Consider the following 56,076-nt stretch of genomic DNA (forward strand, 5'->3'; position numbering starts at 1 on the left):
CAGATACCCCAACACCACACTCTGACCAACACACAACCAAACCCACACACAGAACCTAAAACAACGCGTTTAGTTCCTATAGGCCTATTTCATGCATCTATCGTTCAGGACAACTGTCTGGCCACCCAGTCGACGATGTAGGGCGCGGTGTGCTCAATCTGATCGATGGCCACCTCGAACTCATGTGGGCCGCCATACCAGGGGTCCACCAGATCGATTTGGCTTTCCCGGCCCGGCACTGGCTTGGGCAGATCCGGGTCGAAGCTGCGGTACAGGTGCACATCGGATCGCTTGCCTGAGGGCAACAGACGCAACAGGGCGCGCATATGGTCGGCCGTCATGGGCAGGAGCAGGTCGGCGTCTTCGGCCTCCTCCCGGGTAATCCGGTGGGCGAAGTGGTCAGCCGGCACCTCGTAGCCCCGCTCGCGCAGAACCTTCTGAGCACGCCGATCTATCGGGTTGCCAAACTCCTCGTCGCTGACCCCGCTGGATTCCACCCTGACCTGGTCCTCATCCAGTCCGCGATCTTGGAAGAATTTACGCAGGATGATCTCAGCCATGGGTGACCGGCAGATGTTGCCGGTGCAGACGGTCATGACGTTGTAAGGGCCCCGTGAAGCCTTTCCTTTAGAATTCTGGGCCATCAACGCACCTTCCCATAGGTGATGTACCGGAAGCGCCGGATGGCATCCGCCTGGTCTGGTTTAGCAGGGGTCATCCAACGGCTCTCGTCGCGCACCTGCCAGAACCGCTTGCTGACAAGCTCCTCCATATCAGGCACAAAGACATCAGCTGGAGTCCGCAGGTCCAGGTCGGTCACATAGGCCGCATCAGCCAGCGGAAAGAAGGTGCTGAAGACCCCTGCGCCGCCGATGATCCAGATTTCGCTACGATCCATCCCATCATCAGGAATGGCTTCCTGCCTAGCCAGTTCCAGAGCATCGTCGGCCGCAGATACCACAGTGGCGCCTGGTGCATGGAACCCCGGGTCACTGGATAGAATGATGTTGTCCCTCTTGGGCAGGGGTCGCTCCCCCATGGAGACCCAGGTCCGCCGCCCCATGATGACAGGATGGGATACGGTCAGCTCCTTGAAGTGCTGCATATCCTCGCTCAGATGCCAAGGCAGCGCATTGTGGTAACCGATGGCGCCACGCCGACCGTCAGTGGCCTGCGCCTGCGCCCAGATCATATTGACCGATGAGCGGCGGCCTATCTCTTCTTCCTGATGCCGCCAATCCTCATCGCCTAGAAGCCCGGCCTGACCGGGCTCGGGTTCGTGATAGCCACTTCGACTATTGTCATGCTCCATCTGTTGCGTTCACTCCTCATAGTGAGTAGATATACGAGAACATTCTAATCTTCGGATTCGACGGTGCCCGTATTCGGCTCAGCGCACCTTCAGACCGCCACCGGGGCCTTGATGGCGGGGTGGCATTGATAATCCACTACCTCGAAGTCTTCATACTGATAGGAGAAGATGGAGTCGGCCTTGCGGATGCGCATGGTCGGGTAGGGATAAGGATTGCGCGACAGCTGCTCCAGAACCTGCTCCACGTGGTTGTCGTAGATGTGGCAGTCGCCACCGGTCCAGACGAATTCCCCAGGTTCAAGATCGGCCTGCTGGGCCATCATCAGGGTCAGCAGGGCATAAGAGGCGATGTTGAAAGGCACCCCCAGGAACATGTCGCAGGAACGCTGGTAGAGCTGGCAGCTCAACTTGCCGTCGGCCACATAGAACTGGAAGAGCGCATGGCAGGGCGGCAGAGCCATGCTGTCAACCTGGGCTGGATTCCAAGCAGTGACGATCATTCGACGGGAGTCCGGATGGGTACGTATCAGATCCAGCACTTTGGCTATCTGGTCAATGGTGTGATGGGGATCCTCCGGCGTCGGTGCGGGCCAGCTGCGCCACTGGACCCCATAGACCGGACCCAGATCCCCGGTTTCCGGGTCGGCCCACTCGTCCCAAATATGCACGCGGTTCTCCTGCAGCCAGCGCACATTCTGCGATCCCTTCAGGAACCAAAGCAACTCGTAGGCGATTCCCCGGAAGTAGACCTTCTTGGTGGTGATCAAGGGAAAGGAATGCGACAGATCGAAGCGCATCTGCCGCCCGAACAGGGATATGGTGCCGGTCCCCGTCCTGTCGGACTTCAGGGTGCCCTCGCGCAGGATGGTGCGCACCAAGTCCTCATAGGGGGTGGGAATGTCCGAGTCGGGACGCTCAGGGATACGTGTACGAATACGCTGCAGTTCTTCGGGAGTCAAGGCCATGCGGCCATACTATCAAGTCCTCGGTCAGCTGAGCGCGCCCCGGTGACGAATTGCACAGTCCGGGTTAGATTGGAGGAACAGGTCCGGCCACAGGGTCGGATCCGGATGACGCACCCATTGGGTGCCGGACAAGGAGGAACAGATGGGCAAGAGACTTTGGGTCGAACGCGACAAGGACGGTACCTGGAACGCCTATGGCGACAATGGGGCCCACATCACCTTCGGCAAGGGCGAGGATCAGTTCAACCCGGGTGATCTGATGAAGATCGCCCTGGCCGCCTGCGGAGCCCTCTCCAGCCAGTTCGCCGTGGAGAGCGCCCTGGGCAAGGGCAAGGGGGCGAAAATCGTGGTGGACGGAACCTATGACTCCGACGACGACGCCTACCTGAGCTTCGACGAGCAGGTGGACGTCGATGCCACCTCGGCCAGGCTGGCCCAGGAGGATGCGGACAAGCTGGAGGAGCGGATCCGCCGCCATATTGCCAAGTCCTGCACTGTGGCGCATACCTATCAGCGGGAGACCCCGGTCAGGATCTCCGTCAAGGTTCGCCACTGATCTGACAGCCATAAAAGAGCGGGGATCCCCAGGTTCATTGAACTTCGGGGGTCCCCGCTCTTCGTCGATGTTGCCGTTGAATCGACCGCCTTACTCCTTATGCTCGGGATCGATGGTCGACTCCAGATCAGCCAGCTGCTCGGGCTTGGCCAAATCCACAGAGATCTTCTCCACTCCGGTGATATCGGCCACATCCGTGCTTTCTGCCGCGTCGGCTGCGGCTTTGAGACCGGATTCCTCGGCCTCCACATATTTGCGCGGCACCACGTAAACGGGGCTGACCGCATGCTGCAGGAGGCCCTGGCTGGTAGATCCCAGCAGGAGTCCGGTGAAGCCGCCGCGGCCCCGCGAGCCGACTACGACCACGTCATGGGTCTTGCTGGCCTGGGTCAAGGCTTCTACGGCAGACCCTGGCACCACGGTCTTGTTGATGCGCAGATCGGGATAGGTCTTCATGAGCGGAGTGATTCGGGTATTGAGATCATCCAGGTAGGAGTCCATGACGCTGCGCTCCTCGGCCGAGCCCGTGCCGGTCAGTCCGGAGATATTGGGCACTGCCGACATCACATCCAGCTCGGCATTCCAGCTGTCAGCGAAAGCGGCGGCAATTTGCAATGCCTTAAGACCCCACTTAGACTCGTCGGAACCCACGGCAACCCGCTTGATGTCGTTGCTCAAATGCATCAGGTTGCCATCGTCGTCGGTGTAGGGGACGACCACGATAGGGCAGTAGGCATAGGCGGGCAAGCTGGAGCTTGTGGTGCCCAGCAGCCGCTCAGCCAGGCCGCCCTTGCCCCGGTTTCCGATGACAATCAGCCGGTAGTTGCGGCTCAGCTCCACGAAGACCGAGGAGGGATCCCCCGTCACAATCAGCGTGGCTGCACCGACACCTTGTTCATCGGCGATGGCCTTGGCCTTTGAGAGAATCTCCTGGGCGTCGTTGTGAGCCGCTACGTCATCTCCCATGGTGGTGTAGGTCGCGTCGAAAGAGACAGCCGCATAAGAGGGAAGGGAATATGCGCAGACGATTTGCAGGGTCAACCCTGCATGCTTAGCGTAGTTGGCGGCCCACCACGCCGCCTTGTAGCTGGCGTCCGAGCCATCGACGCCTACCAGAACAGCCTTGTCGTTGCTCATCCGACGACCTCCTTTAAACTTGGCGATGACAAACCGACACCGCTCTTTCTGCCAGAATATCGCATGCAGACCTGATCGATAAGTTGGCAAGGGCCAACACGCGGGGAACTTCGACTCTGAATATGCAAAACGCCCCACAAGGGGGCGTTGAGGTTACATGCACAAATGTGTCTCAGACCAGACGACGATACTCGAAAGCCCGATAAAGCTTCTCAACTGTTACGGTCCGACCGACATCCGGGGCATGAATCATGCGGCCACCGCCAACATAAATGCCCACATGGCTGCCCTCAGGGGTCACAATCAGGTCGCCAGGAGCAGGATCCGTGACCGGCACACCCACTGAACGTTGCGCATCGGCTGTGCGGGGCAGGCCGATGCCGAAGTGAGCAAACACATACTGGGTGAATCCAGAGCAGTCAAAACCCGTGGCCGGATCGGTCCCACCAAACACATAAGGAACCCCCTGGAACTGAAGAGCATAGTTGACCACATCTGCGCCCCTGCCAGTGGCCGGCACTTCAGTGATTGTGCTGACTGTACTGCTACGAGCAGCCGAACGACTGACCTGCTGCGAGGACTGGTGCCGACTGGCTGCAGCCTGGGCCTGTTCCTGAGCCTGCTGGGCCTTGGCTTCCGCATCCTTCTCGGCCGGAGACTTGGTGGCAGGAACGTTCAAAGACTCGATGCCACCCCAGCTGCTGTCCTTTTCGACGGTAGTAGCCGTCGACTCGGTCAACAGGTCGGCACGCACCTTGCTGCCGGGGGTGAATGAACGCGACGAAGTGACTGCGGCTTCACTGCCGTCACTGGCCTGGGCCACGGCGGGTATACCGATGGAAAGCATGCCACAGATTGTGGCAGCTGCCATCATGCTCACATACTTGCGTGTCTTTTTCATTGGTCACAATTCTATCACGTATCGGGCACAGGGATCAAGCACAAGAGGACACGATCCGTGCAGTCAAGGATCAATAGTGGATGTAGTTCAGAGCGTGCACATTGGACAAGGTGCGAGAATATGTCTTTCCGTTCATGTTGGCACTGCACTCGGAGGTGACGATGGAACCATCGGGATTGATCTTCTCCACGATGGCCACATGGCCATAGGTGGAATCCGAACCCTCCTGGCCGGCCTGGAAGACCACGATGTCGCCGACATTGCGCGGCGTATTGTCCACCCAATAGCCCAGGGTGCGTGCAGAGCCGGTCCACTCCTTGGCATTGCCCATGTGCGAGCCCACCGGTAGTCCCAACTGGTGACGACGGACGTAGACCCACCAGGTGCACTGGCTGAACTCATAGGCGTTGCCCACATCTCCAGTGACATGGTTGGGATTGAACCCTGCCGGCAGTACTGATCGGTTGGCATCCATCAGCACAGCCACGACTGGATTGTTGGCCAGGGATTTGGACATCTGTCCGGCATCGAGTTCGGATTCGCCCAGCTCCCAGCTGCCCTCGTTGCGTTGCGAGGCCGTGGGCAGGGGCTGGCGGTAATCAGAACGGGAGACCCTTGCACCACCAGTTGCGCTGGAGGAGCCGGTAGAGGATGAGGGGGTGACCAAATTGATTGCGACACTGTCGGCCAAAGGCAAGGACCAGTCGCCCCGAGCCTGGCTGACCGCCATAGAGGAAGCGGCAGCACCGACCAGGACGGTCAGGGCCGAACCGGTCATGATATGAGAGCGACGGGCTGAGGCCTTGGCCGCCAGACGGATAGAACGACGGGTCCGAGGGGCTACCTCGTTGAGCTTGGCTGCCAGGGCATCATCAAGACCCTCAATGCCAGCTGCCTGGGTTATACCCGACGATCGACCGATCGACCGACTGCCGACACCTGTGCCCCGCCTGGCCGAAGCCCCGTGCGCAGCATGCTTCATCTAGAATCACTCCCGTTTATGTTCCGACGCGACTTTCGTGCCGTACCACGAACCATCACAAGGGAACACCATAACGCAAGCGAGAATCCAGGCCAAATGACCTGAATTGTCCATACTGGTGTACTCAAGCATGGCTTCGGTGGTCGCTCATCTTCGACAACCACGGAATACTCTAGGATTATACGGACATAATGCGGACATGAGCAAACCCGCATGCGTGCCGTCCGCCACGGCGTGTCCCACAGTTTTGAACCCTGCATGGTCCACCCTGAGCGAATCTGACTCATACCAGGTCAGACCGGAGTCGAGGCCAGGAGGAAGGATCCGCCGGCATCGTTGGAATCTTGAGGCATAGTGATGTCGACACGGCCGTCCTCGGAGGGAATGAAGAGGGCCCGCCCCTGGTCCAGTACACAAGACTGGTCAGCGGCCGTGCAACGAATCCGGCCATCAGTACAGACGATGATGCGAGGTCCACGGCGGGGAATCATCAGGTGGCGGGGCCCCAGACGCTCTATCAGATCCCCGTAGCGCTGCTGAAGCCTATTGAGCAGGGGCCAAGTGGCTCCACCCTCCTCCACATGCCCGTAGACCAGCATGTATTCGTTGATCTTGGGCCGGTAGGTCACCATATTGTGCATGATCAGGGTGGCGATCATGGAGCTCGATGGATCAATGGGGGCCGAAGGCTGGCAGTCCAGGCTACGCAGGAGGTTGGGAATGTCCCGATGTTTGGGGGTCATGCCGGCCCTGAGCACATTGTCGGAGTTGGTCATAATCTCTGCCGCAGTGCCGTGGATGTATGCGTGAGGGGTCCCGGCGGGGATATAGACCGAATCGCCCTCCTCCAGATCCACGGGGTTGAGCATAAGCAAGCAGAGCACAGCGGGGTCATTCGGAAAGGCTCGTGCGGCACACAGGGCATGGTCCAGCACGGCTCCCGCCCGCCTGGACCGCAGCCTCCCGGCAGCAGCCTCCAAGGCTTCCTCCAGGCCTCGGGCTGCTTCTGGCTCGGCAGTCACGGCAGCGTGGAAGGCCCGGAAGATACGTCGGCGGGAGTCCGGCCAAATCAGGGAGGAGACCGGCATCATGGCATCGGCAGAAGCGAAGCGGGCTGGAGGAACCCCCAGGTGGAAGGTGCGGGCGGTCAGCGCCTCGGTCATCAGCTCGGCCAGAGGGTGATCCACGGCGCGCAGGAGAGTCAGCTGGGTGGAGATGGTCGCGAAGCCTACACAGGCCTGAAAAGGCTCCAGAGCCACTACCATTTCGTTCTTGGCCAGACTGTCGTGAAAGGAGCGGCTGGGATCGTCGTCAGGCACCCCCAGGGCATTTTCACGGTTGAAACCGGCACGGGCTTCGAAATCCAGGGGATGCACCTGCAGAGACAGAGGAATGCGGGCCGAGATGATCTTGAACAAGTAGGGCAGGGTGGGGCCGAAGAGGCGGGAGTCGCGCTCCCCCAGCATGGCCATGGGATTGCGGCGGATGGCCACGGTCAGAGGCAGCAGCGAACCGTCGGGCAAGGTCAGGGGCGAGGGGGATTCGGTGTGTCCGCTGAACCACATCTCCGCCAATGTATCCCCCGGGCATCCGTCTGACTCATCCAGATGGAACATGCGCTGCAGTCGGTCATGTGAGCCCCAGGCGTAGTGCTTCTCCACAGCTTGGATCGGATACACGCACTCCCCTTTCCACGGGAAATCCCTCCATGGGCCGGTGCATACGAACCCACCAATCCCCGTCATGATAAGACAAGGGCCGAGGCCTGGGCAAGGCGAGGGGGTCGCCGCATGTCATTGCGAACGGTACAGTAGGGGTATGAAGCTGGCTCCCATTTTCGACCCGGATGCCCGCAGGCCTTCGCCTCGGCCCGTGCAGGTGGACCTGCGACGCATCTTCCTGCTCGGCACTGGCGCCTGGATTCTGGCCTTGGCCGTGGTGGGCATTCTGGCCCTGACCGGAATGACGGTCACCAAGCCTCTGATTGTCTGCCTATCCGGGGTTGGCGTTGGCATTCTGCTGTTGATCTGGGAGCATTTCAATCGCTGGGATTATCGCCGCCTTGCCCAGCAACCGGACCCTGAGCCAGAGGAAGCATCAGCGTAAATGTGCTCCCCTCTCCCGGCGCGCTCCAGACCGTGACCGAGCCATGGTGGGTCAGAGCCACATGCTTGACGATGGCCAGCCCTAGGCCGATGCCTACGGCAGTCTCTTCATTCTGATTGTCGGCACGGTAGAAACGCTCGAAGATCCTGTCTTGGTCCGCCTTGGATATGCCTCGGCCGTGGTCTACCACCCTGATGATTCCGTAGTGCCCATCCTTGGAGGCCTGTGCCACCAGGGAGACGGTAGAGCCTGAAGGCGAATATGAGATAGCGTTCTCCACCAGCTTGGCCAGAGCCACTCTGATCTGCTGCCCATCGCCATGAATCGTCAGCGGCTGGTCGCATCGCCATCGCAGGGTCACATGGGCCTGATCCGCTCCATTCTGCTCATCCTGCACCACTGCACGTATTTGCTCAGCTACGTCAAGCACATTCTCCCTGCTGGGCTTGATTCGCTCCTGAGCCCGGATCAGCAAAAGAAGATCCTTGAGCACATGTGCCAGATAGGCGCTGTATCGCTGGACCGAGGAGGCATCCTTGGAAACGCTGCGCAGGTGGCTGCGAAGAAGTTCTGGGTCGTCCCCCTCCAGATGGGAGGTGGTTTTGAGCTGTGCCGCCAGCTCCTCCAGGGCCTGGACCGGCTTGAGCATCTGCTCGGATACATTGGTCATGAAAGCGTCCCTGGTCCGGACAAACCTGACCGAATCGCTCACGTCATCGATAAGCACCACCACCAAGGACCGGTCAATCCGCCCCAGGGTGACCTTGAGCCAGTTCCTTCTGGAAACCGCCTGGGCCTGAACATGGGTCGCGTCCCCGGGATCCTCGGCCTCGTCAATATCCCAATTATCGGATTCCGCGCTCTCAGCTGCGACATCCAGAGCGAATTCGGTAGGCGTTCGCGTGACCAGATTAAAGCTGCGTCGACCGCCCGAACGTCGTACCTGCGCGATGGCTTCGGTGATCTTCGGATTGGATATCTCGTCGTTGCTGACGATTCCCAGCCTGTAGGCATCCGGGCTGGAGCGCACAACCTCGTCATCGCCATCGACCACAACGGTGGCGGCGGGGATAAGTGCCAGCAAGGCCTGGCTCGAGCCCTCCAAAGCCTCACCGTCGGCCTCTTCGCCATCCTTGCTCCGGTTGCCCATAAGGCTGCGCAGGCGGTCCATGAACCGTCTCATAAGGACTTCCCTCCAGTCCGGCGCCGACCCCGGACACTGCGACATCAACCAAGTCTCGTCGGCCGTTCCGGCTTTATTCTCGCATACCCGACAGCGATTGCCGCTCCAATGGCCCGACATTCTTCGGGGCTGGCTTTTTCTTGCCACCCTGGTCACATAGACTGTAGTCATATCGTTGACCGAGGCCGAAAGGGAAGAACAATGCGCGTGATTTTCAACGAGGAGCTGGGGCTGGTGGCCGACGACCTCGATCGGATGGCTGCCAAGGTTCGCGATGCCATCAAAAAAGCAGGACGGTCCCTGATGGACTGTGACGTGGAAACGGCCCAGGAAGTCATCGACGGGGATGCCGATATAGACAACCTCCAGGCCAGCATCATCGATCAATGCATCAGGCTCCTGGCCAAGCAGAGCCCTGTGGCCACTGATCTACGGGTGGTGGTCTCCACCCTGAGCCTGTCGGCAACCTTTGAGCGTATGGGAGACCTGGCCAGGCACATTGCTGAAACTGCAAGGCGCTCCTACCCTGAACCGACCCTGCCCGCCGAGGTCATCCCCCTGTTCAAACAGATGCAGGACTTTCTGGATGTCATGGCCGACCGTCTGGTCGAGATGCTCTCCGACAGGGACACGACCATAGCCGAGCAGATCATCGTCAGCGATGACCAGATGGATAAGCTCCACCAACAGACTTTCAGCTATGCCCTCTCAGACGACTGGAAGGGGTCCAGGCAGCAGCTGATCGACTTGATCCTGGTGGCACGGTTCATGGAGCGGCTGGGAGACCACGGCGTATCGGCGGCCCGCCGCGTGGTCTACATCGTCTCAGGCTTCGACCCCTCAAAAGACCCCAAAGATCTCGACCTCGATCTGGACTGATATAGCAAAGGGGCTACTCATCACCTGACAGCTGGTCGGGTGGAGGCCCTTTTTTTATTTCCATAACTTCCAGGGAATACCAAAGGTGGTGCCCTCTACAAAAGCAAGGACACCACCTCAACAACTTTGGATGCTCTGTATCCAAAGTCCGGTTCACATCATCGGATGGATTTGGATATCACTTTTGGCCCTGGGCCGCCACAGCAGCAGCACCGGCGGCGGCTGCCTCAGGATCCAGGTACTCGCCGCGAGGCTTGATGGGCTTGAAGTTCTCATCCAGCTCATAGACCAGGGGGATGGCCGTGGGGATGTTGACCTTGGCGATCTCGTCCTCGGTCAGGTTGTCGAGCATCTTGACGATGGCCCTCAGCGAGTTGCCGTGGGCGGCGATCAGGACGGTCTTGCCGGTCTTGAGCTCAGGAACAATATCGCTCTCCCAGTAGGGGGTGACGCGCTTGACCACGTTGGCCAGTGCCTCGGCGCGGGGCACAGGAGCTCCGGCATACCGAGGATCATGGGACTGTGAATATTCGTCGTCAGGGTCGATCTCGGGCGGCGGAGTGGCGTAGGAGCGACGCCAGAGCATGAACTTCTCGTCGCCGTACTTTTCGCGGATCTCGGTCTTGTTCTTGCCCTGCAAAGCCCCGTAGTGACGCTCGTTCAGCCTCCAATCGCGCTTGACGGGGATCCAAAGGCGGTCGGCCTCGTCCAGGGCGATGTTGGCGGTGTTGATGGCGCGGCGCAGCAGGGAGGTGAAGACGATGTCCGGCAGAACACCCTTATCCTTGAGTAGCTTGCCGCCCTTGCGGGCCTCCTGCTCGCCCTGCTCGGTCAGCGGGACGTCCACCCAGCCGGTGAACTGATTGGTGTTGTTCCATGCGCTCTGGCCGTGCCTGAGCAATACTAGTTTGTAGGTCATACTGCAAATTCTAAGACTTAAGAGGGACTGTTTGGCGGACCTCCCCCGCCTTAGAACAGTCTCTTAAAGCAGGCAGACGCCCAACCAGCAGAACCCTGTCAGCAGATCGGTATAGCCCGACAGCGCAAAGGCCCTGCTGAAGCGGTTCCGACAGCTGGCTATCGTGGTGGCAACAGCCATCACCAAGACAGGCAACAGACAGGGCAGACGGGGCCAGGCGGTTGCTAGGGAGCCGCCAGACAGGGACCATGATTCGACGATTCCCAGAATCACAGCCAAGGCATAACAGGACCCCATCAGAATCAGCGTGCCTTTGGCTCCGATGAAGGAAGACAGCGTGTACTTGCCAACCAGAGGATCCGCATCGATGTCACGATAGTTGTTGATCTCCAGAACAGGAATGCAGATAAGACCACCAACCAGCGCGCCGATGAACCCGTGGCGGTCGATGCTGCCAGTCTCCAAGTACTGGGTGGCCAGCACGCCCACCAGGCCGAAGAAAATCATGATACTCAGCTCTCCCATGGCCCTATAGCCGTAAGGGTGTTTGCCACCCGTGTAGAACCAGGCACCCAGCAGACAGAAGATGCCGACCAGAATCATCCACCAGTGGCCAGTCACCCAGCAGAGAATCAGACCAGCCAGGCAGGCCATAAGGATGTTGAGATAGGCAGACAGCAGGACCTTGCGAGGCTCCACGCCACCGGCCACGCCTCTTCTGGGCAGATCAGGCACCGAACCGTCAGCCCCGGCGCCTGAAAGACTGCTACGACCTTCGTCAGTACCCCTGATTCCGTCAAAGTAGTCATTGGCGAGATTGCAGGTGCTGTGGATGAACACAGCCGTCAGACAGCATAAGAGAGCAGTTAGCCAGAAGCGCACATCCGGCCCAAGCCCTTGGTTGAACAGTTGCCGGAGGGCCACCGCTGTGCCAATCAGAACCGGTGTGGGCGAGCAGAGCAAGGCCGAGGGTCGCAGCGCGTCCTTGTATTCCCGAAGTGTGATGAACATGATTGCCTGATTATCCACCAAATCGCTCGAAAGTCGGACCGCTCCCTTATGAGGGTATCAAGATTTTCATAGCTGCAGGAGCAGGCCCGCCGACCAACACAGGGCGGAGACCAGGGTGCCTTTACCCGCCATGCCAAAAGCCTTGGGCACCTGGCCACGAGCAAAGGCTCGACAGATCAGCAGAAAGACAACGGCCACTGGCAGGAGGATCAGCACAAGAGGGAAACCGGGCAGGCCACGTCGCATGACAGCCGGAACGAACTGAATCAAGCTCAGAACCAGGCTCAGGATGTAGACCAGATAAATGGAGATCGCCGCTGCGCGCGCCCCCACAAGAACTGCATATGTGTGCTTGCCGGCAAGGTGGTCGTCGTCCAGGTCACGGTAATTGTTGAGCATGAGCAGGCCCACGGCATTGAGCCCGCATACGCAGGCACCCAGGATGCCGGCGGCATCGACCCTATTAATGAGGAAGTACTCGGTACCCAGGGTGGCCACCAGACCGAAGAAGATGAAGACGCTGACCTCGCCCAGCCCATGATAACCGTATGGGTACGGGCCGCCCACATAACACCAGCCGGCGATCAGGCAGCAGACCCCGACCAGGATCATCCACCAGTGACCGGTCAGTGCCATGACGGCCAGACCCATCAAGCAGGTGAAGGCCGCCGAGATCATGGTGGCGTAAAGCACCTTCCTGGGCGGCACTCCGGCAGCCACAAGACGTCTGGGTCTGCCGGAGGTGGCCTCCTCGCCGCCACGGCCGGAATCAGTGCCGCGAACACCATCGGCATAGTCATTGGCGAAGTTGGCTGCGATCTGCATAGACAGGGCAAGCAGGACCAGCAAGACCACGATCAAGGCCAGTCGTCCCGGTGTGGCCGCCTTCAGGGCAGGGTCGACAGGCGTGGGCGAGCAGGAACTGGTGCACTGTTCCAAGAGCCGTGACCGCTCCAAGAGTGCAGCCGAAGCGCCCACGCAGACAGGCGCCACCGAGGCAGGCAGCGTCCGGGGACGCATGCCATCCATCCACAGCCTGATATTCATGACCGTCCCTCCCCTCTTATCATCTCAGACCAGCGGCTTGACCAGGGGGAAGGTGATGGTCTCGCGGATGGATGCACCGGTAAGGGCAATCAGTAGACGATCGATGCCCATGCCCATGCCGCCAGCGGGAGGCATGCCTACGCCCAGGGCCTCCAGGAAGTCCTCGTCAATATCCATGGCCTCGACATCGCCGCGGCTGGCCATCTTGGCCTGCTCGACGAACCGCTGCCGCTGGACCACCGGATCGTTGAGTTCGGAGTAGCCCGTGGCCAATTCGAACCCGCGAACATAGAGATCCCACTTCTCGACCACGCCCGGCTTGGTGCGGTGGGCCTTGACCAAGGGCGAGGTCTCGACCGGGAAATCGCGCACGAAGGTCGGCTCATACAGCTTGTCCTGCCAGAAGTGCTCCCAGAGGTGTTCGACCAGCTTACCGTGGTTTTCGGCAGGCTCCTCCTCCAGGCCCAGTTTGTCAGCGATGGTCCGCAGATGGTCCACGCTGGTCTGCGGGGTGATCTCCTCGCCCAAGGACTCGGAAAGGGACTCATACATGCTGATCTGGCGCCAATCACCGCCGAAGTCATACTGGCTGCCATCCTGCAGGGTCACCTTCAACGATCCAGCCGTGGCCATGGCCGCCTTCTGGATCAGTTCCTTGGTCAGCTCCCCGATGGTGTCATAGGTGCCGTAGGCCTGATAGGCCTCCAGCATGGTGAACTCCGGGGCATGGGTGGCATCCACGCCCTCATTGCGGAAGTCACGATTGATCTCGAAGACCCGCTCAATGCCGCCCACCAGGCAACGCTTGAGGAAGAGCTCAGGGGCGATGCGCAGGTAAAGGTCGATGTCGAAGGCGTTCATATGCGTGGTGAATGGCCGGGCCGCAGCGCCGCCATGCACGGTCTGAAGCATGGGGGTCTCGACCTCCATGAAGTCGTGGTCCTCGAAGGTACGCCTCAGCGAGGAGACGGCCTTGGAACGGCGGCGGACCATGGCCCGCACATCCTCATCGGCGATCATGGCCAGGTAGGGCTTGCGGGTGCGCTGCTCCTCACTCAGTTCCTTATGCAGGGCTGGCAGTGGCTGCAGGGCCTTGGCCGCGATGTTCCACTCAGTGGCGAAGACGGAGAGCTCTCCGGTCTTGGAAGCGACCACGCGGCCGCGCAGGTAGAGGTGGTCGCCCAAGTCGACCAGCTGCTTGAATCGCTTCAGAGAATCAGCACCTATCTCACGCTTGGAGATCATGCCCTGGATGCGGGTGCCGTCGCCCGCCGCCAGCTGGACGAAGCAGAGGCCGCCGCCGTTGCGCAGGAAAAGGACTCGGCCGGCGATGCCAACTACATCCTCGGTCTCCTGGCCCGGCTCAAGGCGGTCCTGATACTTGCGGCGCACATCCTCGATGCGGTCGGTCACATCCAGATGGACCGGGTAGGGTTCGATGCCCTCCTTAAGCATGAGCGCCCTCTTGGCCACACGCATGCGCACCTGTTCGGGATGGCCTTCAGCGCCGTCCGTCAGGTTGCCGGGATCGATGGCGTCATCCAACTGGGCGCCCTGATCAATCTTCTCTGTGATGGCCATATCCTGCTCGAGCAGTGCCTGAGCGCGCTCGACCGTCGTCAGACGAGGGGTTTCTTCCGATGAGTCATTCATAAATCGCTATTTTACGCATGAGCCGGTACTTGGCCCTTGCACCGCCGAGCGGCAAGCAGTTGGGACTCCGCGCCGCGCAGACGATGGCGTTTGGCCGACGGTACGTGTACTATATAGAACGTTGTCACGGGGTATAGCGCAGCTTGGTAGCGCGCTTCGTTCGGGACGAAGAGGCCGGGGGTTCAAATCCCCCTACCCCGACAAATTATCCTGGTCCGAATGGGCCGGGATTTCAACGTTTAGAGCACATCACGCAGCCGGCGAAACCGATTTTGAGCGCACTTTGCAGCAGCAACTCGTTCATCGACTCCCCCCCCCCCCACCGAATCCAGGTCATCGTCAAACAGATCCGCATACGCATCCAAGGTCATCGCGGCCAACGTGTGCTCCAGCCGCCGCTGGATGGCCTTCACGTTCGCCCCGCTCTTGACCATCAGGCTGGCCGCCGTGTGTCGTAGGTCATGGATGGTCATCCGTTTCAACCCGACCGCATCGCACGCACGGACAAACTACTCGCCGCCATCCTTCGGCGACACCGACTTCACGTATCCATGGAAGCTCCCTCTGAATCTCAATCTCGTGGAGTCTCCCTTTCCATCGCCGCACTGGGGTCATGCAGAGCGGCTATATCGAAATCTTCCGGATGAGCCGCAACCTGATCCAGCTTCTCAGCTTTACCCTTTTGTTCTTCGGTTTGCCGGCTTAGCTGCAATGCTTGCTCTAGCCTTGAGGCTGGATTGAGATTGAAGACTCGGCACAGCGCTATAAACTCACGCAAAGAAGGCGACCCATGCCTGCAATTGAAAAGGTCGCTGACTCTTGGCGCACTTACGTCAATGGCACGAGCGAGCGCGCAGTCGGATATTTGAAACGGTGACTCATCTCGCTTTTCGGAAATAAGTCTCATACCCGTAATATCAGTCAGTGTCCAAACGCGCGCGTACTTTGTCATGGCAATCAGATCAGACATGTAACAGCTTTTTATAAATCGCAACGCGAGTTTAACATAGTAAAAGAATGCTCTTATAGACTTGCTGCTCGGGCCATAGACGTGCTTCGCAAAACGGCACTGACAAACAAGCAATCCAAAACCGAACTGACATCAGCGCTGCACATAGCCAGGCCCACATTGAACGCCCGGTTTAAGCCGGCGACATGATGCTCAGCAAGTTCATACAGCAGTCAAAAGAAGTCGGTGTCGATCCATGCGAAGCACTCAATGACTGCGACGGGGAGTCTCCGGCATCATCATTGCTCGCAGGGAAGGAGAAGCGATGAAAAGGCTGGTCTTGCCCAAATCTTTTTGACGTGCTCGCGGATCTTGACGACGTGATAAGGGCAGATCGTCATTGCTGGGCGACCAGAGCCTCTGAAACAGGAGCAACCCGTGCCCTTTCTGCGTCATGCTGGTCGGCAGGGGCTTCCACCCTCGGCGGCTCCTTCCACAACGGGCGCTGCACGCTGTCCATGCCGTGGCCCGACGAGGTCATCCAGCCGTACCGGCAGGTCTGGGAGCACATCCTGGGCAACCACAGGCCAGGGACCTCCGTCCCCAGCAAGACCGCGTTCCCCTCCTCGTGGAGCGAGAAGCGCGTCAGGCATGAGGTCCTGGAGACCGTGGCGGCACCCGACCTTGTCAGGAGCATGAAGGACGGGAACCGGGAGGAAAGGTATAGGCTGGTCGGTGAGGAGATCATCCGCGTGTGGCTGCGGAAGAAACGGAACACCCGCGGACGATACATGATCAACACTGCGTTCCCGACGGTGGGCGAGGAAAAGGAGATGGCATGACGACTGATCAGGAAGCAGCACAGGCTTTCCGCCGGCTGAGGCCCTACCTAGCGCCGGTCATGGACGAGTGGGAGCTCATCGCGCTTGACGGCGGTTTCGAGGCCGGGGAGCCGTATTTCGCCTTGTCCTACGCCGTGGCGTCCATCCCCTCGTACCAGGTGGACGTCCCCCGCGACGTGCTCGTGCAGGCGTTCTCCTGCCTCAACGAGGACGACCGTCAGGAGTACGCGGACATCCTGAAGGGCGCGACGGCCTAGCCCGGGCACACTTGTAATTGCTTTCCAGGCCATCCCTTACCGGGGTGGCCTTTTCCATGCCCTGACGGGCCATCGAGTTTTCCGCGGACCCCGCACGCCGCGTCGCTAATCGTGCGTCCGATTACCAAGGAGCAACCATGCCCATGCATTTCATCCACCGTTTCGACAGGCTCCACATGCGTCTGGCCGACTCCCCGCAGGGGAAGCCGGTTCCGGCGGAGGCCAGCCCGGTCCGGGAAGCCGGCATCGACCCGGATAACACGCGGATCCTCGCACAATTTGAGACTCAAGGCACAGCGACAGCCACCTCTAGCATCTACGCAGTACGATACGGCTCCTCGGAAGGCGACCAGGCGGTCACCGGCTTGACCAACGGGGGCGTCAAAGTGCAGGATCGGGGCCAGCTGCAGGACAAGCCCGCCTACCGCATCCGCATCGAGTTCTTCGTCGGGCTGGCCGTTTTCGGTGGCAAGGCCGCCGCACGCCTGAAGGGGGTCATCAATGGTAGCAGGAAGACCGCCGGCGCAGCTGCCAAGAAGCGGGCTGAAGCGGAGCCGACCCTGGCCGTCACACCGAACGAGCCCGTGCAGGAGGTCACCGCTCAGGAGCCCGACAAAGAGAAGGAGCCGCCCGCGGCCCCCGATTGTTCCGCGGCGGTTGCGCCCGCCGGCCGTTACAAGACTTTTGAAGACGGATGTATGTAAGAACACTAACCTCGCTATTCTCTTTCTCTTCTTAAAAAGCAAAAGCGATTCTCGTTTTTCTCGCGTTTTATAAGTTCAAGGATCACAGCCCCGACGATTCTGAAATTGCCTACTGCATTAATATTGCGGTTCCTCGGCACATAACAACCAATCACCAACATTCAGGTGTAGCATATAAACAGATATTCTGTTCAAAGGAGCATGATGCGGATCTTAGCCTTTGACCTCAAAGGACTTCGTTTATACGACAAGGGCGCACTACGCATGATCCTGTTCGCCGAGGATAGGATTACCGATGGCAGCTTCACCCATCGCCTTCAGGGCACCACCTCACCGCTTGGCATCGTCACAGCCATTGGCATCTCCGGCATCAATGCCTCCGGCAAAACCACTGATCTACGCCTGCTTTCTCTAATCATCAACATTGCCAGGGGCGCCTCATTGGGTACTCAACGCTCCACCATCGATTCGCTGATGGACATTCTTGAGCCTACGATTACAGCACGCATTATCTTCGAAGAAGACGGCGATGCTTGGCTACTCAATGCCACACTTCGACGCGCAGATCAGAACGAGGCCACCGCCGACTCTCCCTTGGTTTTTGAAAAGGAACGGCTGTGCCAGTATGCGGGCAGAAGCCTGAGCAAGATTCGTTTGAGAAGAACCATTGATGGCGATGAAGAATCCTGGGTGACTGTAGCGACTCGGGGAATGAACAAGTCCGGCGACGGAAAGGAGCTGGCTGAGGACGTCAAGAGATTCTTACCCCCCGATCGCTCTCTGATGAGCGGGATTTTGCGGGCCAAGGAGACCATGGTCACCATCTGTCTGCAAAATCCGCTGCAAATGTCCATTCCCGTCACTCCTCCATCCCAAGTGGTGCGTCTATTCGATCCGACCATCGAACACTTAGAGGTAAGCGATCACCAATTCCATATCAAGTTCCGCAACGAAAAGCTTGAACGTAATTGTGATCCCTCACAAGCTGTGGCCATGATATCGGCGGGAACATTTCGCGGAACATCCCTGGCGCAGCATGCTATCGAAACACTTGCACAAGGAGGTTACCTACTATTAGACGAAATCGAAAACAGCATAAACAAGCAGTTGGTATTCGCCATCATCGATTTGTTCTCCTCTCCCGCCACTAACCCGCATGGGGCAGTACTCGTTTTTTCTACGCACTACCCTGAATTGCTGGATCATTTCACCAGAAAGGACAACATCTGGTTCGCTGTCAGACATGAGAACGCGGGATTCCAACTGGTCAGATACAACAAACTTGTCACGCGCGGTGAACTGAAGAAGAGCGTCCAGTTCATGTCAGGTACCTTGCAAGGAACGGTACCCTCAGCCGCTTCCATCAGCGCCCTGCGGAGCTACGTCAAGGATACGGTTCATGGATAGTCAAGCGATATATAACCAACCTACCTTGGTTATCTGCGAGGGATCTGCCGAAAGCGTCATCTTTGAACTCCTGCTGGCAGAAGGAAAACTGATCATTCCTAAAGATTCGCTTATTGAGGATCCGCAGACTGGTCGGCTTTATACCCGCTGCCGGAAGGATAGGGATATCGAGGAACGGTTCCTTTCCGTTACTTATGGTTCTTCGTGCGTGAATATCGTCCGTATTATTGACTCGCCAAATGAGCGCTTTCACTTGTCGCCTCTGTACCAGTCTAAAGCCCGTGTATTTACTCTGACTACCCGTCCGGAGATCGAGATCCTGGCCATCATCAAAGAGGGGCTTATAGGGACTGGACGCATGTCAATAACATGAAACCCAGCGAATTCTGCAAGGAGAAACTGGGGTTGCACAAGATCAAGCAGTATGCTTTCCTACGCCAATATTGGAACGATGCGGATGAGCAGTACCGAAGAAACCATCACTTCCAAAATCATGAGCGATGTTTGGCCGAGATACTCGTTGATTATTCAGGCAACTGCACCGAGCAAGTGTGACCTAGGCGACATAGCCGACTAAAGTCCGTCAAAGACCATCAGCCTAGACTGATAGATAGAAGCGACCAGGCGCTAGAGCTCCACGAGGAACCGGCACCTACAGATACCCTGACAGCAAGGGAGCCAAATGAGCCAGGACCAGACACCGATTTTAGGCAGCAGGCAGAAAGAACCCCAACAGTCCTACATGCAACCGGACGGCACCTTCGACACCCAAGCCTTCCTCGACGGTCTGGATGCCATCTTCAGCGCCGGCAAGGCTCGCGACGAAGCTGAACCCTACCTGCAACAGGCGCTGGTGGATGCGGAGAATGCAGGCGATGATGCCGGACTGCTGACTGTACTGAACGAGACCATAGGATTTTACCGGTCCCAGGGCCGCCACCAAGAGAACATGTGGATGATCCAGCGGGCCATCGAGCTTGCCTCCCGAATGCGCATCGAGGGGTCCGATGCCTGGACGACCACCCTGATCAATGCAGCCACAGGTCTGCGGGCAGCCACGAAGTACGACCAGGCTGAAGACCTCTACCGGCAGGCGCTTGCCTCCGCAGCCAAGACCCTTGGGCCCAAGGACCGGCGGCTGGCGGCCCTGCATAATAACCTGTCCATGCTCTACAGCGAAACCGACCGACCCGACCAGGCCGAGCAGGAGCTGCGGCAAGCCATGGACATACTGGAGAATTCCAGCACCGATCCTTCCCGGGATCTGGACCTGGCCTCCACCCACACCAATCTGGCCCTCCTGCTCATGCAGCGTAACGACAATCCACAGGCTCTGCAGGAGGCCTGGGACCAGGCTCACACAGCCTTGGACATCTATCGAACCGGCCATCTGGAGAACAGCGCACACTATGCCTCGGCCCTTGCAGGCTTTGCCCAGGTCTGCTATTTGACCGGCCGCTTCAGGCAGTCGGTAGACACCTACCGCAAGGCCCTGACCATTATTGAGGACCGGTACGGCAAGAGCAGCGACTACTACCAGATCACCAAGGCCAATCTGGACCAGGCCCAGACCGCTGCTGAGAAAAACAGAGACAGGAATCAATCCGACCAGGTTGACGAAGTTGCGTCCATCCAAACGCAGACCAACTCAGATCGCCCCCCAGCCAGGAATCAGAACAAAGACAGCGATCAGCATAACCCCCGCCTGGGTATTCAAGGGCTGGACCTGGCCAAGGCCTATTGGGAGCAGGTGGGCCGTCCCATGCTGGAGGAACACTACCCCCAGTATCGCGGTCGGATCGCCGTGGGATTGATGGGCCATGGATCGGACTGCTACGGCTTTGACGATGCCATCTCCCGGGATCACGATTTCGGCCCCGGCTTCTGCCTGTGGCTGACCAGGGAGGATTACCAAGCCATCGGCGACCAGTTGCAGAAGGACTATGAGGCCCTGCCCACCGAGTTCATGGGGTTCGGTTCGCGGACCGACAGCGTCAGAGCCAAGGGGGCCAACAGACGCGTGGGCGTCTTCGAGATCGGCGCCTTCTTCGAATCACTGACCGGCTACCGGCAGGCGCCCCCGGAAGATCATCCCCACGAGTGGCTGCTCCTGGACGAGGCCACACTGGCGGCAGCCACCAATGGCAAGATTTTCGCGGATCCTCTGGGACAGATGCTGGCCACCCGGCAAGGGTTCAAGGCCATGCCCGACGATGTGCGCTTCTGCCTGATCTCCCGCCGGCTGGGCATGATTGCTCAGGCGGGCCAGTACAACCTGCCGCGGAGTCTGCAGCGGGGTGATGGGGCTGCAGCTATGCTGTCGATTAACGAATTCGTCAAAGCCTGCGCCTCCCTGATCTTTCTGATCAACAATCCGCTGACAGTCGGTTATCTGCCCTACTACAAGTGGACCTTCGCGGCCCTTCGCCGACTGAGCGGACGAATGGCCACCAGGCTGTCCGACCTGACCGAGCACCTGGAGGACATCCTGCGCCTGGCTTCGGCTGCCTGCTACGGGGGGCAAGGCTTTGGCGAAGGCGGCAAGGGAGCTCTGCCGTCCGCCGAACGCATTACCAAGCTTGTAGAGTCCATCTGCGCAAGAATCGTAGAAGAGTTGCAAGCGGAGGGCTTGACCAACAGCCCGGAAACCTTCCTGGAATGGCAGCGCCCCTATGTCGAGGCCCACATTTCCAGCGACGATCCGGTTCTGCACAGCATCTGAAAGGAGCCAAGGATGGCAAACGACAAGCAATGTCAGGATGATGAGTCCTTGCGTGAGGGGATCGTCCGCCACGAATGGGAACAGTTCCAGCAGGTCAACAACGAGGGTGGCCCGGCCAACTGTCAGGGCAACTGGCCCATGTTCCATCAGATGCGCCTGAGCCAGTTTCTGACCTGGCCTCATCCCCTGCTGGCCAGTTATGCAGACGATCTGGATCAGGCTGACGCACAGGGACGCAACCTGCTGACCGAAAAGTATGGGCGGATGATGGAATCCACCGCCCCGGACCAGTACCACAGCAGCATTGCCCCCTACCTGCCCAGGCTGGGCCTGGATCGCCAGGAGCAGCAGGAGCACATCATCGACCGGCAGGTGGCCTGGGCCAAGGACTTCCGCGAGCGCTACCCCCGTCTAGGTCAGGAGATGCGAGTCCTGCGCACCAGTGAAGACACTCCGGAGGCCACCTCCTTCGAAACCTATCTGCGTGGCGAACTGGGCACCTATTCGGCCAGGACGCTGGATCTCTACCAATCCATGGTGGGCCAGATCGAGGCCCGGGGCGGCAACCTGACCGAGGAAACCATCCTGGCCACAGTGCAGATGAACGGCTTTGAAACCCTGGACGAAGCCGAACAGGCCCAGAACTGACCACCTGAACCACAATCATGAGGTCTATCTCTGCAACCAGTCGTGCTGTCGGGTAGAGTTGACGGGTGCAAAAGCTGAAACGGGCGGGTTTCACCGCCGCCTCCTTTGTGGTCATCCTGTTGGTCATGCTCCTTTTGGGCCAAGCCATGACGCCGGACTGGCGGGTAGAACCCTACCGCGACCATCTGCAGGTCTCGACCCGCTCCACTGCCGTCGCTTCGAGTTTGGGCCCCACGACCCCTGAGGGCACCCACCCAGTCAGGGAGCAGAAAATCAGCATCACTTTGGCTGGCGGAGTTCGCATCCAGGCCATCGTCAGAGAGCCAAGCGACCACAAAGGCACCGGACCAGCCTGCCTGTTCATCCATGGCGCCGGAACAGGCAAATCCTCCGAAGTATTTGGCGACCTGGCTTCAGCCATGGCCTCAGCCGGCATCACCACACTGGTGCCCGACAAGCGTTTGGACACCTACACCACCTTCCATCGCGACTACCAGGCCATGGCCGCCGACTACGGGCGCTCCCTCGACCGTCTGCGCTCCTGGCCGGGCGTGGATCCAACCAAGGTGGGCCTGTACGCCGAGTCCGAGGGCACTTGGATATCGTCCATCATGACCGCCAAGGACCCCAGCATCGCCTTCTCCATCCTGACTTCGCCTCCCGTCTACCCGGGACGACGGCAGATGGCCATGGCGGCCACCAGCTATTTGGACTTGATTGGCGCGCCTAAGGGGATTCGCAACGTTATACCGCGTCTCATGGGCATGGACTTGTCCCTGCTGGGCCTGGAGTACGCCGACTTCCCCTCTCTGCCCTATCTGGATCAGCTGCGGATGCCGGTCATGATCAACTTCGGCACCATGGATGTTTCCATGCCAGTAGAGCAGGGTGCGCGCGAGATCATCCGCAGAACACATGCGATCGGCAACGACAACGTGACCCTGCGCTACTACCCTACCAACCATCAGATTCGTACCGGCAGCCGGCTGGCCAAGGCCGGGTTGCCCCTTGAACCCAGATATACCCATAATCTGGAAGACTGGATCAACGCCGTGGCAATGGGCACCAAAGCCGATCAATGGTCAACGCCTATGATTGCCGGCAGCCAGCCCCATCAGCTCAATCAAGTGCCCAAGCACACGAATACAGGGTTGATACCTTCGCTGACCGCCCTGTTGACTCTGATGGCCAGTGGTCCCATTCTGCTGGCTGCTGCCCTGGTATCTGCCCTGATTGGAGCCTTGAGCTCACATCTGCGAGCTCGAGGCAAAGACCACCGACAGTCAGGTTTCAGCAAAGGCCTGACCGGACGGCTCTGGTCGCTAGGCCTGCTAGCCGCAGGACTTATGGCTGCCCTGCTGGCCTATGCCTTTACTGTGGTCCGCCAGGCGCTAGACCTTATGCATCTGTCATCGATGATGGCATCATGCTGGCCCCTGTTGTCCGTCCTGTGTCTGGTACTCATCCTGCTCTTGGCGAGCACCCTGACCTCTGTCTTCAGCCGATCTGACGGCAAGCCAGCTGTTGCCGGGGCTGGCCACTGGTTTACCCTGGCCCTGACCCTGCTGGGGTCTCTGACCATCCTTGGCAGCCTGATCTTCTGGAATATCCTGGTCTTTTGAGACAGAGCGGGTGCGCCTTGCTGATGCCAGCCAGGCTAATACAGACGCGCCAATCAGCACCACGCCCAGGGCGGCAAAAATCAATGGAATAATCCGCTGCCAGGGTATGACTATGGTCAGATCCGTACCGTAACGCAGAAAGACCAATCCTAAAGCCAACATGGTCAGAGCCAAAAGTCCAACCAGGGCGCCAAAAATGATGGTCGGCAGGCTGGGGCCGCTAGGACGGACCGGCTCCGGCGGCTGCATCCGAACCTGATATATCGGAGGTGCCTGCGATTCAACCGGCATGACCTTGGTGGTGCGCTCCTGACGATCCAGCGGCTGGGGCTGGCCTCCTTCTGGTTGCTGTATATCAGTCATCTTCCTGATCCTCCCCAAACTGCCATGGATTGTAGCTATAATCCCAATATTCATTGATCGAGCCGCTGTAGAGCTGCGCCCGCTTCGGCTGGGTAGCACTCCCCTGGGCTTGCACGGTGACCCGTGCACCGTCCATGAGATTGGCTTCGACGATCAATTCGGGATCGTCGGGCATATGCCACTGATCCTCCTTGGACGCTCGCAGGGCTTCCTCCCAATTGCGTCGTTCAGCTGATGACGACGTATTGCCCCACCACATCCGGTTTCCCTGTTCCGTCTCGGTTATCCAGTCAGCCGCGCCTGATCCCAAGACCCTGTAGAGGTCGGTGTGTTCCCTATAGGACAAACTGCACCCCTTAGGAATGAGCAAGCGAACGTCAGCATAGGCCACAGCCAGGCGCACGGTGCCCGTCGGGCAGCCTGAGACTGTACTCACCGCATCATCCATAATCTGAACACGATGGGTACCGTGTTCCCGCTCATAACCAGTCAGGTCAATGACGGCACTTCCCTGATCCTGCGGGTCTCCGACCAGCGCGGTGCCGCGGCGATAACGCCTCATGTCCGCACTGCTCGCCCCCAACGAGCGCCCATAGTTGCTGCCGTTAACTTGAACTGTGGCGTAGTCGGCCAAGATCCTGCGGTTCTGGGTTTGCTCAATGCCTGGTATGGCCGAACCGGTAGCCAGAATCAGAACAACCAGGCTGGCCATCAAGGCAATGGGAGTCAATCCTCCTGACCTGCGGCCCATCAAGCCCAGGATCAGTATGACCACGCCAAGTGTCAGCGTGACGCCTCCAGCCCAGATTAGAGCGTAGGCCAAGGTCGCATTCAATCCGCGATAGGGGTTCGTGGCCATCCACCAGACCCCTGCACCGGAGACCAGGATCAGTCCCGACAGAAGACTGACCAGCACAGGTCCGGCGGGACGACGCCGCAGCCGGGGCGGAACCGACGGAGCCTTACGGGCCATTCCCGGCCCTGTCGAGAATGACCCGGCTGTACCATAGCCCGGCCAGGCACTGAATCCATACGACTGATTCTTGTTCCCAGCAGGTTCTGCAGGGCCTTCTGCCCCTGTCCAACCTCCGGGAGCTGCACCAGCGCTGGGATTGCCCCCATCTTGCGTATTATTCGAATCGCTGCCGGCGTTTACCGAATCCTCTGTCTCAGAGATGGGTCCAGGAGAGGCTACATCCCCTTGTTGCTCCGAAGTTCCATACGAATCGGAATGCTCTGGCTGATCCTTGTATCCTTCCGAACTCGCATCACTTGCTGTCTGTGCATTGCTTCGCGTCCCTGTGTAATCCTGGTATCCCTCATACCCTGAAAAGCTCGGAAACTCAGGCTGATTCGAATACCACTGCGAACCTGCACCACTCGGCCGTTCCGAATACTGCGGTCCCATCACCCAAGGATCGCCCGAAACCGGCCTGCCGGCATCCGGCCCAGCCCAGTACCCTCTCTGGTACTCCAGGGCCTTATTGCGACTCCACCGGATAAGGAGATACAAAATCAATGCACCCAAAGCCAGGGAAACGATTCCGACTCCAGGAATCAGGATGGCCAGCAGCCAGTAAATGATAATACCCACCATGGAAGCATGCCAAATTCCGTGAATCAGCTCCTGGGCGATAATGACCCCACGCCGATCCGGCAAGACGAACCAGGCAAAACCATAGAAGGCGGCACCAGTGCCGAAGAGAAAGACCGCCAAAATCATCAGCGCTCTGACCAGGGTTACGCTCCAGCCCAGCCGACGGGCCAAGGCTACGCAGACGCCGCCGATCCATCCCTGGTCGCGGATCAGATAGGACTCCCTGCAGGCGCGGAAGAACTTGTCGGACTTCCACCGCCAGCCGTTATCAGGGCCATTGCCGTTCATGTCGCTACTCATGTCTTCATTACAACACCCAGCCAGCGCAAATCTTATGGGGGAACACCCTGATTCGACCCTGATTTCTTCCGTTTATCGCCTTATCGGCACCATCCGAAAACGATAATGGAAGCATGAACGCACCCATGCAGGAACAGCGAATGCTGAAGGAACCACCTCCTCTGCACCCTGCGCGCATGCCCCTGATGAGGCCGCACAAGGGCAGGATCCTGTGCGGAGTCTGCAAGGGCATCAGTTTGCACCTGGGTATTCCCGTCTTCTGGATACGCCTGGTCATGGTGCTCCTGGCCCCCAAAATGATCACCTGCGTGGTCTACTGCTTCCTTTGGTTGATACTGCCCCAGGGCGATCCCACCCAGGCGGTCCAACCGAATGACCCGCGATCGGCTCCGCTGGCACCCAGCATTCTTACTGGGCAATCGGGTCAAAAGGAGGACCACAACATCACCCCCGGGCGGATAACCAGACTGCTGGCAGGCCTAGGCATCATCCTCCTGCTGACCACGGTTTTTCTGCTCAACAGCGGTATGCGCCCCGCCTTTGTCGTCCCCTGCCTGCTTTTTTGCGCCGGGCTAGTTCTGGCCTGGCTGAGGCCGGAAAACCAAGGAACCGGCTACCACCTGCCGGCCCTGATCGGCAGCCTGGCCCTGATCCTGTCTGCTGCGATAATCTTCCTGCTCTCCACCCAGGAATTGCATTGGGCCCTGACCCTGATAGTCCTGGCCGGACTGCTGCTTGTGGGCGTGACCGCAGTGGTTGTGCCCTGGGTAGGCTCAATCATTAGCCAGCTGGGCGATGAACGCGCCATGAAGGAACGCGAGGAGGAACGGGCCGATATGGCAGCCCATCTGCACGATGGCGTCCTGCAGACCCTGGCTCTGATTCAGCTGCATGCCGATGACCCGCATACCGTCTTCACCCTGGCCCGATCCCAGGAGCGCGATCTGCGCAACTGGCTCTATCAGGAACGCACTCCCTCAGACCGGTCCGTCAGCACTGGGCTGAGCCAGATAGCCGCACAGGTGGAGGATGATTCAGGCAAGCCAATCGAGGTGGTCACCGTGGGCGATGCCATGCCCTGCGCGCAGACCGACGCCCTGCTCAACGCGGCCCAGCAGGCCCTGGTCAATGCGGTCACCCACGGTGGCGAACCCATATCCGTATATTGCGAGGCCCGCAGGAATCAGGTTGAAGTCTACGTGCGCGACCACGGTTCTGGCTTTGATATGGATGCGATTCCAGCTGACCGTCTGGGAATCCGAGAGTCCATCATAGGTCGGATTCGTCGGCGTGGCGGCAGGGTCGAAATCGTCTCCCGCCCGGGCTGGGGCACCGAGGTCAGAATGCACATGCCGCTGTCCGAGGCCAGCCAGCATCAGGAGGGCGAGGTTGATCAGGCTGAAAAAGGGACTGAGGCACAGCAATGATAGGATACGTGGTGAACCATTCATTCACAGACGCATGCCGGTCCGATCCTTTCCACGCTTGAGGACCCGCGTCGGGAAAGGCGGGCTGAACCACGCCCATGACCACGACTGCAGCAGAGCCCCATCAAGCCGAGGATGGGCCCGCAAGCATCCGCGTAGCCGTCGTCGACGACCATGAGATGTTCCGTACCGGCGTCATCACCACCCTGCAGCCGCATTTCCACGTCGTGGGCCAGGCGGCAGACGTGGAGTCCTCCATTCTCATGGTCGAGCAGACCCGTCCCGATGTGGTTCTGCTGGATGTTCACGTGCCTGGCGGCCAGGGCGGCGGAGGCGCCGAAATTCTGAGCCGTTCCCATCCTCTCTCCCCACGGTCGGTCTTTCTGGCTCTTTCCGTATCCGACTCGCCCAGGGACGTGGGTTCAGTCATCCGTGCCGGAGCACGTGGCTACGTGACCAAGACCATCTCCGCCAAGGACCTGGTCTCCTCAATCCGTCAAGTTCACGAGGGGTATGCAGTCTTCTCCCCCAAGCTGGCGGGATTCGTGCTCTCCGCCTTCCAGGAGGACGAGGCCGCAGATGCCGGTCGGGTGGAAGATGACGAACTGGATCGACTCTCCGCGCGCGAGCAGGAGGTCATGCGCTTGATTGCCCGGGGTTACACTTACCGCGAGGTAGCCTCCGAGCTTTTCATCTCCATCAAGACGGTTGAGACCCACGTCTCCAACGTCCTGCGCAAGCTTCAGCTTTCCAACCGAACCGAACTGACCCGCTGGGCCGCAGACCGCCGCATCGTCTGAACGTCCGCTCAGCAGTCAATGCCCCGCTGGCGAAGGAGCTGACGCAGACTACTGATATCACGGGCAACAATCCCCTCCATACCCAGTCTGTCTGCCATAGCCACATGCTCAGGATCCACATCGACGAAAATCGTATGCCCGGGGCTGATGGCGAAACGACGCAGAGCCAGACGATAGAAGAGCGGATCGGAAAGATCCAGATGCTCCTCGGATGAAATCAGAACACCTTTCAGAGCAGAGAGGGGCGAGAGAACGTCTGACACCGCTTCGGTCAGCTGACTGGTCGTCGTCGCCAGACCCCAAAGGGTCAGGCCGGCTCGCCGCAGATCCCCCAGCAGATCCGATGCTCCAGGAAGCAGGCCCTTTACTGCCAAGGTGTAGTTTTCCAGACAGACGCGAACCACCCAAGCGACCGCAGGTCCGTGAGTGGTTTCATAATCGGCCAATGCCTGCTGTGGGTCCACGCCCAGATTGATCTGCCTCCTGACACAAGCGAAGCCCCAAGGGTCCTCCGGGTCCAGAACCATATCGACCACCCCGTCAGGATAATGCCCGACCAAGGCTCGGCGCGGGTCCCAGTCCACCAGGGTCCCAGGCAGAGCGAAGAGGATGCTGCCACCTGGGGCCGCTGGGTCGGGGCGGTCATCGTTGAATATATCCTCACCTGGCAGGTCGCCCGATACGCCTTGGCTTAATCCCTGCTGGAACTCCCGATGCTGCCTTGCCATGCCCCCAGAATAAACATCTGGACCTACAGAACCTGCGGCAGAATCCAGAAGGCACGTGGTCAATCACTAGGTGAAGGCCACCGAATGGATATATTGAAGCCAGCAATGGTCGAATCTTACGTTTTGCGACCTGCCCAGGGCGGAAGTCCCGCCGGGCACGAAAGGAGCCGTTATGCGTCGGCTGCTGCTCACATCCTCATTCTCCGCTACCGCTGACAGGCTGCCCGCTTTCCTCGAAGGCTCGCCCGAAAATCATACGGTGGCCTTCATCCCCACGGCCAACCTTCCACAACGTTCAGATAGTTATGTCCAGGAAGCTCGCCAGGCTTTCACCGACATGGGCTGCCGAATCGACGACTTGGAAGTCTCGACCGCCGATCCGGAGACCATGCGTCGCAGTCTGGAGAAGGACGACCTGATCTATCTGTCCGGCGGCAACACCTTCTTCCTGCTGCAAGAGCTGCGTCGCTCAGGTGCTGCTGATCTGATCAGGCAGCAGGTGGGTCAGGGCAAACCTTATATCGGCGAATCGGCCGGCGCTGTGGTGACCGGTCCCGATATCGGCTTCCTGGATGCCATGGATCCGCGCTCAGCCGCCCCGAATCTGGACTCCACCGCAGGGCTGGGCCTGGTGGACTTCCGCCTCCTGCCCCATCTTGATTCCGAGCCCTTCGCCGAGGTGACCAGAAAAATTCTGGACCGCTACGGCGACGATGAGCCCATGGTGGCCATCAGCAACTTCCAGGCCGTGGCGGTTCGCGGGCAGTGCCTGACCATTCTTTAGAGAATGCCAGTCAGCGACAGAGACCTTCCATGACCTGGCGGGCCTGGTCCAGACGATCACCCGGACAGAGCAGGATGACACCATCCCCAGCGAGCAGCCGAAGATCACCAGCGGGAATTAGCCTATGCTCGCCCCGGCGAAGACCGATTACGGCGCATCCGTGCGGCCAGGGGACCTGTCCCAGCAGACGACCAGCCGCTGGACTGCCATGTTCTATGGGAAACTCCACAGTGACCCTGTCAGGAACCTGGGCATCGGGAGCACGTCCGCGTCGATAACGCTCCAGCAGAGCCTCGTAAATGGGTTCAACACGCAGCAAATCGGACACCATCAGGGCCGTGAAGGCGCATAAAGCCACGGGAAGCATATGAACCAGGGATCCAGACATCTCCACCGTCAGCAGGATGGATGTTATGGGAGCCTTGACCGAGGCCGTCAGGGTGCCTGCCATGGCGCAGACCGCGCATACCGGAATGATCCGGATGGGCATTCCGAGTGCGGCTGCACCCATACCGCACAGGGACCCAGTCAGCGTGCCGACTGCCAGGATGGGCATGAAGATGCCTCCGGGGGCGCCGCTGCCGAAGGAACTGGCCGTGAAGAGCATCTTGACCAGAAGCAGAATCAACAGGTTGATGGCCACTGACCAGGCCAGCTCGCGAACGCCTTCCGCCTTGCCGATCAGATCCTCGCCGCCACCTAGGACGGCAGGCAGCAGCAATCCGACCGGCAGAGCCAGGAAGAGGGAGATCACCGGTCCCAGCTTCGAGGGCAGGTGACTGTAAAGACTCTGAGCACCCAGAAGCAGGCGGTTCATGGCAGCTCCCACCAGACCTGCCACCAGCCCAAGGGGGATCATCAGCAGATACTGGCCGATGGTCAGCTGTGGCATAGCAGTGAAGTCCAGGACCGGACGCAGGCCGAAGCGGTTCTTGGCGATGAAATCAGCACTCAGACAGGCCATGGCCGCCGAAAGAAGAATCATGGGAGAAAAAGACCTGTGGATCTCCTCCAGAGCGAAGACCATCCCCGAAAGCGGCGCATTGAATGCTGCAGACAGACCGGCTGCCGCACCGGAGGTCACCAGGCAGGTCTCCTCCACACGGTCTCGGCGCAACCCACGGGAAACCAGTTGGGAACCGGCCGCGCCGATCTGCACCGAGGGTCCCTCGCGCCCCAGAGACAGGCCAAACATGCCGCAGGCCAGGCCGCCCACGAATCGTACGCCAAGCACGGGCAGAGCAGGCATGCGCATGCCGTGGATGACCACTCCCTCCACCTGTGGAATGCCGGAGCCGGAGGCCATGGGAACCCGGCTGACCATCCAGGCCAGGGCCAGCCCGACCAGCAGGGCGGCCAGCAACCAAGGAAGGATCATCAGAGGCTGATCACGCATCTGCCCGTAGGCCCATCGAGCGAACCGGGTGCCATAGCCGATGCCTTGCCGGTAGAGCACCACCAGTACTCCCACCAGCAGTCCGCAACAGGCGGCCCTGAACGCTACCAGCCACCGGCTGGCTCGACCCGGCCTGGTCGCCTGGACCGGGTCGGAACGATTGTCCTGATCCATCTCATCCGCCGACGGCCCTTTCCTCCAAGACAGATTCAGCCTCACCGGCCTGCTCCTTCCCTCCTTCACACACAACGGTTTCCAGCTTCTCCCAGAGCAGAGACCAGGAGCAATGACTGAGCCGACAGCTTCAACTTTCTGGCAGTATGAACACCTGGGATGCCAGCTTCCGAGCAAAATCCGGGAGGCAAGAGCCGGGCAAGCAGACAGACACGTCGTCAGAGCCTAACGGCAGTGCTGTCTGTTCGTCAGTTGCCGTCAGATTACCGTCCAAGACAACGGTGTTCACCTGGCCACGATGACCCACCAGATCCAGCAGCGAGACCCTACCTGGCACCGTACCCAGGCACTCGCTCAGGGTGGCAGCTGAGGCCATGTGCAGCCTCCGGCAACCGACCACTGCTCGCACCTGGCGCAAATCCGGTCGCCTTATGCCCCTGGCCACCAGGAGTATCAGCAGACCTCCAGCATCCTCCAGCAGCAGGAACTTGGAGATGTTTTCCACAGAGAGCCCCAGCAGGTCAGCAATGCCCAGCTCCATGCCTTGGTCGATGGTATCCAAGGGCGGGTGTTGAACGACACGCCAATTTGTTCTCAAACCATCCAGAAGCTCTCGCACCGGCTGGGGAACCATCCTGTCCCCCGAGTCTGATGACCTCTTATCCATACCGACCTGGGCATCAAGGCCTACTCTGGCTGCAGGATCAGCGCTGCCATTGCCTGGTCTCATGGGTGCCTCATCAATCGTTGGCCACCTCAGAGTCGGGCTTCAGTTCCTCCTCCTTCTGGCCTATACGCTTCCTGTCTATGCGATAGTAGGCGTTGAAGAGACCACCGGAGGTCAGCAGAACGATCAGAAGAACCAACAGCCATATGTTCTCTTTGGCTTCGTATGTTTCAAGCAATTCATAAGAGGAGGAAACCATCTTCAGCCAGCCTGCGACCGACACGAAGTACCAGGCCGTTGCCTGATCGAGGAAGCTTAGCGCCCGTCGACGTTCTGATCTGGTCCTGGTAGCCTGACGGAGAATTTCGTGCCCGCGTTTGCGCTCCAGTTGAATCTTGACGATGGGCACCAGCCACCACCAAGGCGAGACCTCATCCCAATTCTTGCTGAGCTGATCAAAGTCGTCCAGAAGCTCCTGATATTCCTGCAGCTCCATCAGCCCCTGGAAGAGCGGGAATGTGAAAAGCAGCCAATCCCCGATCAGAGAGACAATGGCGATGAATTGATCCACGACCCGACCTTTCCCTTGCAGAGTCGGCACCCAAGGGTCGGCTCACGTGATTAAGCATGGCTACCATCCATCATTGTAGACACCAAGTTCCAGCCCAAACCGCTGTCACAACCGCTGACCTCAGTACTGCGGACATAGAACTCAGCGAATACAAGAATGCCCCGGAGATAGCTCCGGGGCATCAACCAGGCGGACAGGGCGGGATTCGAACCCGCGGTGGCTTGCGCCACAACGGTTTTCAAGACCGTCTCTTTCGGCCGCTCAGACACCTGTCCAAAAGACGTGCCAATCAGGCACGTCACTCATCATACGACATCAGGGTTGGTCTAACCAGCAGCGGAATGTCGGTCGCTCACGACAGAGGCGACTCAGGCCTCCCAGGTCTTGGGCTCGATGACTTCTTTCCCACCCACGTAAGAGCGCATGGCCTCGGGGATGACAATGGAGCCATCGGCATTCTGGTGGTTCTCCAGGATGGCGACCAGCCAACGGGTGGTGGCCAAGGTCCCGTTCAGGGTGCTGACAGGGCGCGTAGAGCCGTCCTCCAGCCGCTCGCGCTCGTTGAGGCGGCGGGCCTGGTACTCGGTGCAGTTGGAGGTTGACGTAAGTTCCCGGTAGCGACCCTGGGTGGGCACCCAGGCCTCACAATCGAACTTGCGCGCAGCCGAGGATCCCAAATCTCCTGCGGCGGTGTCGATGATCCGGTAGGGCACGTCCACCTTGGCCAGCATCTCCTGCTCCATGGCCAACAACTGCTTGTGCTGGTCGCGGGAGTCCTCCTGCTTGCAGTAGACGAACATCTCCACCTTGTCAAACTGGTGGACACGGATGATGCCCATGGTGTCTTTGCCGGCAGAACCAGCCTCTCGCCGGTAGCAGCTGGACCAACCGCAGTAGCGCAGCGGACCCTTGCTCAAATCCAGAATCTCGTCCTCGTGCATGCCAGCCAGGGAGACCTCGGAGGTGCCCACCAGATACTGGTCGTCAGGCTCACGCAGACGATAGATCTCGTCGGCATGGGCGTTCAGGAAGCCGGTGCCGGCCATGACCTCGGGCCGGACCAAAGTGGGGGTGATCGTAGGAATGAATCCATGCTCCATGGCCTGGTCCACAGCCATGGTCAGCATGGCAATCTCCAGCCGGGCCACATCACCGCGCAGGAAGTAGAATCTGGATCCGGAGACCTTGACGCCCCTGCGCATGTCAATACCAGCCACGCCAACGCCCAGGTCCAGGTGGTTCTTGGGCTCGAAACCCTCCTTGGCGAAGTCACGCGGAGTACCGACTTTCTTGACCACCACGTAATCATCCTCGCCGCCCTCGGGCGCCTCAGGCTCCACTACGTTGCTGAACTTCCACATCAGATCGGTGTACCTGGAGTTGGCCTCGTCAGAGGCTGCCTTGCAGGCGTTCACCTTGTCCGACAAACTCTTGGTCTGGGCCAGAAGGTCGGCTTTCTCATCAGGAGAGGCCGAACCCATGCGCTTGCCGAGCGACTTCTGCTCGGCCCTGCGGCTTTCGTAATCCTGGAGCGCCGCCCTGCGCTCGCTGTCCGCCTTCAGCACTTCGTCGACGAGCTCGACCGATTCGCCGCGTTTGCGCTGTGATTCACGGACAACATCCGGATGTTCCTGAATGAACCTGATATCTAACATATCTGAATTCTATGACTTTCGGGGGACACGAAAACCGGCCCCGCACAACTCTTCCCAAGCCTTATGGCCTCTGTCGCAACCGGCCGACCGCCGCCGACCAGCCTGGAAAAACAGCCGAGGCAGGAAGGCGGACGGGAACCATCCGTCTTTTATATACATCTGCCCCGCATCACTTGCCGAATACGGTCTTGCGGAACCGTTTGCCGGTGGGAGTACCCGCAAGCCCGCCAATGCCGGTCTCCCTAAGCGACGATGGCATGCTCTCGCCGATGGACTTCATGGCTGCGATGACCTCATCGGGCGGGATTCTGCTGACGCCACCCGATAAGGCAATATCAGCAGCAATCAAAGCGTTGGCAGTGCCGATGGCGTTGCGGTTTACGCAAGGCACCTCCACCAGGCCGGCCACGGGATCGCAGACAAGGCCCAGCAGATTGCTCATGGCTATGGCGAAGGCCTGGGCGCAGGCATCAGGATCGCCTCCAGCACCCTCAACCGCTGCAGCGGCAGCCATGCCGGATGCGCTGCCCACTTCGGCCTGACAACCGCCTGTAGCTCCGGAGATCATCGCCTTGTTGGCGGTAACCAGACCGAAAGCCCCTGCCGTGAACAGGCAGCGAATCAACCCATCGTCATCCAGCCCCATTCGATTCTTGAGCACTGTGAGCACGCCGGGCAGAGTGCCCGAAGAGCCGGCGGTAGGAGTCGCACAAATGATGCCCATGGCCGCGTTGACCTCATTGGTAGCCATGGCGGCCTCAACGGCCTGCAGCATGGCGTCACCGCTCAGGCTGGTTCGCGTCTTCCGATAATGCTCCAGCAGAGCCGCCTGGCCACCACTCAGCCCAGTCTTGGAAAACACGCCATCGCCCTGGGACCCCCTGGCAACGGCAGCCTGCATGACCTGCAGATTCCTGGCCATTCTTGCCCAGATCTGCTCACGGGTCTGGTGCGAACGTCGCACCTCCTCGTCGATGGCCACTTCAGATATCGACGATCCACGCTCTTCGGCCATACTCACGAGTTCAGCAATCGAAGTGAACATGCGCCATGCCTCCTAGTCGATATACATCATCCGGGACGAGTGACCCGCGATCTGCTTTTGTTGCTGCGTGGACAGCGGATTGTCCAAATCGAACTCGTACACCGCCATGCCGGCCGGACCCTCGGGCTCATACCTGGTCTGCTTGGTCACACCCTCTTCTCGAAGCAGATCGCGTATACGCTCCAATCGCCGACCTGCGCCCTTTTCGGATTCATCCAGTTCCACCAGCAGGATGGGCAGAAGCCCTGGAGGAGTGATCTGGCAGCCGTCCAAGTTGATACGCCGTACTTCAATGGTCCCGCCCCCTATGGAACAAGCCGCGTATATCACCCGACCGGCTGGCCCCCGCAAGTCCAGGACAGCGGTATTCGGGTGGTCGATGGGGCTTGGTTCGTCCTCCTCTTGGAAGGTCAGAACCATGCCCTGCCTGCGTGCGATGCCAACGGCATCAGGCACCCGGGGGTCATCCGGCGCAAAACCCAGCAGGCCGCTGATGATGGCGTAGTCGGTACCGTGGCCGCTGTGCGTGCGAGCGAAAGAATCATAATAATGAACATCAGCACGACTCGGAACACCCCCGGCAAGGATGTGGCCAACCCGACCAATGGCCACGGCCCCGGCTGTGTGCGAGCTGGAGGGTCCAATCATGATGGGACCTATGATGTCGAACACGCTCTTGTATTTATCCATGCCTGCCTCCTCTTCCCATACCCCCGGGCTTTCCCGGACTTCCAGCGCACGAAGCCGTTGCAACTCCAGACCGAAGGGACCACATGGACCGAGTGCCATCTTAACTTTACGGTTTTCACTACTCAATCGGCTCATACTGTGAGCGTGATTGCTGTAGAGGGTTCGTTCACGTCGGACACACCCAGAAGATTCGGGTCGGCAGGGCGCGCAAAATAGAGTCATGCCAATTCCAGCGGTCGTCATCCTCGCCATCCTGGCAGCGGCGGCCATTGCCGTCACTGCGGTGGTGCTGATCGTCCGCGCCCAAAGACGGCATAAGTTCGCCATGCAGATACTGGCCCGGGACGACGACCAGCTCAGCTACGCCTTCGTCATCAACCCCTCCAAACCCCAGGCTGCTGCCGCCCGCGAACGCATCCAGCAATACTGCCGAGACAAGGGCATCCGCGAATTCAGCTTCATCGAAACCCAGTTGGATCGGGACGGCAGGGCCTGCGCCCGCATGGCACTGGAGCGTGGGGCCAACGTAGTCGTTGCCGTGGGCGGGGACGGGACTGTACGCACCGTAGCCAGCGCTATGGCTTCCAGCGATCATGTCATGGGCATCATCCCAATCGGGACCGGAAACCTGTTCGCACGGAACATGGGCATTCCAGTAGGCGATCTGGACGCCGCCCTGGCCGTGGCCACCTCGCACGGGTCCACCCAGGTGGATGTGGGCCGCATGACCCTCCTTGACGCAGACAGTAAGGAGCAAGGCCGTGGTCACGCTTTCCTGATCATCGCTGGCATCGGCTTCGATGCTCTGATGATTGACGACACCGACCCTAATCTGAAGAAGACGGTCAGCTGGCTGGCCTACTTCATCAGTGGCGCCAAGCATCTGTTCGCACCCAAGTACACGGCCGACATCTCCATCACCCGGCCCGACCAGGTCACGCAGACCAACACATCGGTGACCTTCCGCACCTTCATGGCCGGCAACTGCGGGGAGATTCCAGGATTCTCCCTGATGCCCGATGCCTCCTACGATGACGGCATCCTGGACTTCGAGATCATCGACACCTCCGCCGGCTTGATCGGCTGGGCCAACCTCTTCGGGGACGTGATGCATCAGACCATCACCCGCAAGACCAGCCAGAGCCCCCTGTCAACCAACTCCACCATCGTCCAGCTGCAGGGAACCAAGGCGGAGATCCGCCTGGAGAAGCCGGCCCTGGCTCAGGTGGACGGAGACATTCTGGGCGAGACCTGTCACATCGCACTCAGTGTGGAGCGTCAGGCCCTGGACGTGCGGGTGCCGCAGTCCGACTGAGACCGAAAGAGCCTGTTGCCCATCTGTCCGCTTTCTCATGCCGGGGTGGCATGATGGGAGCCATGACAGCACAGAATGCGGGCAAGCCTGCCAGCCCAGAAGATCTGATCAACGTCGACGATCTGATCGGCAGGTACTACGATCTCATCCCCGACCCTTCAATTCCCTCCCAACGGGTGTCCTTCGGCACCTCCGGGCATCGCGGCTCCGCCCTGACCACCTCCTTCAACGAGGCCCACATCGTGGCTATCAGCCAGGCCATAGCCGAACAGCGCACCAAGGACGGGATCACTGGACCGCTCTATCTGGGCCGTGACACCCACGCTCTTTCCCTTCCCGCCTGGAAGACGGCCATCGAGGTCCTGACCGCAAACGGGGTACGGGTGCGCATCGATGCCAATGATGACTACACTCCCACCCCCACCGTCTCCCAGGCCATCCTGACACACAACCGGGCGGCTGACGGCACCCAGCGCTTCTCCGGCGAGGATCTGGCCGACGGCATCGTGGTCACTCCCTCCCACAACCCGCCCACCGATGGCGGATTCAAGTATGACCCGCCCACAGGCGGTCCGGCTCCGGCCGAAACCACCAACGCCATCGCCCAACGGGCCAATGAGCTCCTGGGCGACTACAGGCAGGTCAAGCGGATTCCTTTTGAGGATGCCATCAAATCCGACCTTGTGGAGCGCTTCGACTACCGGGAGCATTACGTGACCGACCTGGGCAATGTCATCGACTTTGATCTGATCAGATCTTCCGGAGTCCGTCTGGGCATCGACCCGCTGGGCGGCGCCTCAATCAACTACTGGCCGCTGATCAACGAAAAGTACGGCCTGAACATTGGTGTCGTCAACCCGCAGGTGGATCCGACCTGGCGGTTCATGACCATCGACCATGATGGAAAGATCCGCATGGATCCCAGCTCCCCCTATGCCATGAAAGGGCTGGTGGATCGCCTCAACGCCGGAGCCTGGGACTCCTACGACCTGGTGGGGGGCACCGATCCGGACGCCGACCGGCATGGCATCGTCTGTCCAGGAACCGGGGTCATGAATCCCAACCACTACATCGCCGTCTGTGTGGAATACCTCTTCTCGGGCAACCGTCCCGGATGGCCCCATGGTGCCGGCATCGGCAAGACCCTGGTTTCCTCCTCCCTGATCGACCGCGTGGCCGCATCCATCGGTGCCAGGCTGATCGAGGTACCTGTGGGCTTCAAGTGGTTTGTCGACCCCCTCTTCAAGGGCGAGGTGGCCTTCGGCGGCGAGGAGAGCTCCGGAATGAGCTTCCTGCGCAGGGACGGCCATGTCTGGACAACCGACAAGGACGGGCTGATCCCCGACCTCCTGGCTGCTGAAATCACAGCCAAGACCGGCAAGAATCCGGCCCAGCTCCACCAGGAGCAGGTGGAGCGCTTCGGCCAAAGCTGGTACAAGCGAGTGGACACCCCGACTACATTGGAGCAGAAGCAGAAGTTCGCCCAGCTGAACAGCGACGATGTGACGGCCTCCACACTGGCCGGCGAACCCATCACTGCCAAGCTGACCGAGGCTCCGGGCAATGGGGCCAAAATCGGGGGCATCAAGGTGACTACCCGGAACAACTGGTTCGCTGCCCGCCCCTCCGGCACTGAGAACATCTACAAGGTCTATGCGGAATCCTTCGTTTCGCCTGAGGCCCTGGACCAGGTTCTGGACGATGCTGACCAGGTGGTCGCCAAGGCCCTGAGCTGAGTTCCAGGCAAGACCGCATGCACCTGCCCGCAGTACTCATCGCCGGCACGGGTGCTTTCTATCTGTCTGTCTAGGCTGGAGCCATGACCAATGACAAGAACCTGGTCGTCTCGACCGACGGCAGCGCACTGAGCAACCCCAATGGCCCCATGGGCTGGGCCTGGGCCGATCACGAGGGCAGCGACGCAGATGCAGGCGGCGCCAGCAACGGCACCAATCAGATTGGCGAGCTATGTGCCGTGCTGCAGGCGTTGCGAGCCCACCCAGGCGAGCGCCCGCTAGTCATCGAAACAGACTCCCAATACGCCATCAACTGCTCCACCACCTGGGTGCCCGGATGGAAGAAGAAGGGCTGGAAGAACTCCCAGGGCAAGCCGGTGAAGAACCGTCCCCTGATCGAAGCCATCGACCAGGAGATCCAAACACGGCCCGGGTCGGTCAGGTTTGTCTGGGTCAAGGGCCACGCCGGCGACACCTTCAACGAGAAAGTGGACACTCTGGCCCGCGGCTACGCCACAGCTGCAGGCAAGGGCGAACGGGAAGGCTGTCTGCCCATCGAGGGCTGGCGTTCGCTGCTGGCCTCTCCCTATGCCAAGGGCACGCAAGTGCCGTCCGCAGTCAAGGCTGAACTGGACGGAGGACCCCAAGTTCTGGACAAACTGGGCCGCAAGAAGGTCGGCCTGGACCAGGAGGAGCAGAAAGACCTGGCCGAAACCGCTGTCGAAGCCGAATCTGTGGAAGCAACATTCCCCCAGTCGCCAAAGACGCGGGATATCGAAGAAAGCCAAACCACAGTAACGGACCCAGGCGATGAGGCCATCAATGGCACACCCGACCCCGACATAGCCGATGGTCAGGAAGACGAACTCGCGCCGGCTTTCAAGGACACCTCAGATACCGACACGGCTGACCAAGAGACCAAGAACTCCGGCGCCCGGGGACTGAGAGCCAGCGGCCGCGTCCGCATCACGCCGCCCCCATCCGGCAGCAGCATGTTCACGGGACAGGATCTGCATATCGTCGGGAGCATCGATATAGATGCAGACATCGATCCTGACGGCTACCTGACCATTCAGGAGTCGCCTTTCCGCCTGCACGCCATCGAAGTGGAGGATTGAGCGGCTCATGGACCGTCAGGGGCCATCGTCTAGACTGGAGTGAACCTGAATCAACAAGACCCGCAGGACATCAGCAGTTGAGCGCATGCGGGCATGAAGGAGCGTGTATGGACAAGACCGAGCAGGACAGACTGAAGAAGGCCGCCGGCGTCGAGGCGGCCAAGCTGGTCGAGAACGGCATGACCGCCGGACTGGGCACCGGATCCACGGTCCGGTTCTTCGTGGATGAACTGGGACGGCGCGTGAAGGAAGAGGGTTTGGAGTTCACCGGCGTGACCACCTCCCGGCGGACCAAGGAGCAGGCTGAAGGCTACGGAATCCGCATCGTCGACATCGACCAGGTTGATCATATCGATGTCACCATCGACGGGGCCGACGAGGTCGACAAGGACTTCAACGGCATCAAGGGCGGCGGCGCAGCCCTGCTCTGGGAGAAAATCGTAGCCGTCAACTCTCGAAGGATCGTCTGGATTGTGGACGAGTCAAAGGTGGTCGACACCATCGGCCGCTTCCCGCTGCCAGTGGAGGTCATCCCCTTCGGCGAGCGCCACGTCCTGGATCGTTTCAAGGAGCGCGGCTATAACCCAGTACTGCGGCTGGACGGCCAGGGGCAGCCGGTTCTGACGGACGAGCACAACCACATCATCGATCTGCATCTGGATCGGATCGAGCACCCGCAGGATCTGGCCCAGGACCTGATCACCACCGTGGGTGTCGTGGAACACGGCCTCTTCCTCAACATGGTCGACACAGTCATCGTGGGCGACCCCAACGGGCCCCGGGTCATGACCAACGCCAACAAGTGAGCGTCAGCAATCATCCCCTCCCCTACTGGTTGGAGGCATCCGGCTGGCCACGCTGACCGGCGATGATATACACGAAGCCCCCCGCGTCCATTCGATGCAGGGGGCTTCGTTGACCCTGATGGGCCATAAGTCATAAAGCTACTTGCGCTGGTGACGAGTCTTGCGCAGCAGTTTGCGGTGCTTCTTCTTGCTCATCCGCTTGCGGCGCTTCTTGATGACAGAACCCATCCGAGCCTCCGATCCTTAGTTACCTGGAAGTGTCCAACTTGCTTATCGTACACCGCTTGCGGGACGACTAGAGCGGAAAGGCCTTGTAAAAAGCCTCCAGCGCAGTCCGCTGGCCCTGGGCGCGGAAGACCACCGTATCATTCTGCCAGATGACCAGGGCCTTGTGCTCGTCGTCGCCATCCGCCTTCTCCAGGTAGGATCCGGTGACCGTGCCGCCGCTGCGAACATTGCCCGAGGCCAGCTCCTTGCCGGACATGCCCGTAGACTGGCTGTCATAGAGCGCCTTGGCATCCTCGCTCCTGGACCACTGAGCCAGGTGGAGGGTCACATCCCCGCCCGACTTGCCGGATGAGTAGACCAGGTTGTACTCCTCAATAGGTGTACGGGTGCTCCACTCGCTGTCGGAATCCGCTTTGACGCGGGCGAACTCGCCCACCGTATCAGGCATTGCCTTGAGCAGCTCGGAAGCCGAATCAGGCAGGGGAACCGCCTTGGCCTTGGGGCTGCTGGCTTGCGAGGGCTGTGAGGAGGCGGAAGCCGAGGCCTCGGTGACGGGCTCTTGGCTGCGCACCGCCCAGTGAGGCCAGACGAAAGCCGATAGGAGCACCAGGACCACCACCGCCGCTAGGGCGATCACCAGACCGATCCGTCGACGGCGCTGCTTGGCATGCGCGGAGGAGTCAGAGGAAGAGGACAGGGGTGCAGAAGGATTCTCAGCCATGCCTCCATTCTCTCATGCGCAGGGTGTCGGCACTGCGAAGATGACGTAAAAGCCCAGCTCCTCGTCCCTGAATCCCGATAGCGTGCAGGTATGGCCAAGACGACGACGCAATACGTGTGCACGGAGTGCGGCTGGACCGGCGGCAAGTGGTTCGGACGCTGCCCTGAATGCGGCCAGTGGGGAACCATCGAGGAATTTCATGAAGCCCGTGTCGTAGGTGCAGGCGGTGGTCTGTCCTCCTCTGGCGGCAGCCATACGGCACCTGCGCCCCCGAAGACCGGCCTGGCCCGGCCCATCACCCGTGTAGGCACGGACCAGGTAAAGCGGATACCCACGGGATTCGAGGAGTTCGACCGAGTCCTGGGCGGAGGCATCGTACCAGGATCGGTCATTCTCTTGGCCGGCGAGCCGGGCATCGGCAAGTCCACCCTCCTGCTCGAGACCGCTGGCCGTGTGGCCGACCGGGGCGACCAGGGAGGCAAAGTGCTCTACATATCCGGCGAGGAGTCCCAGGCCCAGGTGCGAATGCGGGCCAGTCGCGTGGGAGCGCTCAAGGATTCACTGCTGCTGGCTTCGACGACCGACCTGGCCACGGTACTGGGGCTGATCGAGCGCGAGAAGCCGGCACTGGCGATTGTGGACTCCGCCCAGACCATAGTCTCCAGCCAGGTCGACGGCATCGCCGGGGGCTCCACCCAGGTACGCGAGGTAGCCATCAGCCTGATCGACATGGCCAAGTCGCACGATATCCCCACCCTTTTGGTAGGCCACGTAACCAAAGACGGCTCCATAGCCGGACCGCGGACTCTCGAGCATCTGGTTGATGTAGTCTGCCAGTTCGAGGGCGATTCCCAGACCGCTTTACGCCTGCTGAGAGCCGTCAAAAATCGGTTCGGCCCCACCGACGAAGTGGGCTGCTTCGACATGGGCGAGCAGGGTATCGAAGAGGTCAGCGATCCCACTGGGCTCTTCCTGTCCACGACTGGGCAGGAGGTGGAGGGCACCTGCGTGACCTTTACCTTGGATGGCCACCGCAGCCTACCCATCGAAATTCAAGCTCTGGTCACCTCCTCGGTTCTGCCCACTCCCCGCCGCAACACCAACGGAATCGATGCCAACCGCCTGGCCATGCTGGCCGCGGTGCTCTACCGCCACGGCCGGGTCAACCTGCTGACACGAGACCTGTATGTGTCCACCATCGCCGGCGGGCTGGCCAAGGAGCCCGGATGCGATCTGGCAATCGTGGCCGCCCTGGCCAGTGCAGCCAAGTCCCGGCCCATCCTGCGCACCACCTGTGCCATGGGCGAGATATCACTGACAGGACAGGTCAGGCCTGTGCCTCAGCTCAACCACCGACTGCAAGAAGCCGCTCGCCTGGGATTCACCCGGGCGCTGGTTCCCCCCGACCGACATTCAGGAGGCCGAAAGCCCATTCAGGGATTGGAAGTGATCGAAGTCACCTATCTTGCCGAGGCTCTGGAGGCTCTGGGGCTGGTCTGAAAAGTGGCCGCTGGTCCCCTATCGCACCATAAGGCGTTCACCTGCCGACTCGTTAACCTGCCGGACTAGGATGGAGTCGCCGGAAGACCGACACTCATTATCATCGCGAGGAGCAGATCAGCATGACTATCTTCACCAGGAAAACCATACGCAGGCTGACGGCGGCCGCACTCACGACAGTCACGCTCATGGCCGGCGCGGCCTGCGGCTCCTCATCGAGCAGCAGCGGGCAGTCAGCGGACAAGCAGGACATCACCCAGCAGACCATCAATCCCGGCACCCTGACCATTGCCACTGGAGACCCGGCCTACGCCCCCTACGTGCAGGACAACAAGCCCGAATCCGGCAAAGGCTACGAGGCTGCCGTGGCCTATGCAGTAGCAGATAAAATGGGATTCGACAAGGCACACGTCACCTGGACCAGGACCACCTTCGATGCCGCCATCGCTCCGGGAAGCAAGGACTACGACCTGAACATCCAGCAATTCTCCATCACCCCGGAACGCCGGCAAGCTGTCGACTTTACTCCCAGCTACTACAACTCCACCCAGTCGCTGGTGGTCAGAAACAACTCCCCATATGCCTCTGCCACCTCCCTGGCCCAAATCAAGGACGCCAAGATAGGCGCCATGGTCGGCTCCACCTCCTACGAGATGGCCCACAAGCTGGTCAAGCCTGACATCGACACCTTCAACGACGACGTGGCCTCGTCACAGGCCTTGGACGCCAATCAGATCGACGCGCTTGTCGTGGACACCCCTTCAGCCGTAACCATGGTCGATTCCGGGCAAGTCAAGAATGCCAAGATTCTCGGGCAGATCAAGGGCTCGCAGGACCCGGAGGGCATGGGCATAGTTCTGCCCAAGGGGTCCAAGCTGACCTCGGCCGCTTCCAAGGCTGTCACCACCCTGAAGAAGGATGGGACACTGGACAAGCTGCAGAAGCAGTGGCTGCACGTCTACACCTCCCTGCCCACCCTGGGCTGAGAGAAGAAAGGAAACCTTGTCGTTCATGGCCACCTCGGCACAGGACGCGGTCAGCGATATTCAACGGGAACGGGAACGCTACGGCCGTCGACAGAATCTGCGCTCCGTGGCGATCAGCATCGCCAGCACGCTTGTACTGGCCCTGCTGATCGCCCTTGGGTTGCACGCCTCACCCGGCTGGCCCCGAGTCAAGCAGTCGTTTTTCTCCGGCGCCTACTTCGCGAAAGCCTTCCCTAAGGTCCTCCAGGGGCTCTGGCTCAATCTGGAGGTCCTTTTCTTCGCGGTCATCGGCGTAGCCCTGCTGGGCACCCTCCTGGCCATAATCCGCACCAGCCGGAACCCGCTGCTCTTTCCCCTGCGGGTGCTGGCCCAGGTCTACACCACAATCATGAGGGGCATCCCCATGATTGTGGTCCTCTACCTGATTGGCTTCGGCATTCCCGGACTGGCCATCTTCAACCGGATTCCGGCAGCCCTGCTGGGCACCGTGGCGGTCATCCTTTCCTATTCGGCCTACATCGCCGAGGTACTGAGGGCCGGCTTCCAGGACGTCGGCCCCTCCCAAAGAGCGTCAGCACGCTCACTGGGCCTGACGTCGGGGCAGACCATGCGTCTGGTCGTCATCCCCCAGGCTCTACGCAAGGTGGCTCCGGCACTGATGAACGACTTCATCTCCATGCAGAAGGACGTGGGGCTGATCTCGGTTCTGGGAGCCGTCGACGCGGTCAGGGCGGCCCAGATCATCGTGGCCACCTCCTACAACTTCACCCCCTACGTGGTGGCTTCAGTGCTCTTCATCGCCACCTCGGTCCCCTTCATTCTTCTCAACGACTGGTATTCCAACAGGCTGCGCAAACGTGAACAGAGCGGAGGCATGGTATGAGCGAGCAGGCAGGCGCCAATCAGAACCAACCGGTGCTCCGTTTGGAGGACGTGCGAAAGACCTACCCTGGGGGCAACAAGGTCCTGCGCGGCATTTCCATGACCATCATGCCTCATGAAACCGTGGCCCTGCTGGGTCCCTCCGGGTCGGGCAAGTCCACCCTGATGAAGTGCATCAACCTGTTGGAGACCGTCAACGATGGACGGATATGGCTGGGCGGCACCGACATCACCGACCCCAGGATCAACCAGGATGCTTGCCGGGCCAGAATCGGCGTGGTCTTCCAGCAGTTCAACCTCTTTCCCCACATGAACGTCCTGAAAAACGTGACCCTGGGGGCCATCAAGGTTCATGGCATGCCCAAGGACCAGGCCAGGGAACGGGCCCTGGAACTGCTGGATCGAATCGGCATGAAGAAGAAAGCCGGAGCCTACCCCGATCAGCTCTCAGGCGGCCAGCAGCAGCGGGTGGCCATCGTCCGAGCCCTGATGACCGACCCGGAACTGCTCCTGCTGGATGAGATCACCTCAGCCCTGGACCCCATGCTGGTAGGTGAGGTCCTGGCCATGGTCTCGGAGCTGACCGCCGGAGGCACCACTATTCTCATGGCCACCCACGAGATGAGTTTCGCCCATCATGCGGCCAACCGGGTTGTCCTGCTGCTGGACGGTGTCATCGCCGAGAACGGAACGCCGCAAGAGGTCATGGACGAGTCTGAGAATCCGCGAACCAGGGAGTTTTTCAGCCACTTCCGAGGGCTGTGAGTTCCAAGGTTCCTACAGTCTTCAGTTGACGGAAAACACTCTTCCTGCAGCCTTGGTCAGCTCCAGGGTGCGATCGGCATCCAGGGCCAGCTGTCGTTTGAGGGGCTTCTCGCCCGCATACCGTTTCTGACCGCGCAGACGGCTGAGGAATTCCACCCGGACCCGGTGACCGTACAGGTCCACCCAATCCGGCCGGACGGCATTGGCCTCCAGGATTCTTGGCATCTGCTGGCCAGGAGCCAGGAAGGTCTCCTTGGTGCCGATGGAGATGGCGGCAGGCATCCGCCAGGGCGAGCCCTGAGCCAGCCGCCCCTCCCGTCCCTCCGGCGTCGCCATAGGATCCGTAGGCAGACCCAGGTCAACCAGCCAGCCTGCATAGACTCCATCTTCGGGCATCATCCCCTGGCTGTCGGGAGCAAGATTGGCAGTCGGGAATCCCAAGCGGCGACCCCGCTGCTCCCCATGGACCACTGTGCCTTGAACCATGTGCGGCCGGCCCAGAATATTCAGGGCCGCATCCACATCACCATCCAGAATCAATTGCCGAAGGTGGGAGCTGCTCCAGGCCCTTACCTGACGCCGCTTCAGGCCGTCAGCGTCAGGCAGTGTGCAGTCGCCCGGTCCCTGGTCGTCCACTACCTCCAGGTTGAACAGTCCTGTGTCTGCCAGATCGCCAATCGCCTTGATATCACCGACCCGCCCTGCGCCCATCTGCGCATCGCTGCCCAGAACCAGCGTTCGCATGGCCAGCTGTTCGGTAAGCTGCTTGAGGAAGAATCGATAGGACTTGGCTGCGAAGGCCAGCGTGTATCGGACCACCACAACCTGATCCAGCCCCATCTGGGCCATCAGCCTCAGGCGCTCCTCCAGAGGCATGATCTGATCAGGGTCATGGCGAATCAGGTCCAGGGGCGGTTCGGTCATGTCATGGCCGTCAGCGTAGCTATGAACCAGTTTGGGACTTGGGTCGAAGACCAGGGCCATGGGCCGATCCTGATTCTTGGCAGCGAGCTCGACCACCTGGCGCAGTAGGGCCTGATGACCCCGGTGCATACCATCGAAGACACCGATGGTGACCACGCTGGACCGGGCCCCCAAGGTTCCCGGCCACCTGACAATGCCCGACTCGTTCGGGCTGACCTGGCTGACCTTCATCCGCTTCCCATCACTTAGTCATGGCGGCCCCGAACCCGGGCACCGAAAATTCCTTAAGCACTGTATTCCCACCGTCGCACCCTGGCAAGACCCTGGAGCTAAACACGAACCTACGCACTCAGGCCTCGGGGTGGAAGACCACATCCGGCTTGGCCCCGCCTCGTGAACCGGGTGCCAGGATAGCAGCCAGCCGCTGCTTGCCCTGAGGCCCTGCCAGGGCAGCTGTGGGCCCAGTGACAGGCAGATCCAAGAATCCGCCGTTAGAGACTCTGACGGCCTGGTCGGCATCCAGGTTCAGGACAGGCATGCTCATGCGTGCCGCCTGCGCCAGGTCAAGCGAGCCATCCAACATCGCCTGCCGGTCGCGGTCCAGGACCATGCGACTGCGAACGACCGTCTGACCTTGGCGGTTCCGGTAGGTGTGAGGGACTACATGACCGCCCAGAACCCTGGATGCCAGGTCGGAATCCTCCAGGTCGAATGGACCCACACGAATCCTTCTTAGGACCGTCAAGTGACCGCCCAGATCCAGGCGTTCGCCCAAATCACGAGCCAGGGCGCGGATGTAGGTGCCGCTGGAGCAGGACACCTCAACATCCACATCGACCACCTCGGCTCCCTGATCGGGCAAAACCACACGGCGAAAGTCAAGCAGATTGAAGGATGCAATCCGAATGCGTCGGGGCTCCAGCTTGACCTCCTGGCCTGCGCGAGCCAGATCATAAGCTCGCTTGCCCTTGACCTTGATGGCAGAGAATGCATCAGGCACCTGGTCGATCCAGCCGGTGAAGCAGCGATCAATCAGATCCTGCAGACCCTGGGCTGTCAGCTCATCCACCCTCTGCGCAGCTCCAGGACGCACCGGCAGCAAATCACCGTCCGCGTCGTCCGTGGTGGTGCCCAGTCCCAGGCGAATAGTGGCTCTATAGGTTTTATCATGGCCGACGATGACCGTCAGCAGGCGCGTGGCCTGGCCGAACCCTATGACCAGCAGACCAGTGGCCATGGGATCCAGGGTTCCGGCATGGCCTACGCGACGCATGCCAAGGCCAGAACGAACTGCAGCCACCACGTCATGGCTGGTCACACCGCTCGGCTTGTCAACAAGGATGATGCCAGAGGTCGGTTCACCAGTGCCGGACTCCATACCATCAGACGACTCGGAAGCCTCTGCCCCACCGATGCCTTCAACGGTCGGTTTCATCCGCACCCTCTGCCGCAGGTTCACCAGGGACGGAGTCCGACCCATCGGCCTCTTCCTCGTCGTCATGCCTGTATGGATCGGGGTCGCCGGCATAGCTGGCATTGACCCGGGCTTTGGCCATGGCCGCGTCCCGGTGACGGGCTGCGGTCAGCACATCCTCAATCTCAGTCGCCTCGGCAGGCACCTCATCGTAAATGAAGCGCAGCGTAGGCGTCAGCCGCAGACCGGCCCGAGCACCGACCAGGGTGCGCAGCCTGCCCGAGGCCTGCCGCAGAGCTTGCTGGGCGCGCTTGCGCTCCCCGGCCTCATGGCCCGACCGACCCAGCTGGGTCCAATAGATTTTGGCTATCTGCAAATCGTTGGTGACCCGAACCTCAGTGACGGTGACCCCTGCCAGGCGCTTGTCGTGCATCTGGGACTCCAGCGCAGAGGCTACGACCCGTTGTATCAGGGCCGCTATGCGTACAGCGCGGGGATTTCCAGCCATCATGATTCCTTTCTCGAACCGTCCATGACCAATCGTCGCATTCATGGACATCCGCCCCGGCCAGGGAGTACCCAGACCGGGGCGGATTGCCACGGACCCTCCGACATGTGGTCGGATGGTCAACAGGCTCTACTTACGTTCCACTTCCTGCATCTCGTAGGTCTCGATGATGTCGCCCACCTCGATGTCGTTGAAGGAGCCCAGGTTGATACCCGCCTCGTAGCCTTCGGACACCTCGTTGACGTCGTCCTTGAACCGGCGCAGGGAGGAGATCTCCAGGTCGTTGACAGTGACCACACCGTTGCGGGCGATTCGAGCCTTGGTGCCCCGCTTGACGGTGCCGTCCTGGACCATAACGCCCGCGATGTTGCCGAACTTGGAGGAGCGGAAGATCTCGCGGATCTCGGAGTGTGAGGTGGTGACCTCCTCGTACTCCGGCTTGAGCATACCCTTGAGCGCGGCCTCGATGTCCTCGATGGCGTTGTAGATGACCGAGTAGTACTTGATCTCCACGCCCTCGCGGTCTGCCAGATCCTGGACCTGCCTGTTGGGCCTGACGTTGAAGCCGATGATGACGGCCTTGTCGACCGTAGCCAGGTTGACGTCGTTCTGGGTGATGGCGCCCACGCCCCGGTGGATGACCTGAATCCCGACCTCGTCGGAGACTTCGATCTTCATCAAGGAGTCCTCCAGCGCCTCGACCGAGCCGGAAGAGTCGCCCTTGATGACGATGTTGAGCATGTCCACCTCGGACTTGGCGAACTGCTCCTTCAGGCTCTCCAAGGAGACCACCTTGCGGCGCTTGGCCAGCTGAGCGGCGCGGGCCGAAGCCTCGCGCTTCTCGGCGATCTGACGAGCGGTGCGATCGTCGGGCGCAACCAGGAAGAGGTCGCCGGCGGTAGGCACCGAGGTAAGCCCCAGAACCTGGACGGGGGTGGAGGGGCCTGCAGCATCCATCTGCCGACCGTTCTCGTCCAGCATGGCGCGCACACGGCCATAGGCCGATCCAGCCACAATGGCATCGCCCACATGCAGGGTCCCCTGCTGGACCAGCACAGTGGCCACAGCTCCACGGCCCTTGTCCAGACGGGCCTCGACCGTAGCGCCGCGAGCGTCCATGTCGGGGTTGGCCCGAAGGTCAAGGTCGGCATCGGCAGTCAGCAGGACGGCCTCCAGGAGCTTGTCCACATTGGTGCCCAGCTTGGCGGAGATGTCGACGAACATGGTGTCGCCACCATACTCTTCGGATACCAGGCCGAACTCGGTCAACTGACCGCGTACCTTCTGGGGATTGGCTCCCTCGACATCAATCTTGTTGACAGCCACCACAATGGGCACATGAGCTGCCTGGGCGTGATTGATGGCCTCCACGGTCTGCGGCATAACGCCGTCGTCCGCGGCTACCACCAGGACAGCCACATCTGTCAGCTCGGCACCACGGGCACGCATTGCCGTAAAGGCCTCGTGGCCGGGGGTATCCAGGAAGGTGATCTTGCGATCCTCACCATCCAGGGTGACCGTGGCTTGGTAGGCCCCGATGCGCTGGGTGATGCCGCCAGCCTCCTGGGTGGTCGTGTTGGTCTTGCGGATGGTGTCCAGCAGCCGGGTCTTGCCGTGGTCGACATGGCCCATGACCGTGACCACCGGAGGCCTGGGCTGCAGGTTCTTGTCATCCTGGTCCTCACGTTCTTCGTCCAGGTTGATGTCGAACTGCTGAAGAAGCTCCTTGTCCTCCTCCTCGGCGGAGACGATGCGGATCTTCCATCCGATCTCGTCGCCCAGGATCTGGAAAGTGGCCTCATCCAGGGACTGGGTGGCCGTGGCCATCTCGCCCAGATGGAAGAGCACCGTGACCAAGGCAGCAGGGTTGACGTTGATCTTGTCGGCCAAATCAGCCAGGGTAGCGCCCTGACGAAGCTGAACGGTACGACCGTTCCCTGCGGGGATGCGCACACCACCGATGACGGGTGCTTTCATCTCCTGGAATTCATGCCTCTTCGCCATCCGGTTCTTACGAGCCTTGGAGGACTTGCCTCCCTGGCGACCGAAAGCTCCAGCAGCACCGCCGCGACCGCGACCACCACGGCCTGAACCGCCGCGGAAGCCACCTGAGGGTGCTGACGAAGCGCCACCGAAACGGCTGCCGCCACCTTGATGGGTCTGCTGGCCTGGACGGCTATGGCCCCACTGCCCTGGACGGGCGCCCTGTCCGGTACGACCGCCACGACCGTTGCGGAATCCACCCCGACCTCTGCGTGAGTCGTTGACGGTAGGCCTGGCCATGGGGTGCGGCCTGGGAATGTCTGAAGGCATAGGCGCCTTCATCCCCTGCTTGCGGCTGAAAGGATTGTTGCCTGGACGAGGCGTGGATGCTCCCGGACGTGCGCCATGACGTGCTGGCGAAGCCCCGGAACCGCCGGAACGACCGTTGTTGTGCGAGCCCTGGGGGCCGGGCTTGCCAATGGCTGAGGGCTTGGGCCCACGGGACTGGTTGCGCTGCTCATGCTCGTTGCGGTTACCGTGGGGAGCACCAGGCTTGGGGAAGTGGCCACCGGGACGCTGCTGACCCCGCGGCGCCTCGACACCAGCCGAGGGCCGACGGTTCTGTCCGGGCTTGGGCCCAGGTGTGGATTGCTGCTTGGTGCCGCCGGACTGCGAGCGGCCATGCTGACCCTGGCCGCTTCCATGATTAGGGCTGCCGGGGCGGGCATTTCGTGCAGCGGCCTGGCCAGCGTCGCCCTGACCCTTCTGAGGGAAAGCATTCTTGAGTCGACGAACCACAGGGGCCTCGACAGTGGAGGATGCGGACTTGACGAACTCGCCCATGTCCTTCAATTTCGCCAGAACAGTCTTGCTGTCTACGCCAAATTCCTTGGCCAGCTCATACACGCGTGCTTTGGGCACTTACTTTCTCCTTACCGGACCGCGCATATGACCGGCGCGATCACTCTTTCATGACGGCGAACATATCCTGTCTCATCGTGCGACCATGATCGTGTTACCTCGTCTCTGTGCCGGGGCCGACGGCATGAACCACCGGACTCGGGATACCGGGTCCAGCATACTCGCGTCCTCGGATGTTTGCTCTCATGCGTCTTCACCAGCAGCCGAAGGGGATTGCGCCTGCAGCTCACGCAATTTTTGCTGGTGGGTCTCCTCGGACTCGATGCCGATCTTCCAGCCCGTCAGCTTGGCAGCCAGACGGGCGTTCTGCCCTTCTTTGCCAATGGCCAGAGAGAGCTGGGCATCCTTGATGAAGGCAATGGCCGTACGGTTGGACTCGCTGACGATCTGCACTTGGCGGACCACAGCTGGAGACAGGGCCGCAGCCACGAATTCAGCAGGATCCTTGGACCAGTCCACAATGTCGATCTTCTCAGGGCCCAGATTCTCCATGACGGCACGAACGCGAGCACCGCCAGGGCCGATCAGGGCACCCTTGGGATTGACCCCCTTGCTGTTGGCCCGGACCGCAATCTTGGTTCTGGCCCCGGCCTCACGGGCGATGGCCATGATGGAGACTGCACCGGAAACCAGCTCAGGCACCTCCCGCTCAAAGAGACGGCGAACCAGCTCCGGATGGGAACGCGACACGATGATTTCCGGCCCCTTGAGCCCACGGGAGACATTGACCACGTAGACGCGGATCCGCTGGCCATGCCGGTAATGCTCGCCAGGCACCTGCTCGCGGCGGGGCAGAATGGCCTCGACATTATCCACGGCCACATGCACATTGCCGGGATCACTGGCATCCTGCTGCACGATTCCGGTGATCAGGTGGCCCTTCTGACCCGAGAAAGCTCCGAAGACTCGTTCGTCATCGGCCTCACGGAAGAGCTGGCGGATGACCTGACGGGCCGTGGAGGCCGCCAGCCGATCGAAGTCCTTTGGTGTGTCGTCGTATTCCTCACCCAGGTCGTATCCCGGTTCGGGCTCTTCAGGCGTGGGTTCTCGAGCGATCTCGTCCTGTGCCCAGATTGTGAAAGTCCCCGCACGTTCGTCAAGCTCCACCCGTGCGTGTTTGGCTGCGTGAGGCGACTTCTGATAAGCCAGAAGAAGAGCCTCGCTCAGTGCTTGATCCAAGGTCTCGGCATCAATCCCTTGTTCGTGTGCCAGCTGATGAATTTCAGCCAGGTCCAGTTCCATGTCAAGACCTCCTATGAAGTTATTCAGACTGCGCTTCTTTTAGTCTGCAATGCCTACTATTCTAGCCTTTCATGCAGACACTGCCGGTTCTTGAATACCACGGGTGGGCGAGTCATCGGCCGTCGATTCTAGCACGACGGATGAGGACCGGCATCGCAGTACTTCTGCTGGCTGTCACCCTATCAGGATGCGCACCTTCAGCGGTGCATGTCAGTCAGCACGATCCCGATAATCTCCGCCCCACTGCCTGCGAACAGGCATGGACGCGAGCCCGGCAGTCGGAACAGCTTCACAAGAATCAGTCAGACAACCGAGCCCAGGCCTGGACCCAGGCGGCCCGCGAATGCCCTGCCAGGCTGGATGAAGCCACAGTGCACGCAGCCCAGGCTTTGACGGCCTCCCAGGGCGGGCAGACCAATCGTCAAACGGCTACACTCAGACTGGTCCAGGCTGCACAGCGGTTGGATCCGCTGGCCAAGGCGCTGCCCGTCGAATTGGCCGATCAGGCCATCACAGGCGAAGACCGTTCCGGATTCGAACTCTCGGTCCTCGCGGCCCGCAAGACCGATGCCGCATGGATGCTGACCCTAGCCGATGCGCACACTGCTGCCGCCCAGATTCTGGCCGGTCACTCCAAGCACGATCCCAGGCAGGGAGTCTATCCCACCACTGATCTGCTGGCGCACCCCGACGAGTCCACCGACCCTGCCAACGGAATACAGACTCCTACTCCTGCCCTGATTGAAATGGATACGGCCCGGTCCCTTCTGGCCGTGGGGAGAAAACTGAACGGCTCCGCAGGCACCATACGAACTGATGTCAGCCAGAACGCGAAAAGCCACCAAGAGGCCACATCTGCCCTGATTGACATGGTTGTAGCCCACTTGTCCATGGCCATGAACCTCGGCTACCCTGCCACGTCGTCAGCCCTGTTGCAGACACCAAAGCACTAGCGGCAAAGGCGGACCATCGACCTGCCGGTTCCGCCGATCGTTCACTCATAAGTTTCCGCATTCGTATATGCAAGCAATCCCTGCCCATACATGCCCAAAACCTGACCAATCGTGAGCAAAGATCATCAAGCAAACAAATCAATTAGTACTTATCCACAGATTTCACGAAACTTTGCGGTGGCGACATCGGTTCAGACAGTGATATTATAGAACGTGTTCCATAGGAGCATTCCATAGGAACGCGGGGGGTATGAACCCGTGCAATGTAGGAGGCGACCCGGTGTTGACCATCGCATCGCCTTCTGCATTGGACGGTCTTTTATTTGCCTAAGATCAAGGATCAGGGCCATGTCAGCCCGGATAACCAAAGCGGGCACAAGGAAGACCAATTCCGGCTGAAACTCAGCCAATCCACCTGTTGCCATGCTCAGTTATCATGCAAAACCAATCTTCCATGGACTGCATATCAGCAACAATAACGAAACTCGACTCCACGGGTTAACCACTGCAACTTGGCAATGCGGCGACAGTATTTACATACAAAAAGGCCCCGACCGTCGGGTCAGGGCCAATGGGGGCGGTTGAGGCGAGATTCGAACTCGCGGAGGGAGTTGCCCTCACACGCTTTCGAGGCGTGCTCCTTAGACCGCTCGGACACTCAACCATGGTCGTTGCCCGACACTGCCGAACAACAACTTTTCTATTATGCCACAGAGTCCCTACCTAGCAAACGGCGTGGCGCAGTCAACGGTCGCTACAAAACAGCCCGGTGCGTCACAGTGTACGGCGGGCACGGATGGCCTGCGCTCGTTCAGCAAGCTGGTCATCAGGCGGGTAGGCTACTTGCTCCAGGGTCAGGCCCCGAGCAGCTATGGGACCAGTGGAACCTTCACGCAAGGGGTGGGCAATCTTGTCGGCAAACCATTGCACGGACCGGCGCCCCAGGCCCACCTGAATGCAGGCCGCGACCAACGAGCGGACCATGTTATGGGCAAATGCATCGGCTACGATCCGGAAGACGGTCAGCCCGGACTCCATGAAGGGCGGAAGGTATCCGACGGCACTCTGCTCCGGTTCAACACCGAACAGATTCACGGTCGGAACCAGGTCCCAGTGTGCTGCCTTGACCTTGCGGATGGTCGTGCCCCCAGGGTTTGGCCTGGCGAAGGATCCGAAGTCATGCAAGCCGATGCACTCCCCTGCAGCCTCGTTCATAGCTTCCAGATCCAGGCTCCCCTCCAGGTCCAGCACATAGCCACGCATGCGTGGATCCCCCGGCCGACCCCCCTGGCTGACCCGATACAGGTAAGTGCGTTCCAAGGCAGAGAAGCGGGCATCGAAACCCATGGGAGCAGCTCGGAGCCCTAGCAGCACGATGTCAGCAGGCAACAGGTGGCGGAGACGGCGTTCCAGGGCCAAAACACCATCAACCCCCATATGTCCCCTGCAGGCCTCGAGCACAACTTCAGGAATATCCAGGTGCGCCACCTGATGAGATGCGTGGACCCCAGTGTCGGTTCTGCCAGCCACGACCAGCCTTGGTTCCCAGACGACTTGACTATGGGAAACCTCGCCATCTGATTTGCGGGCTCCAGTTATCAGAGACAGGGCATGCTCGATGCAGCCTTGGACCGTGCGAAGCCCAGGCTGCCGGGCCCAACCGTGGAAGCCGCCGCCGTCGTAAGCCAGATCCATGCGCAGCCTGACAAGGGACATGTTCTTTTCCTGATGCTCCATCGAGACCTCCCTGGCACCAATGACAAACGGGGCCGGAGAGCCATGCTCCCCGACCCCGTCATCAGAACAAAGACCGATTACTCAGCGGCCTTCTCCGCATCCTCAGCCACGTCGGCGTCTTCCTCAGCCTGGGCTGCTGCCTGATCCGCCTTGTCAGCGGTCTGCTCCAGATCCTCTGCAGCCTGGTCGGCCTGTGCCACGTCCTGATCGGACTCATTGGCCTCGACGGCCTGGTCGACAGCATCCTTGGCTGCGCCTTCGGCGACTGCAGCATCGGTGGCGGCAGCCACCTCCGCGTTGTCGTCCTTGGCGGCCACCTTGGCTGCGGACTCAGCCTC

Annotated in this window: 53 protein-coding genes, 3 tRNA genes and 1 pseudogene (1 of these 57 only partly in view); 24 read left to right on the plus strand and 33 right to left on the minus strand. The window is 60.3% G+C overall.

The annotated features are described in order from the left end of the window. Positions 1-104 precede the first annotated feature (104 nt). The 3 genes from H3T90_RS03170 to H3T90_RS03180 form a co-directional block, all read right to left on the minus strand. The gene (locus tag H3T90_RS03170) at positions 105-644 is read right to left on the minus strand and encodes a low molecular weight protein-tyrosine-phosphatase (protein ID WP_198229597.1); all 540 of its coding nucleotides are present in this window, start codon (positions 642-644) and stop codon (positions 105-107) included. Continuing rightward, on the minus strand, positions 644-1,312 hold the full coding sequence (locus tag H3T90_RS03175; RefSeq protein ID WP_144178514.1) for a dihydrofolate reductase: 669 nt from the start codon (positions 1,310-1,312) through the stop codon (positions 644-646). The genes H3T90_RS03170 and H3T90_RS03175 overlap by 1 nt, the downstream gene beginning before the upstream one ends. A gap of 89 nt (positions 1,313-1,401) precedes the next feature. Beyond that, positions 1,402-2,277: a thymidylate synthase gene (locus H3T90_RS03180; protein ID WP_110425686.1), complete on the minus strand. Its 876-nt coding sequence runs from the start codon at positions 2,275-2,277 to the stop codon at positions 1,402-1,404. A 142-nt stretch (positions 2,278-2,419) separates the two neighbouring features. Between H3T90_RS03180 and H3T90_RS03185 the strand changes: the two genes are divergently transcribed. Then, complete coding sequence (locus tag H3T90_RS03185; protein ID WP_144178513.1) at positions 2,420-2,833, plus strand: OsmC family protein; 414 nt, start codon at positions 2,420-2,422, stop codon at positions 2,831-2,833. 90 nt (positions 2,834-2,923) lie between these two features. Here H3T90_RS03185 and H3T90_RS03190 read toward each other — a convergent pair whose 3' ends face one another. From H3T90_RS03190 to manA, 4 genes are all read right to left on the minus strand, one after another. Next, positions 2,924-3,970, minus strand: a complete 1,047-nt coding sequence (locus tag H3T90_RS03190; RefSeq protein ID WP_046323252.1) for a universal stress protein — start codon at positions 3,968-3,970, stop codon at positions 2,924-2,926. A 172-nt stretch (positions 3,971-4,142) separates the two neighbouring features. Continuing rightward, positions 4,143-4,871, minus strand: a complete 729-nt coding sequence (locus H3T90_RS03195) for a C40 family peptidase (RefSeq protein ID WP_198191428.1) — start codon at positions 4,869-4,871, stop codon at positions 4,143-4,145. A 70-nt stretch (positions 4,872-4,941) separates the two neighbouring features. After that, positions 4,942-5,853 carry a CHAP domain-containing protein gene (locus H3T90_RS03200; RefSeq protein WP_198229598.1) on the minus strand — a complete coding sequence of 304 codons (912 nt, stop codon included), beginning with the start codon at positions 5,851-5,853 and terminating at the stop codon, positions 4,942-4,944. Positions 5,854-6,146: 293 nt separating this feature from the next. Beyond that, a complete protein-coding gene (gene manA, locus H3T90_RS03205; protein WP_198229599.1) occupies positions 6,147-7,532 on the minus strand; it encodes a mannose-6-phosphate isomerase, class I in 1,386 nt (461 codons plus the stop codon). Between the two features lie 139 nt (positions 7,533-7,671). On the opposite strand from manA, the gene H3T90_RS03210 reads away from it, so the two are divergent. Next, positions 7,672-7,959, plus strand: a complete 288-nt coding sequence (locus H3T90_RS03210; RefSeq protein ID WP_046323256.1) for a hypothetical protein — start codon at positions 7,672-7,674, stop codon at positions 7,957-7,959. Here the strand turns inward: H3T90_RS03210 and H3T90_RS03215 are convergent. Next, complete coding sequence (locus H3T90_RS03215; RefSeq protein ID WP_232350547.1) at positions 7,892-9,142, minus strand: sensor histidine kinase; 1,251 nt, start codon at positions 9,140-9,142, stop codon at positions 7,892-7,894. The two genes, H3T90_RS03210 and H3T90_RS03215, sit on opposite strands and share 68 nt — an antisense overlap. 201 nt (positions 9,143-9,343) lie before the next feature. On the opposite strand from H3T90_RS03215, the gene phoU reads away from it, so the two are divergent. Further along, on the plus strand, positions 9,344-10,021 hold the full coding sequence (gene phoU / locus H3T90_RS03220) for a phosphate signaling complex protein PhoU (protein WP_046323257.1): 678 nt from the start codon (positions 9,344-9,346) through the stop codon (positions 10,019-10,021). A 178-nt stretch (positions 10,022-10,199) separates the two neighbouring features. Here phoU and H3T90_RS03225 read toward each other — a convergent pair whose 3' ends face one another. The 4 genes from H3T90_RS03225 to lysS all read right to left on the minus strand — a co-directional run bounded on the left by H3T90_RS03225 (position 10,200) and on the right by lysS (position 14,651). Then, complete coding sequence (locus H3T90_RS03225) at positions 10,200-10,940, minus strand: phosphoglyceromutase (RefSeq protein ID WP_024626731.1); 741 nt, start codon at positions 10,938-10,940, stop codon at positions 10,200-10,202. Positions 10,941-11,003: 63 nt separating this feature from the next. Further along, positions 11,004-11,951, minus strand: a complete 948-nt coding sequence (gene menA / locus H3T90_RS03230; protein WP_198229600.1) for a 1,4-dihydroxy-2-naphthoate octaprenyltransferase — start codon at positions 11,949-11,951, stop codon at positions 11,004-11,006. A gap of 66 nt (positions 11,952-12,017) precedes the next feature. Next, a complete protein-coding gene (gene menA / locus H3T90_RS03235; protein ID WP_198229601.1) occupies positions 12,018-12,998 on the minus strand; it encodes a 1,4-dihydroxy-2-naphthoate octaprenyltransferase in 981 nt (326 codons plus the stop codon). Positions 12,999-13,022: 24 nt separating this feature from the next. Further along, positions 13,023-14,651, minus strand: a complete 1,629-nt coding sequence (gene lysS / locus H3T90_RS03240) for a lysine--tRNA ligase (RefSeq protein ID WP_198229602.1) — start codon at positions 14,649-14,651, stop codon at positions 13,023-13,025. Between the two features lie 127 nt (positions 14,652-14,778). Between lysS and H3T90_RS03245 the strand changes: the two genes are divergently transcribed. Next, positions 14,779-14,852, plus strand: a tRNA-Pro gene (locus tag H3T90_RS03245). Between the two features lie 38 nt (positions 14,853-14,890). On the opposite strand, the pseudogene H3T90_RS03250 reads toward H3T90_RS03245, so the two are convergent. Then, positions 14,891-15,142: pseudogene (locus H3T90_RS03250) on the minus strand (tyrosine-type recombinase/integrase); the annotation flags it as partial. An 80-nt stretch (positions 15,143-15,222) separates the two neighbouring features. Beyond that, positions 15,223-15,621, minus strand: coding sequence for a helix-turn-helix domain-containing protein (locus H3T90_RS03255; RefSeq protein ID WP_198229604.1), 399 nt, complete (start codon positions 15,619-15,621; stop codon positions 15,223-15,225). Positions 15,622-16,118: 497 nt separating this feature from the next. Here H3T90_RS03255 and H3T90_RS03260 point away from each other — a divergent pair, with 497 nt between their 5' ends. From H3T90_RS03260 to H3T90_RS03295, 8 genes are all read left to right on the plus strand, one after another. Further along, positions 16,119-16,442 (plus strand): hypothetical protein, encoded by a 324-nt coding sequence (locus H3T90_RS03260; protein WP_198229605.1) that lies wholly within the window; start codon positions 16,119-16,121, stop codon positions 16,440-16,442. Further along, positions 16,439-16,699 (plus strand): hypothetical protein, encoded by a 261-nt coding sequence (locus H3T90_RS03265; protein WP_110425697.1) that lies wholly within the window; start codon positions 16,439-16,441, stop codon positions 16,697-16,699. Before H3T90_RS03260 ends, H3T90_RS03265 begins: the two co-directional genes overlap by 4 nt. Before the next feature lie 137 nt (positions 16,700-16,836). Next, on the plus strand, positions 16,837-17,403 hold the full coding sequence (locus H3T90_RS03270; RefSeq protein WP_198229606.1) for a hypothetical protein: 567 nt from the start codon (positions 16,837-16,839) through the stop codon (positions 17,401-17,403). A 201-nt stretch (positions 17,404-17,604) separates the two neighbouring features. Further along, a complete protein-coding gene (locus tag H3T90_RS03275) occupies positions 17,605-18,810 on the plus strand; it encodes an ATP-binding protein (protein WP_198229607.1) in 1,206 nt (401 codons plus the stop codon). After that, a complete protein-coding gene (locus H3T90_RS03280) occupies positions 18,803-19,183 on the plus strand; it encodes a hypothetical protein (RefSeq protein WP_110425699.1) in 381 nt (126 codons plus the stop codon). The genes H3T90_RS03275 and H3T90_RS03280 overlap by 8 nt, the downstream gene beginning before the upstream one ends. A gap of 369 nt (positions 19,184-19,552) precedes the next feature. Next, entirely contained in the window at positions 19,553-21,532 is a 1,980-nt protein-coding gene (locus tag H3T90_RS03285) for a DUF4037 domain-containing protein (RefSeq protein WP_232350569.1), read from the plus strand. Between the two features lie 12 nt (positions 21,533-21,544). Further along, positions 21,545-22,180 (plus strand): DUF4125 family protein, encoded by a 636-nt coding sequence (locus H3T90_RS03290; RefSeq protein WP_198229609.1) that lies wholly within the window; start codon positions 21,545-21,547, stop codon positions 22,178-22,180. A 65-nt stretch (positions 22,181-22,245) separates the two neighbouring features. After that, on the plus strand, positions 22,246-23,802 hold the full coding sequence (locus H3T90_RS03295; RefSeq protein WP_198229610.1) for an alpha/beta hydrolase family protein: 1,557 nt from the start codon (positions 22,246-22,248) through the stop codon (positions 23,800-23,802). 355 nt (positions 23,803-24,157) lie between these two features. Here H3T90_RS03295 and H3T90_RS03300 read toward each other — a convergent pair whose 3' ends face one another. Further along, positions 24,158-26,062 carry a PspC domain-containing protein gene (locus H3T90_RS03300; RefSeq protein ID WP_198229611.1) on the minus strand — a complete coding sequence of 635 codons (1,905 nt, stop codon included), beginning with the start codon at positions 26,060-26,062 and terminating at the stop codon, positions 24,158-24,160. Positions 26,063-26,202: 140 nt separating this feature from the next. On the opposite strand from H3T90_RS03300, the gene H3T90_RS03305 reads away from it, so the two are divergent. Continuing rightward, a complete protein-coding gene (locus H3T90_RS03305) occupies positions 26,203-27,489 on the plus strand; it encodes an ATP-binding protein (RefSeq protein WP_052733421.1) in 1,287 nt (428 codons plus the stop codon). A 98-nt stretch (positions 27,490-27,587) separates the two neighbouring features. Continuing rightward, a complete protein-coding gene (locus tag H3T90_RS03310) occupies positions 27,588-28,289 on the plus strand; it encodes a LuxR C-terminal-related transcriptional regulator (RefSeq protein ID WP_046323273.1) in 702 nt (233 codons plus the stop codon). 8 nt (positions 28,290-28,297) lie between these two features. Here H3T90_RS03310 and H3T90_RS03315 read toward each other — a convergent pair whose 3' ends face one another. Next, positions 28,298-29,017: an HAD family hydrolase gene (locus H3T90_RS03315; RefSeq protein ID WP_198229612.1), complete on the minus strand. Its 720-nt coding sequence runs from the start codon at positions 29,015-29,017 to the stop codon at positions 28,298-28,300. Between the two features lie 172 nt (positions 29,018-29,189). On the opposite strand from H3T90_RS03315, the gene H3T90_RS03320 reads away from it, so the two are divergent. Beyond that, positions 29,190-29,801 carry a Type 1 glutamine amidotransferase-like domain-containing protein gene (locus H3T90_RS03320; RefSeq protein WP_198229613.1) on the plus strand — a complete coding sequence of 204 codons (612 nt, stop codon included), beginning with the start codon at positions 29,190-29,192 and terminating at the stop codon, positions 29,799-29,801. A gap of 10 nt (positions 29,802-29,811) precedes the next feature. Here H3T90_RS03320 and H3T90_RS03325 read toward each other — a convergent pair whose 3' ends face one another. The 7 genes from H3T90_RS03325 to H3T90_RS03355 form a co-directional block, all read right to left on the minus strand. Beyond that, positions 29,812-31,371 (minus strand): ClC family H(+)/Cl(-) exchange transporter, encoded by a 1,560-nt coding sequence (locus tag H3T90_RS03325; RefSeq protein WP_232350571.1) that lies wholly within the window; start codon positions 31,369-31,371, stop codon positions 29,812-29,814. A 130-nt stretch (positions 31,372-31,501) separates the two neighbouring features. Continuing rightward, complete coding sequence (locus H3T90_RS03330) at positions 31,502-32,101, minus strand: YbaK/EbsC family protein (RefSeq protein ID WP_198229615.1); 600 nt, start codon at positions 32,099-32,101, stop codon at positions 31,502-31,504. A gap of 10 nt (positions 32,102-32,111) precedes the next feature. Continuing rightward, complete coding sequence (locus H3T90_RS03335; RefSeq protein WP_046323277.1) at positions 32,112-32,609, minus strand: hypothetical protein; 498 nt, start codon at positions 32,607-32,609, stop codon at positions 32,112-32,114. 190 nt (positions 32,610-32,799) lie between these two features. Continuing rightward, a tRNA-Ser gene (locus H3T90_RS03340) sits at positions 32,800-32,884 on the minus strand. A 93-nt stretch (positions 32,885-32,977) separates the two neighbouring features. After that, positions 32,978-34,264: a serine--tRNA ligase gene (serS, locus tag H3T90_RS03345; protein ID WP_198229616.1), complete on the minus strand. Its 1,287-nt coding sequence runs from the start codon at positions 34,262-34,264 to the stop codon at positions 32,978-32,980. Between the two features lie 169 nt (positions 34,265-34,433). Continuing rightward, positions 34,434-35,309 carry an L-serine ammonia-lyase, iron-sulfur-dependent, subunit alpha gene (gene sdaAA / locus H3T90_RS03350; RefSeq protein ID WP_046323279.1) on the minus strand — a complete coding sequence of 292 codons (876 nt, stop codon included), beginning with the start codon at positions 35,307-35,309 and terminating at the stop codon, positions 34,434-34,436. Positions 35,310-35,321: 12 nt separating this feature from the next. Then, positions 35,322-35,999 carry a serine dehydratase beta chain gene (locus tag H3T90_RS03355; RefSeq protein ID WP_046323280.1) on the minus strand — a complete coding sequence of 226 codons (678 nt, stop codon included), beginning with the start codon at positions 35,997-35,999 and terminating at the stop codon, positions 35,322-35,324. A 220-nt stretch (positions 36,000-36,219) separates the two neighbouring features. Here H3T90_RS03355 and H3T90_RS03360 point away from each other — a divergent pair, with 220 nt between their 5' ends. The 4 genes from H3T90_RS03360 to rpiA all read left to right on the plus strand — a co-directional run bounded on the left by H3T90_RS03360 (position 36,220) and on the right by rpiA (position 40,974). Beyond that, entirely contained in the window at positions 36,220-37,314 is a 1,095-nt protein-coding gene (locus H3T90_RS03360) for a diacylglycerol/lipid kinase family protein (RefSeq protein ID WP_046323281.1), read from the plus strand. Between the two features lie 62 nt (positions 37,315-37,376). Beyond that, positions 37,377-39,050: a phosphoglucomutase (alpha-D-glucose-1,6-bisphosphate-dependent) gene (pgm, locus tag H3T90_RS03365; protein ID WP_198229617.1), complete on the plus strand. Its 1,674-nt coding sequence runs from the start codon at positions 37,377-37,379 to the stop codon at positions 39,048-39,050. An 83-nt stretch (positions 39,051-39,133) separates the two neighbouring features. Next, a complete protein-coding gene (locus H3T90_RS03370) occupies positions 39,134-40,168 on the plus strand; it encodes a ribonuclease H family protein (RefSeq protein ID WP_198229618.1) in 1,035 nt (344 codons plus the stop codon). Between the two features lie 107 nt (positions 40,169-40,275). After that, positions 40,276-40,974, plus strand: coding sequence for a ribose-5-phosphate isomerase RpiA (rpiA, locus tag H3T90_RS03375; protein WP_198191403.1), 699 nt, complete (start codon positions 40,276-40,278; stop codon positions 40,972-40,974). 138 nt (positions 40,975-41,112) lie between these two features. Here rpiA and H3T90_RS03380 read toward each other — a convergent pair whose 3' ends face one another. Next, positions 41,113-41,202, minus strand: coding sequence for a 30S ribosomal protein bS22 (locus tag H3T90_RS03380; protein ID WP_004268639.1), 90 nt, complete (start codon positions 41,200-41,202; stop codon positions 41,113-41,115). Positions 41,203-41,269: 67 nt separating this feature from the next. After that, a complete protein-coding gene (locus H3T90_RS03385; protein WP_198229619.1) occupies positions 41,270-41,923 on the minus strand; it encodes a hypothetical protein in 654 nt (217 codons plus the stop codon). Positions 41,924-42,013: 90 nt separating this feature from the next. Between H3T90_RS03385 and radA the strand changes: the two genes are divergently transcribed. The 4 genes from radA to H3T90_RS03405 all read left to right on the plus strand — a co-directional run bounded on the left by radA (position 42,014) and on the right by H3T90_RS03405 (position 46,056). Continuing rightward, entirely contained in the window at positions 42,014-43,423 is a 1,410-nt protein-coding gene (gene radA, locus H3T90_RS03390) for a DNA repair protein RadA (protein ID WP_198229620.1), read from the plus strand. 122 nt (positions 43,424-43,545) lie between these two features. After that, a complete protein-coding gene (locus H3T90_RS03395) occupies positions 43,546-44,409 on the plus strand; it encodes an ABC transporter substrate-binding protein (RefSeq protein ID WP_198229621.1) in 864 nt (287 codons plus the stop codon). 25 nt (positions 44,410-44,434) lie between these two features. Further along, a complete protein-coding gene (locus H3T90_RS03400) occupies positions 44,435-45,292 on the plus strand; it encodes an amino acid ABC transporter permease (RefSeq protein ID WP_198229622.1) in 858 nt (285 codons plus the stop codon). After that, positions 45,289-46,056 carry an amino acid ABC transporter ATP-binding protein gene (locus H3T90_RS03405; RefSeq protein WP_198229623.1) on the plus strand — a complete coding sequence of 256 codons (768 nt, stop codon included), beginning with the start codon at positions 45,289-45,291 and terminating at the stop codon, positions 46,054-46,056. The genes H3T90_RS03400 and H3T90_RS03405 overlap by 4 nt, the downstream gene beginning before the upstream one ends. A gap of 21 nt (positions 46,057-46,077) precedes the next feature. Here the strand turns inward: H3T90_RS03405 and ribF are convergent, their stop codons facing one another. From ribF to nusA, 5 genes are all read right to left on the minus strand, one after another. Continuing rightward, positions 46,078-47,211: a bifunctional riboflavin kinase/FMN adenylyltransferase gene (gene ribF, locus H3T90_RS03410; RefSeq protein ID WP_198191397.1), complete on the minus strand. Its 1,134-nt coding sequence runs from the start codon at positions 47,209-47,211 to the stop codon at positions 46,078-46,080. A 118-nt stretch (positions 47,212-47,329) separates the two neighbouring features. Then, entirely contained in the window at positions 47,330-48,358 is a 1,029-nt protein-coding gene (gene truB, locus H3T90_RS03415; RefSeq protein WP_198191453.1) for a tRNA pseudouridine(55) synthase TruB, read from the minus strand. Positions 48,359-48,398: 40 nt separating this feature from the next. Then, positions 48,399-48,902 (minus strand): 30S ribosome-binding factor RbfA, encoded by a 504-nt coding sequence (rbfA, locus tag H3T90_RS03420; protein ID WP_198229857.1) that lies wholly within the window; start codon positions 48,900-48,902, stop codon positions 48,399-48,401. Positions 48,903-49,031: 129 nt separating this feature from the next. Next, positions 49,032-51,806, minus strand: coding sequence for a translation initiation factor IF-2 (gene infB / locus H3T90_RS03425; protein WP_198191396.1), 2,775 nt, complete (start codon positions 51,804-51,806; stop codon positions 49,032-49,034). A 183-nt stretch (positions 51,807-51,989) separates the two neighbouring features. After that, the gene (nusA, locus tag H3T90_RS03430) at positions 51,990-53,048 is read right to left on the minus strand and encodes a transcription termination factor NusA (RefSeq protein WP_046323291.1); all 1,059 of its coding nucleotides are present in this window, start codon (positions 53,046-53,048) and stop codon (positions 51,990-51,992) included. Between the two features lie 140 nt (positions 53,049-53,188). Between nusA and H3T90_RS03435 the strand changes: the two genes are divergently transcribed. Continuing rightward, positions 53,189-54,001: a hypothetical protein gene (locus H3T90_RS03435; RefSeq protein WP_198229624.1), complete on the plus strand. Its 813-nt coding sequence runs from the start codon at positions 53,189-53,191 to the stop codon at positions 53,999-54,001. A gap of 578 nt (positions 54,002-54,579) precedes the next feature. Here H3T90_RS03435 and H3T90_RS03440 read toward each other — a convergent pair. From H3T90_RS03440 to rplQ, 3 genes are all read right to left on the minus strand, one after another. Further along, a tRNA-Ser gene (locus H3T90_RS03440) sits at positions 54,580-54,665 on the minus strand. A gap of 110 nt (positions 54,666-54,775) precedes the next feature. After that, positions 54,776-55,738 (minus strand): tRNA pseudouridine synthase A, encoded by a 963-nt coding sequence (locus H3T90_RS03445; RefSeq protein WP_144178472.1) that lies wholly within the window; start codon positions 55,736-55,738, stop codon positions 54,776-54,778. Between the two features lie 77 nt (positions 55,739-55,815). Then, positions 55,816-56,076: the 3' portion of a 50S ribosomal protein L17 gene (gene rplQ / locus H3T90_RS03450; RefSeq protein ID WP_110413362.1), read on the minus strand. The gene runs 384 nt beyond the window's last position; only the last 261 of its 645 coding nucleotides appear in the window; the start codon falls outside the window, past its right edge; it ends in the stop codon at positions 55,816-55,818.

It is taken from the genome of Bifidobacterium polysaccharolyticum (genome assembly GCF_016101585.1).
GTDB lineage: Bacteria > Actinomycetota > Actinomycetes > Actinomycetales > Bifidobacteriaceae > Bombiscardovia > Bombiscardovia polysaccharolytica.

What these genes read in the sequence shown, in the direction of transcription:
- H3T90_RS03265 (WP_110425697.1), top strand. Translation starts at nt 16,439, where the DNA reads ATGACGACTGATCAGGAAGCAGCACAGGCTTTCCGCCGGCTGAGGCCC.
- lysS (WP_198229602.1), bottom strand. Translation starts at nt 14,651, where the DNA reads ATGAATGACTCATCGGAAGAAACCCCTCGTCTGACGACGGTCGAGCGC.
- nusA (WP_046323291.1), bottom strand. Translation starts at nt 53,048, where the DNA reads ATGGAACTGGACCTGGCTGAAATTCATCAGCTGGCACACGAACAAGGG.
- H3T90_RS03435 (WP_198229624.1), top strand. Translation starts at nt 53,189, where the DNA reads ATGAGGACCGGCATCGCAGTACTTCTGCTGGCTGTCACCCTATCAGGA.
- H3T90_RS03255 (WP_198229604.1), bottom strand. Translation starts at nt 15,621, where the DNA reads ATGTCTGATCTGATTGCCATGACAAAGTACGCGCGCGTTTGGACACTG.
- H3T90_RS03225 (WP_024626731.1), bottom strand. Translation starts at nt 10,940, where the DNA reads ATGACCTACAAACTAGTATTGCTCAGGCACGGCCAGAGCGCATGGAAC.
- H3T90_RS03280 (WP_110425699.1), top strand. Translation starts at nt 18,803, where the DNA reads ATGGATAGTCAAGCGATATATAACCAACCTACCTTGGTTATCTGCGAG.
- H3T90_RS03400 (WP_198229622.1), top strand. Translation starts at nt 44,435, where the DNA reads ATGGCCACCTCGGCACAGGACGCGGTCAGCGATATTCAACGGGAACGG.
- serS (WP_198229616.1), bottom strand. Translation starts at nt 34,264, where the DNA reads ATGTTAGATATCAGGTTCATTCAGGAACATCCGGATGTTGTCCGTGAA.
- H3T90_RS03330 (WP_198229615.1), bottom strand. Translation starts at nt 32,101, where the DNA reads ATGAGACCAGGCAATGGCAGCGCTGATCCTGCAGCCAGAGTAGGCCTT.
- H3T90_RS03385 (WP_198229619.1), bottom strand. Translation starts at nt 41,923, where the DNA reads ATGGCTGAGAATCCTTCTGCACCCCTGTCCTCTTCCTCTGACTCCTCC.
- H3T90_RS03260 (WP_198229605.1), top strand. Translation starts at nt 16,119, where the DNA reads ATGCCGTGGCCCGACGAGGTCATCCAGCCGTACCGGCAGGTCTGGGAG.
- H3T90_RS03325 (WP_232350571.1), bottom strand. Translation starts at nt 31,371, where the DNA reads ATGGATCAGGACAATCGTTCCGACCCGGTCCAGGCGACCAGGCCGGGT.
- rbfA (WP_198229857.1), bottom strand. Translation starts at nt 48,902, where the DNA reads ATGGCTGGAAATCCCCGCGCTGTACGCATAGCGGCCCTGATACAACGG.
- H3T90_RS03210 (WP_046323256.1), top strand. Translation starts at nt 7,672, where the DNA reads ATGAAGCTGGCTCCCATTTTCGACCCGGATGCCCGCAGGCCTTCGCCT.
- H3T90_RS03310 (WP_046323273.1), top strand. Translation starts at nt 27,588, where the DNA reads ATGACCACGACTGCAGCAGAGCCCCATCAAGCCGAGGATGGGCCCGCA.
- sdaAA (WP_046323279.1), bottom strand. Translation starts at nt 35,309, where the DNA reads ATGTTCACTTCGATTGCTGAACTCGTGAGTATGGCCGAAGAGCGTGGA.
- menA (WP_198229601.1), bottom strand. Translation starts at nt 12,998, where the DNA reads ATGAATATCAGGCTGTGGATGGATGGCATGCGTCCCCGGACGCTGCCT.
- H3T90_RS03320 (WP_198229613.1), top strand. Translation starts at nt 29,190, where the DNA reads ATGCGTCGGCTGCTGCTCACATCCTCATTCTCCGCTACCGCTGACAGG.
- H3T90_RS03395 (WP_198229621.1), top strand. Translation starts at nt 43,546, where the DNA reads ATGACTATCTTCACCAGGAAAACCATACGCAGGCTGACGGCGGCCGCA.
- H3T90_RS03180 (WP_110425686.1), bottom strand. Translation starts at nt 2,277, where the DNA reads ATGGCCTTGACTCCCGAAGAACTGCAGCGTATTCGTACACGTATCCCT.
- H3T90_RS03190 (WP_046323252.1), bottom strand. Translation starts at nt 3,970, where the DNA reads ATGAGCAACGACAAGGCTGTTCTGGTAGGCGTCGATGGCTCGGACGCC.
- H3T90_RS03170 (WP_198229597.1), bottom strand. Translation starts at nt 644, where the DNA reads ATGGCCCAGAATTCTAAAGGAAAGGCTTCACGGGGCCCTTACAACGTC.
- H3T90_RS03285 (WP_232350569.1), top strand. Translation starts at nt 19,553, where the DNA reads ATGCAACCGGACGGCACCTTCGACACCCAAGCCTTCCTCGACGGTCTG.
- H3T90_RS03300 (WP_198229611.1), bottom strand. Translation starts at nt 26,062, where the DNA reads ATGAGTAGCGACATGAACGGCAATGGCCCTGATAACGGCTGGCGGTGG.
- H3T90_RS03200 (WP_198229598.1), bottom strand. Translation starts at nt 5,853, where the DNA reads ATGAAGCATGCTGCGCACGGGGCTTCGGCCAGGCGGGGCACAGGTGTC.
- H3T90_RS03405 (WP_198229623.1), top strand. Translation starts at nt 45,289, where the DNA reads ATGAGCGAGCAGGCAGGCGCCAATCAGAACCAACCGGTGCTCCGTTTG.
- pgm (WP_198229617.1), top strand. Translation starts at nt 37,377, where the DNA reads ATGACAGCACAGAATGCGGGCAAGCCTGCCAGCCCAGAAGATCTGATC.
- H3T90_RS03355 (WP_046323280.1), bottom strand. Translation starts at nt 35,999, where the DNA reads ATGGATAAATACAAGAGCGTGTTCGACATCATAGGTCCCATCATGATT.
- rpiA (WP_198191403.1), top strand. Translation starts at nt 40,276, where the DNA reads ATGGACAAGACCGAGCAGGACAGACTGAAGAAGGCCGCCGGCGTCGAG.
- ribF (WP_198191397.1), bottom strand. Translation starts at nt 47,211, where the DNA reads ATGAAGGTCAGCCAGGTCAGCCCGAACGAGTCGGGCATTGTCAGGTGG.
- H3T90_RS03445 (WP_144178472.1), bottom strand. Translation starts at nt 55,738, where the DNA reads ATGGAGCATCAGGAAAAGAACATGTCCCTTGTCAGGCTGCGCATGGAT.
- H3T90_RS03270 (WP_198229606.1), top strand. Translation starts at nt 16,837, where the DNA reads ATGCCCATGCATTTCATCCACCGTTTCGACAGGCTCCACATGCGTCTG.
- H3T90_RS03305 (WP_052733421.1), top strand. Translation starts at nt 26,203, where the DNA reads ATGCTGAAGGAACCACCTCCTCTGCACCCTGCGCGCATGCCCCTGATG.
- H3T90_RS03175 (WP_144178514.1), bottom strand. Translation starts at nt 1,312, where the DNA reads ATGGAGCATGACAATAGTCGAAGTGGCTATCACGAACCCGAGCCCGGT.
- phoU (WP_046323257.1), top strand. Translation starts at nt 9,344, where the DNA reads ATGCGCGTGATTTTCAACGAGGAGCTGGGGCTGGTGGCCGACGACCTC.
- truB (WP_198191453.1), bottom strand. Translation starts at nt 48,358, where the DNA reads ATGGAGTCCGGCACTGGTGAACCGACCTCTGGCATCATCCTTGTTGAC.
- H3T90_RS03380 (WP_004268639.1), bottom strand. Translation starts at nt 41,202, where the DNA reads ATGGGTTCTGTCATCAAGAAGCGCCGCAAGCGGATGAGCAAGAAGAAG.
- H3T90_RS03185 (WP_144178513.1), top strand. Translation starts at nt 2,420, where the DNA reads ATGGGCAAGAGACTTTGGGTCGAACGCGACAAGGACGGTACCTGGAAC.
- H3T90_RS03290 (WP_198229609.1), top strand. Translation starts at nt 21,545, where the DNA reads ATGGCAAACGACAAGCAATGTCAGGATGATGAGTCCTTGCGTGAGGGG.
- H3T90_RS03215 (WP_232350547.1), bottom strand. Translation starts at nt 9,142, where the DNA reads ATGAGACGGTTCATGGACCGCCTGCGCAGCCTTATGGGCAACCGGAGC.
- H3T90_RS03315 (WP_198229612.1), bottom strand. Translation starts at nt 29,017, where the DNA reads ATGGCAAGGCAGCATCGGGAGTTCCAGCAGGGATTAAGCCAAGGCGTA.
- H3T90_RS03360 (WP_046323281.1), top strand. Translation starts at nt 36,220, where the DNA reads ATGCCAATTCCAGCGGTCGTCATCCTCGCCATCCTGGCAGCGGCGGCC.
- H3T90_RS03370 (WP_198229618.1), top strand. Translation starts at nt 39,134, where the DNA reads ATGACCAATGACAAGAACCTGGTCGTCTCGACCGACGGCAGCGCACTG.
- menA (WP_198229600.1), bottom strand. Translation starts at nt 11,951, where the DNA reads ATGTTCATCACACTTCGGGAATACAAGGACGCGCTGCGACCCTCGGCC.
- radA (WP_198229620.1), top strand. Translation starts at nt 42,014, where the DNA reads ATGGCCAAGACGACGACGCAATACGTGTGCACGGAGTGCGGCTGGACC.
- H3T90_RS03195 (WP_198191428.1), bottom strand. Translation starts at nt 4,871, where the DNA reads ATGAAAAAGACACGCAAGTATGTGAGCATGATGGCAGCTGCCACAATC.
- H3T90_RS03275 (WP_198229607.1), top strand. Translation starts at nt 17,605, where the DNA reads ATGATGCGGATCTTAGCCTTTGACCTCAAAGGACTTCGTTTATACGAC.